We start from the raw sequence: 57,135 nt of genomic DNA, 5'->3' as shown, positions 1-57,135 counted from the left end.
TATCCACGGCCTGTGCCGCGACCAAAGCCGGCAGGCCAAGGAGCGCGGTGGCGAGCCATGCGGCAAGTTGCCTGCGCCGGCCGGCATGCACGGCCAGGGACGATGCGGCAAAACCCGACGGGAAGGCAGACGAAAAAGATGGCCAGAAAGAACGCACAAGCGCTGACACGCCAGCCGGCAAACCCTGCTGCATAGATTGTCTCCAAATCATTTTTTTGTGGCACGGCAGGACGCCGCGCCGATGTGTGGACACTAGGCTGGCGCCTGCCCTGAAGGTTGCCCGAACAGGCCGCACTCGAGATCGCTCTCGAACTCCTCGATCCAGCCGGCCCCTTCGCTCGCATCATAGGCGCTCTGCGCGTCCATCGCGAGGCGTCGCACGCTGACCTGGCGTTGCGCCGGGTCGCCGTCATCGGGCTGGAAGCCTTCGTCGGTGATCTCGAAGTCCCCCGGCACAAAGCCGAGCCGCGTGCACAGGGCCACGACTTCTCGTTGTTCGTCCACGGGGAATTGGGAAAACGGATGCTTGGCCATTGCACTCTCCCGTCAAGTCGAAGCGGCGCCGCATGGCGCGCGGCGCCATTTCCCTGCCCGGCCATTCCATGCGCGCTAGCGCGTGTGCCGGCTGTTGATGACTGCCTCGGCCACGCTCGCCGGGGCTTCCGTGTAGTGCTTGAACTCCATGGTGTAGGTGGCGCGGCCCTGGGTCAGGGACCGCAGCGAGGTCGAGTAGCCGAACATGGTGGCCAGCGGCACTTCTGCGCGCACCGACTTGCCGCCTCCGCCCGCGATGTCCTCCATGCCGTGCACGATGCCCCGGCGCGACGACAGGTCGCCCATCACGTTGCCCGTGAATTCCTCAGGCGTTTCGACCTCCACTGCCATCATCGGCTCGAGCAGGATCGGCTTGGCGCGGCGCATGCCCTCCTTGAACGCCATCGAGCCGGCCATGCGGAAGGCATTCTCGTTGGAGTCGACATCGTGATAGGAGCCGAACACCAGCGTGGCCTTGACGTCCACCACCGGGTAGCCGGCCAGCACGCCCGACGCCAGCGTTTCGCGGATGCCCTTGTCCACGGCGGGAATGAACTCGCGCGGCACCACGCCGCCCTTGATGGCATCGACGAACTCATAGCCCTTGCCCGGCGCCTGCGGCGCCAGATCGAGCACCACGTGGCCGTACTGGCCGCGCCCACCGGACTGCTTGACGAACTTGCCTTCGATGTCCTTCACCCCCTGCTTGATGGTCTCGCGGTAAGCCACCTGCGGCTTGCCGACCGAGGCCTCCACGCCAAACTCGCGGCGCATGCGATCCACCAGGATTTCCAGATGAAGCTCGCCCATGCCAGAGATAATGGTCTGGCCCGACTCCTCATCGGTATGCACGCGGAACGAAGGGTCTTCCTGCGCCAGGCGATTCAGCGCCAGGCCCATCTTCTCCTGGTCGGCCTTGGTCTTGGGCTCGACCGCCTGCGAGATCACCGGGTCCGGGAAGCTCATGCGTTCGAGGATGATCACGTGATCGGGATCGCACAGCGTGTCACCGGTGGTGGCCTCTTTCAGCCCCACCGCCGCGGCAATGTCGCCAGCGCGCACTTCCTTGATTTCGCTGCGCACATTGGCGTGCATCTGCAGGATCCGCCCCAGCCGCTCCTTCTTTTCCTTGACCGGGTTGTAGACCGTGTCGCCGGAGTTCACCACGCCCGAGTAGACGCGGAAGAAGATCAACTGCCCGACGAAGGGATCGGTCATGATCTTGAAGGCCAGCGCGGAGAACGGCTCGTCGTCATTGGGATGGCGCTCGGCCTCCTTGTCGTCCTCGGTATGGCCGAGAATCGCGGGCACGTCCGCCGGCGATGGCAGGTAGTCGATCACCGCATCGAGCAGCGTCTGCACGCCCTTGTTCTTGAACGCGCTGCCGCACAGCATCGGTACGATCTCGTTGGCAACGGTGCGCTTGCGCAGCGCGGCCCTGATCTCGTCCTCCGTCAGCAGCTCGCCGCCGAGGTACTTGTGCAGCAGCTCATCGCTGGCTTCCGCCGCGGCCTCGACCATCTTCTCGCGCCATTCCTTGGCCAGTTCCAGCAGTTCGGGCGGCACCTCCCGATATTCGAAGTGCAGCCCCTGGCTGGTGTCGTCCCAGACGGTCGCCTTCATCTTGACCAGGTCGATCACCCCCTGGAAGCCTTCCTCGGCGCCAATCGGTATCTGGACCGGCACAGGCGTGCCCTTGAGCCGCTCGGCAATCTGCGAGCGCACCCGGAAGAAGTCCGCGCCGACGCGGTCCATCTTGTTGACAAAGGCGATGCGCGGCACCTTGTATTTGTTGGCCTGGCGCCAGACCGTTTCCGACTGCGGCTGCACGCCGCCCACCGCGTCATAGACCATGCAGGCACCATCGAGCACGCGCATCGAGCGCTCCACCTCGATCGTGAAATCCACGTGCCCGGGGGTGTCGATGATATTGATGCGATGTTCAGGATAATTGCCGGCCATCCCCTTCCAGAACGCCGTGGTGGCGGCCGACGTGATGGTGATGCCGCGCTCCTGCTCCTGCTCCATCCAATCCATGGTGGCTGCGCCGTCGTGGACTTCGCCGATCTTGTGGTTGACCCCGGTGTAGAAGAGGATGCGTTCGGTGGTGGTGGTCTTGCCAGCGTCGATGTGCGCGCTGATACCGATGTTCCGATAGCGCTCGATGGGGGTTTTGCGGCTCACGGTGATCTCCTGGTAGGCATCACTCAAAAGAGTAACACTTCTACAGGCGCCGCATCGTAAGGTACGCCACGCGCGGCTCGCCGGGCCGGCACGGCCAGTGCCGGCCTACCTCACCCTAGCTCGCGCGCCGGCGGAAAGTAACGCCAGCATCACGTCAACGCTAGTACCAGGCGAGCAAGCGCACCGCGACCAGGGGCCCCTTCATTGCGCGATCTGCCTCTCGCTGAAGCCAGGGTCGGCGTTAATCTGCGCGTCGGTAAATGGCAGGGCAATCCAGCGCTTGTCGGAAAAGCGCTCGGTCTGATCGGCTGCATGCGGCGACGCCGGATCCGACGACTGCGAATAGGCAAGGAACGCTTCGGCATGCGGCCCCGCAACGCTGAACGACACCACTTGCAGGTAACTGGTGCCATGCAAGACCTCGCGCTTGCCATCGGGCAGGTCCCGGGTTTCCATCATGTTGTAGACACCCAGCGCATCGGCGCCACCATGGATGGGAACCCTGCGCGTGCCGCGCTGTGCGCCCTGCACCTCGCCCCAGGTGATATCGGGCCGCATGCCAGTGCTATCCACCGCATGCACCGCGTCGGCCAGCGCCCGCCGCAGCTGCCCCGCGACGCCGGCATCGCCCAGCTTCAGGCCGCGCGGCGTGCGGGCCGGATCGCGCGCATCGAACGGCACGCCCCAGACCGAGGGGTGCGTGCTGATGGCGGCGAAGAATTTCTCGAAGTAGAGATAGCCGATGTTGCTGCTCAGCTCGGCCTTTCGGTCCCATTGCGCCAGGCGTTCGCAGGCGGCCCCCAGCCTGACCGGCACGCCATCGCGCGTCAGCGCTACCGGCGTGGCGCGACACAACGTGAGCACGTCATCCATCACCTGCTCCGCGAAGTACACGCGATTGCTGAGCGCCATGGCCTTGAACTGCGCCAGCGACATGTGGCGCCCCGGCAGGCCATCACTGCCCGCGAGCCGGGCTTCCAGCTGCGCGATGCCAATGCGCGTACGCCCACCTTGCGGATAGCCTGACTGGCTCACCAGTGGCGAGTACCCGGTGATCGGCGCGGCCGGCTGGGTCAGCCAGGCGCTGTCGTTCGCGTTCTGCACGTAGTCGTGGCGCTCGATGGCCGGCAGATGCGCGGCGTCAACGATGCCGCGTTGCGGCGTGTCTGGATATTCGCCCCAATGGCACAACTGCGTGCCGCGCAGCACGAACCTGCCTGCCACCGTGCCTCGCCCGCATTGGGCAAGCTGAGCCTCGCTGACATTCGGCACCGGCGTTGCCGCCATGAACAATGCCGTGCCGCCGCTGTCCACCGCGATGGTGTTGTTCCACGGATTGCCCAGGACCCGCTCGACCGACTCCCTGAGCTGGCGCAGCGAACGCGCACTGTTCATCGCATGCCACTGGGCCAGCATCCGGTGATTCTCGGTATTGGCATCGCGCAAAGCGTAGGCCTTGGCCGTGGTCCAGCCGTAACCTGGCACGATGTCCGGCAGCGCCAGCACCATGCCGAAATCGCTTAAGTAGAACGTGTGCGACTCTTGCACGATGGTGCCGTCGGCGCGCCGCACGTCGATCGTCACCAGCTGGCGCCGCATCGGCCGGTAAGCCCCGCCCACGCGGTAGCGCGTGGGATCGGCCGGATCGAGCTCCAGCTCAAACAAGGTTTCATGCGCGGAGGACGTCGTGGTATGGGTCCAGGCAAACTCGCGCGTGAAGCCGATGCCAACCAGCGGGATGCCCGGCAGCGTGGCGCCCATCACATCCATGCGGCCCGGCAGCGTGAGATGCAGCTGCACCATGCGCGTAATGCCCTGCCAGGGAAAGTGGGGATTGCCCAGCAGCATGCCCTGGGCATTCTCGGTAGCATCGCGGCCCAGGGCCACGCCGTTGCTGCCGGTCCGATAGGCACTCGCGCGCCCTGCCACCGCCGCCTGTGCGAGCGCGACCCGCGCACGGCGCGCTGGCTCGGGCGCAGCATCGGCGCGCGGCGGCTCGGCAGCCACCAACCACGGGGCGAAAGCCACCACGCCGTCCAGCGAGGTGTAGAAGCGCATCAGGCGCAACAGGTCGCGCTCGGTGATATCCCGCACCCACGGCGCGTTGCGGCAGGCCTGAGGCAACGCCATCCGGCCGGTATCCTTCAGGAAGCGGTTGTAGCCCGCCGCATAGCCCTTGAGCAGCTGGCGCACTTCGGGCGGCTGCGCGCGCCACGCGTCGTCAAGCGCGCTGGCCTGGTTGAGCTGCGCGTAGAAGAAATCGGAGCCGCGGTTGTCGAAGAGCCGGTCCGGGTCAGCCATTGCGCTGCCGCCCAGGTAGCGCGCGCGCTCGCCCGCCACCGTCAGGAACTGGTCGGCCAGCACGCACACGCTATCCTCCGCCTGCGCATAGCCCACGCCGAAACCCAGGCCCGCTTCATCGTTGGCCATCACATGCGGCACACCGTAGCTCGTGCGGCGAATCTGCGCACGGTAGCGCTCGCCCTGTGCCTGCCCGCCCTCGTCCCCGCCGCAGGCGGCCAGCACGGCACAGAGCCCGCCGGCCAGCACCATGCCTCGGCCGATGTCGACGCAAGCGGCCACGGCGGAGCGCATGCCCGTCATGACTTGAAATCCCAACTCATCTGCTCGAGGATGCCAACGCCGCGCGACGTGCGCATGCATTCGCTGACATAGTCCGTGATCGACAAGGGCTCGAAATCGATCTCCTCCCGGATGCGCCCGTTATCGAAGACATAGCCAAGCTCGGCAAAGCCCGAGTACAGCCGCAGTGCGCGCTCGATCAGGCGCCGGTTGCTGTTGCGCTCCTTGCGTGCCACGTCACTCGCCAGCGCAGGCAGCTCGCTGGCAGGGCACCTGCGATAAGCTGGCTCGCCATCGCTCGAGACCGCCTCGTCCATGGCGGCGATCACCTGCGCGATGGTGGGCGCGCGCGCGCCGGCCGAGAGATGGTAGGCATCGAAGGCTAGTTCGGGCTTGACCGCGAGCCGCAGCAGCGCCCGCGCGCAGTCGTCCACCGCGATCACGTCGATGCGGGTAAGCGGGCCCGCGGTATAGCGGCGCGACTGATGGATGATACGGAAGAGCCAGAAGATGCTGGCCGAGGGCTGCGTGCCCAGCACGGTATGCCCCACCACGATGGAGGGACGCGCCACCACGAGCGGCAGGTCGGGGAAGCTGTGGCGCAGCAGCACCTCCACCTCCTGCTTGCTGCGCGTGTAAGGCACCAGGTGGCTGAGATCACTGGTGCCGCCATGGCCGGCATCCCGCTCGGCAATCCTCGGCCCGCGCTGCGTGCCGCAAGCCATCGCGGTGCCGACATGAATGAAGCGCTGCAAGGCTGCGCTGCCCGCAAAGCGCGAGGCAAAGCGCAACGTATCTTGCACGTTGATGCGCGTGACCTGCGCATCGGCGGAGAACGAGGCCATCGCGGCGCAGTTGATCACATGGGTGACGCCAGCTAGGCGCGCCTGCGCAGCAGGCGAAAAATCGCTGTCCAGCGCGCCAAGCAATACGTTGTCCTCGGTGAGCCAGTCCACCCGGCTGCGCAACAGGCCGCACTGGATGGCGTTCTCGCGCAGGCGAGCCAGTGCATCTGCGGCATCCACGCCGCGCACCAGGCAGAGCAAGCGCCGGGCCAGGCCGGCGTTGATGGCGGCCACCATCACATTGCCGCCGATAAAGCCGGTGGCGCCGGTCAGCAGCAGGGAGTCGACGCCGGGCAGGCGTGTGTCGCAGGCACGCGCACGGGCGGCGAGATCCTGCGCGGGCAGGCTGGCGTGCCAATCCCACATCATGGCGTTCTCCTCAGAACGTATAGTTGATCGAGCTCATGCCGAAGTACGACTGCTTGCTCTGCACGATCGGGCTTTTCGCTGCATCCCCCAGCAGGCGTGTCGCAGCAACCAGGGTGCGCACCGACCATTCCTTGGAGAGGGTGTAGTTCCATGCGAGCGACAGCGTCGCGGCATCGAATCCGGCCTTTGGGGCGTACGCGCTGAAGGCACTGTTGGCGGCCTGCGCATCGGTCACGCCGAACAGGGTCTGCATGTAGCGGCCCGAGCCGTAATGCACGCTCGGACCGAGCGTCACCATGTGCGCGCCCGACTGGATCACCGGCACGACCAGGTCAATGTGCCCGCTCAGCCCGCGTTCGCGATGCGTCAGCGGCGCGTCCAGCGTCACGCTCAATGTGGTGTCGCCGTACACGCGCGCGCCAAGCTGAAACGCGCCCATCAGCGAGCCCCGGATATCGCCCATGCCCTTCAGGTGATCGGAGCCAGGCAGGTCCGCGCGGTTCTTGTCGGTACGGCCCAGCGCGTAGCCGAGCGAGGCGGTGGCAAACATGCCGTTGCCGAACTTGTAGGTATAGCCAGCGCCTTGCAGCATATCGATGAAGGCACCGTTGCCGAAGTCGGCGCGCAGCACTGGCGCGCCGACAGCCCGGTAGTCGCGGCTTCCCGCATAACGCGGTGCGGCGCCGCCGGCCAGGCCAACGGAATAGGTTCTTTCCGCATGCGCTGCCGGGCACAGGCTCGCCAGCGCGGCCACGAGAAGCACGCCTTTGCGCGCTGCCGGCAACCTTGCCACGCCCCTCCGATTTCTTGTTTGCTCTTGCACGGATGCTCCGCCTTGATGTCGAAGCACGCAGATTAGGGATGGCGCGCCGGGCTGTCTGTCCTGAAATCGCGCGAAATCTTGTTCAATTGTGCAAATTTGTCTTGAAGCGTCTCCGGCACCCAAACCAAGTCGTTCGCCGGATAGAATCGGCACTTTTCTGCCCCGGGGAGCCCTGTCATGAGCGATACCATGGCCAAGTACAAGGTATTACTGGTCGAGGACGATGATCGCCTCGCGCAGCTTGTCAGCGAATATCTGGGCAACTACGAATTCGTGGTGGAGGTGGTGCGGCGCGGCGATATCGCGGTGGCCGCCGTCCAGGCCCTGCGGCCGGCACTGGTCATCCTCGACCTGATGCTGCCGCATATGGATGGCATGGAGGTGTGCCGCGGCATTCGCGCTTTCTCGCGTGTGCCCGTGCTGATCCTGACCGCGCGCGTCGATACGTATGACCAGGTGGCGGGGCTGGAGATCGGCGCCGACGACTATGTGGTCAAGCCCATCGAGCCGAGGCTGCTGGTGGCGCGCGCCCGCGCCCTGCTACGCCGTGCCGCGGCAGAGCGGGTTGCCGAGACCGCCACGCCCGCGCAGCGGGGCCATGAGCTGGTATTCGGCGCGCTGGTGATCTCGCCGCCGAACCGGCAGGTGACATGGCGCGGGCAGGAGGTGGATCTGAAGACCACCGAGTTCAACCTGCTGCTGATCCTGGCGCGCGCCGCCGGCACCGTGCTGAGCCGCGACGACATCCTCAAGGCATTGCGCGGCATCGAGTTCGATGGCATCGACCGCACCGTCGACTCCGGCATCTCGCGGCTGCGCCGCCGCTTCGAGGATGCCTCGCCCGAGCCGCACAAGATCAAGACCATCTGGGGCCGCGGCTACCTGTTCAGCCCGTCGGCATGGGAGGAATGAATGGTCCGCTCGCTGCTCAAGCTCTATCTGCTGGTGATCCTGGCCGCAGCCGGCGCGGTGACCGTCATCAATAACACGTTTATCCCGCTGTTCCATGAGCATTTCACCGAGACCGAACGGGAAAGCCGCAAGGGTTATGCCTTTACGCTCTCCCAATTCCTCGGGCCGCAACGGGGCCCCGAGCGCGAAGCCGCGCTTTCCATCCTGCAAAAGCACTCGCGCGAGATGTTTGACCTGGTCGACGCCGCCAGCCTGACGCATCTCGATGCGCAGCAGCGCAGCGACCTTGCCGCCGGCAAGCTGGTGCTAAGCCAGGACGCCAAGCACTACTACCTGCCGCTGCGCGATGGCCAGATCCTGCACGCGTACAGCGAGGAAGACGACCACACCAACATCTCGGTGCTGGCCTACGGCTTGATCGCCCTCGCCACCTTGCTGTCGATCATCGCCTGGGTGTGGTACCACTGGCGCGACCTGGACAAGCTGCAGCAGGCGGCAAGGGATTTCGGCAACGGCAAGCTGTCGACCCGGGCCAACCTGCCCCGGCGCTCCAACATCTCCGCACTCGCCAGGCAATTCAATGAGATGGCCGAACAGATCGAAGCCTCGATCGTGCACCAGCGCGAGATGATGCACGGCATCTCGCATGAGCTGAAAACGCCTATCGCGCGGCTGGAGTTCGGCATCGCGCTGCTGCAGTCGGCCGGCACCGGCGAAGCGGAGCAGGCGCGCCAGGTGCTGCGGCTGGAAGACCTGCGCCGCGACGTGCGCGAGCTCGACGAACTGGTCACCGAGCTGCTGACGCTAGGCCAGCTCGAGCAAGGCGCGGCGCCGATGATGCTGATGCGCGTATCAGTGAGTGAGCTGATCGATAGTGTCGCGGCCAGCGTGGCCAACGAGGTGGCGGATAACAAGCTCACGCTGTCGGCCTATGCCAGCGGCCCTGCGCCCCACCACGTCTGCGATCCGCGGCTGGTGGCGCGGGCGCTGCTCAACCTCTGCCGCAACGCCACCCGCTACGCGCGCAGCGCCATCCGCCTGCACGCCGAGACCGACGCGGCAGGCGCCTTGACCCTGACGGTGGAGGACGATGGCCCCGGCATTGCGCCGGAGGAGCGCGCCCGCATTTTCGAGCCCTTCCACAGGCCCGATTCCAGCCGCAACCGTCATACCGGGGGGTTCGGCCTTGGGCTGGCCATTGTGCGGCGCATCGCGCTGCTGCATGGCGGCCAGGTCAGGCTGGACAGCAGCAGCGAAGGCGGCGCGCGCTTCGTGATCAGCTTGCCAAGCATGGACGAGCCCGCCATGCCCGGCAAGCTGGCGAGTTAAGGAGCCGCCCCCCATGAAATGGTCGACGATCGTTACCGTACTGCTCGCGTGGATGGGCGCCTGCGCCACCGCCGGCTGGCTGGCAATGGCGTTTTCCGGCCTGACGGCGCAGTGATAGCTCGGTAGTGACGGAATCTGCCCGCGCAACAAAACAAAAAGCCTGCCGGGACTCCGGGCAGGCTTTTTAGTAGAATACGGTCTGGTTGCGGGGGCAGGACTTGAACCTGCGACCTTCGGGTTATGAGCCCGACGAGCTGCCAACTGCTCCACCCCGCGTCAGAGGGGCGTACTATACGCCACCCTGACGGATTTGCATAGCTTTTCCGGCACGCTTTCTTGACAGCGTTTACGTAAACGTGTAAAAGCAAGTGGGCGCATTCTTTGCGCTCAAAAAAGGATTTTTCCATGGAAACTGGTACCGTCAAGTTCTTCAACGCCCAGAAGGGTTTTGGCTTCATCACCCCGGACGCTGGTGGCAAGGACTTGTTCGTCCACATCTCTCAGGTTCGCGGGGGTGCTCCGCTGCAAGATAACCAGCGAGTGCAATACCAGTCGCAACAGGGCAAGAAGGGTCCTGAAGCGGCCAATGTTTCCCCCGTTTGAACCCGCCGCTTTGCGGCAAAGCTAAAGGACAGAATTGACTAAGATCGTCTTGAAACCAGGTGAGCCCGTTGAAGTTGCAATGCGGCGTTTCCGTCGGGCCATCCTCCAGACCGGCCTGATCGTTGAACTCAAGAGCCGTACCGCTTACGAGAAGCCCACGACCGAGCGCAAGCGCAAGAAGAAAGCCGCGGAATCGCGCCTTCGCAAACGCCTGCGCATGCAGATGTTGCCGAAGAAGATGTACTGATTCGGCACAGCAAGCGGCGAGCGCGCTTCGACGCGTTTCTGCCGCAGGCCGCATAAATCCGCCGGTCATTGCCTGGCGGATTTTTCTTGTTTTAGCGGCGCCGTCGGATGTCCGGCCCTTCGTGGCCTGACAACCGCCGACCGGCCCTGATACTGCCCTGCCCATCGCTCCAACCGGATCGAGCGCGGCCGGTGCAATGCTTGCGTTCGCCCTTTGCGTGCGACACGGCCAGCACTTTACTCCCCTCTTCGCTTTTTAATGGCTCCAGACGCACATATGTGCTGCTGCCGCATTGCCTCGCGTTAAAGCTACGGCACTTGACGCTGCGACTGGCAACAAACAGGCCGCACAATGCATGGCGGCCCGCTTGGTCGGCAACTCCCCCTGCGTCAGCTGCGCGCCGCAATCAGCGCGCCCGCGCCGATCAACGTGATGCCGCCCGCGCGCTGTACATTGGCCTGGGCACGCTGGGTAGTGAGGCGCTTGGCCAGCGCACGCGCCAGCAGCGCGTAGACAGCGGCGTTGGCGGTCGCCATCACCACGAAGGTGGGAATCAGCACCACGGCCTGCGGCCAGAAGGCCAGGCGCGCGTCAAGGAACTGCGGCACGAAGGCCACGAAGAACACAATGCTCTTGGGATTCAGCGCGGTGACCAGCCATGCCTTGGCGAAGCGCTGGCGGCTGCTCCCGGACTGTGCCGTGACCGCCATGGCGCCGGCACGCGAGGCGCCGCGCAAGGCTTGGATGCCCAGGTAGACAAGATAAGCCGCACCAGCCCACTTCAATGCCGTGAACAAGGCCGCCGAGGTGGCTAGCACTGCGCCAAGGCCGGCCATCGACAGCGTGAACGCGGTCAGGTCGCCCGCGGCAACGCCAGCCACGGTGGCATAGGCCGAGCGGCCACGATGGGCAAGCGCATCGCCAATCACCAGCAGAATGGTCGGGCCGGGAATGATCAGTACTACGATGCTTGTCAACACAAAGGCCAGCCAGTGCTCGAAGGACATTGCGACTCCAGGTTTCGTTGATTGGGCACCCTGCGGGTGACGCATCAGTATAAGCAACGTGGCTTGCCGGTGACAGCGGCGCCGGCCCTGCCACGTCTCAGCCAGCCGGCATCGGAAAAACCAGGCAGGTGGTAGTGGCGTAAGCGTAGAGCTTGCCCTGCGTGTCGACGATGCGACCCTCGGCAATCCCGATCTGCGTGGTCAGGCTGATGACCTTGCCCTGCGCGCGAATCGGACCGGTCTTGGCGGTCAGCGGGCGCACGTAGTTCACCTTCAGCTCCAGGGTGGTGTAGCCCTTGCCGGCCGGCAGCATGGTGTGGACAGCGCAACCCACGCAGGAATCGAGCAAGGTCGCGGCATAGCCACCGTGCACGCTGCCGATCGGGTTGTAGTGCTGCGGGCCAGGTGTGCCCTGGAAGACGAAGCGCCCCGCTTCGAACTCCACCGGGAAGAAGTCCATCAGTTGCGCAATCGGCGCACCCGGCAGCTTGCCGGCCAGCATGTCCTCGAAGAACTGCAGCCCGGCACGTTCGCTCAACTGCGCGAGCGATGCCACACCCGGTCCTCCCAGCCTGGCGCGCGCCAGTCGTTCCGCTTCCTGCCACTGTGCCAGGGTGTCTTGCGCACTCATCTGCTTTGTCTCCATGATCCGCTCTGATCTGTTTTTGTGTCTCGTGCACGCAGCAACCTTTGCCGGCAGGCGCGCCCCGGCGCGAACCAGCAAGATAACCGCATCCGCGAATTCTTGCTGCAGCGCGCCACAGAGCATCCGCGCAGCTGCCTGCATAATGATGGATATTGCGCCCGCGGCGCGCCCAACTCCCGCTCCTGCCTTGACTGCCATTCTTGAACTACGCAATGTAAGCAAGCAATACGGCGACACCGTCGTGGTCGACGATCTCAGCCTGAGCGTGCAGCGCGGCCAGTGCTTCGGCCTGCTGGGCCCGAACGGCGCCGGCAAGACCACCACGCTGCGCTTGCTGCTGGGACTGACCACGCCGGCGTCCGGCACGCTCACGCTGTGCGGCGAGCCGATTCCACAACGTGCGCCGCAGGCCCGCATGCGGGTAGGCGTGGTGCCGCAGTTCGATAACCTCGACCCCGATTTCACCGTGGTGGAGAACCTGCGCATCTTTGGCCGTTACTTCGGCCTGGAGCGCGCCGTGATCGAGGCGCGCGTGCCGGCGCTGCTGGAATTCGCGCGACTGGAGAGCCGTGCCAAGGCGCAGGTAAGAGACCTGTCGGGCGGCATGCGCCGGCGGCTGACAGTGGCGCGCGCCTTGATCAACGACCCCGACCTGCTGGTGATGGACGAGCCCACCACGGGGCTGGACCCGCAGGCGCGCCACCTGATCTGGGAGCGCCTGAAGTCGCTGCTGGCCAACGGCAAGACCATCCTGCTGACCACGCACTTCATGGAAGAAGCCGAGCGCCTGTGCAACCACCTGTGCGTGATCGACAGTGGCCGCAAGATCGCCGAAGGCAAGCCGCATGAACTGATCGACAGCCAGATCGGCTGCGACGTGGTGGAAGTGTATGGCGACAACCTGGAGCCCCTGCGCGGCGAACTGCACCCGCTTGCGACGCGCACCGAGATGAGCGGCGAGACACTGTTTTGCTACGTCAAGGAGCCCGCGCCATTGCTGGCGGCGCTGCACGGCCGCAGCGGCGTGCGTTACCTGCACCGCCCGGCCAACCTGGAAGACGTCTTCCTCAAGCTGACCGGCCGCGAGATGCGGGACTGAGGCCAGACTGACAACGGAATGAACATGAGCGAACAAGACCCCCGCCCCGCCGTCGCGCCGGCCGCCGCCACCGCGGCGCCCCCTGGCGCCGCGCCGCGGCAGCATTACCCGCAGCCGCTGCTGCCGATGAACATGCGCAACTGGACCATGGTCTGGTACCGCAACTTCATGGTGTGGAAGAAGCTGGCGATTCCCTCGATGATCGGCAACCTGGCCGATCCGATGATTTACCTGTTCGGGCTTGGCCTCGGGCTTGGCCTGCTGGTGGGACAGGTCAACGGCGTGTCCTACATCGCCTTTCTCGCGGCTGGCACCACGGCGTCCAGCGTGATGATGTCGGCGAGCTTCGAGTCGATGTATTCCGCCTTCTCGCGCATGCATGTGCAGCGCACCTGGGAAGCCATCATGCATGCGCCGCTGACGCTCGGCGACGTGGTGCTGGGCGAGATCATGTGGGCCGCCAGCAAGGCGGTGCTGTCGGGCATGGCCATCATGCTGGTGGCCGGCGTGCTGGGTTATGCGCAGTTGCCGGGCGCGCTGCTGGCGCTGCCCGTGATCGTGCTGGCGGGCATCGCGTTTGCCAGCCTGGCCATGATCGTCACGGCGCTGGCGCCCAGCTACGACTTCTTCATGTTCTACCAGACGCTGGTGATGACGCCGATGCTGCTGCTCTCCGGCGTGTTCTTCCCGCTGGAGCAATTGCCCGCGGGCGCGCAGGCCGCCACCCAGGTGCTGCCGCTGGCGCATGCAGTGGCGTTGATCCGCCCCATCATGCTGGGGCGCCCGGTCGACAACCTGGCCCTTCACCTGATCGTGCTCGGTGCCTACGCAGCCGTGGCGCTGGTGGTGGCGCTGATGCTCCTGCGCCGGCGGTTGCTGCGCTGAGGTTGCGGCAAAGGGAAGGGATTGCCGCGAGCGCCCGCGCCGGACATTGACCCTGGTGCGGGACGGGATGACATGCAACCCGCCCCTTCCCTTCCGCACCCTTCTGTTGTCCTACGGACTGTGTTGCTGATCCTGCACCCTGCTATAATGCGAACGATTATCGTTTAGATTATCATTCCATCGCGCAGGCGAGCAGCTCATGCCGGCAGGCAACACATCGCTAGACCTCCATTCCCTGTATTGCGACCACCACGGCTGGCTCCATGGCTGGCTCCGCCGCAAGCTCGGCGACGCCTTCGATGCCGCCGACGTGGCGCACGACACCTTCGTCCGTATCCTGGTCTCGGGGCGCACGCCCTCGCGCGAGCAATCGCGCTCGCACCTGACGCAGATCGCCAAGGGCCTGGTAATCGACCTGCATCGCCGCCGCAGGCTGGAATCCGCCTACCTCGAAGCCCTCTGCCTGTTGCCCGAGCCGTCGGCGCCGTCGCCCGAGGAACGCGCCGTGGTGCTGGAGTTGCTGATCCGCATCGATGCCATGCTCGACGACCTGCCCGAGCGCGTACGCGAAGCCTTCCTGCTGTCGCAGCTGAGCGGGATGACGTACTCCGCGATCGCGGAACAACTCGATGTTTCCGTCGCGTCCGTGCGCAAATACATGTTGCGCGCCATCCAAGCCTGCCATGCAGCGCTGGGCGATGCGTAGCGGCGAGCCATCCACCCTGCCCGACGCGAGCGCCGCCCCGCCAAAGGTCACCTCTGCCATCCTGAAGCAGGCGATGCAATGGCAGGTCACCCTGTGGTCCGGCGAAGTGTCCGATGCTGAGCGTGACGGCCTGCGACGCTGGCTGGCCGAAGACCCGGAACACGCACGCGCCTGGGAGCAGGTCACGCGGCTCGATGCCCGGCTACAGGTGCTGGCCAGCCCCGCGGCTGCCCAGGCGTTGCGTGCCCCGCGCATGCCGTCGTCAGCGCGCCGCCGGATGCTGTGCGCCGCCGGATTCCTTTCGGGTGGCAGCCTGGCCCTCCTCGCCGTGTCGGAAACGCCGCAATGGCAGCTGACGATGGCCGACCACGCCACGCGGCGCGGACAGCGCCGGCAGATCGCCCTGCCCGATGGCACGCGGGTCACGCTCAACACAGCAACAGCGATCGATGTGCGCTTTGACGGCGGGCTGCGCCGCGTCGTGCTGCGCACTGGCGAGATCCTGGTCGCGACCGCCACCGACGTGGCCCGCCCCTTTGCCGTGCAGACCGCGCAGGGCCTGGTCCGCGCCATCGGCACGCGCTTCACGGTGCGGCAGGCCAGCGACGCGTCGCGGGTGGCCGTGCTGGAAGGCGCGGTCGAGATCCACGCCAACGGCCGCGACGGCCCGCCGCTACGCCTGGATGCCGGCCAGGGCACGCAATTCCGCCATGCCGCCATCGACGCGCCGCAAGCCCTGGACGCCGGCGCGGGCGCATGGGAGCGCGGCCTGCTGGTGGCACAGCGGATGCGGCTCGAAGACCTGCTTGCCGAGCTCGGCCGCTATCGCACCGGCATGCTGCGCTGCGACCCCGAACTCCGGGACCTGATCGTCTCCGGCGTCTACTCGCTGGACGACACCGACCATGCATTGGCCACGCTTGCGCAGGCGCTGCGGGTCCGCCTGCAATACGCCACGCGTTACTGGGTCACCGTCAAGGCGGGCGCGGCGGGCGCGCCACGGACCTCCTGACATGTACCGCGCCAGTCCCGCCGAATATTTCTGTCCCAGCCAGGTAGCACTTTTTCCTTCTCGTTCGGGAAACAGTGAGGAGCCCCAACGCTACGGGCTCGCTCATCGTCGAAAACGAAAAGGAAAGCAGATGCAAGCAGAATCATTCCGGCGGGCAGCAAGCCGTCTCCGTACACGGCCCGTGTCGTCGCCAACGCCGCGGCTGATTGTGCTTGCGTGCGTGCTGGCGGGACTGGCCTCGACCTCCACCCGGGCTGTCGCGCAACTGGCGCCGCAGCGCCAGGCTGCCATGGTCCGCTTCAACGTGCCCGCCGGCTCACTGGACCAGGTGCTGAACCGCTTCGCCACCACCGCGGGCATCCTGCTGTCGATCGACGGCGCGCTCACCGCGGGCAAGACCAGCACCGGCTTGTCCGGCAGCTACAGCGTCGAGAGTGGCCTAGCCAGCGTGCTCGACGGCACCGGGCTGGAGGCCGTGCACGGTCCCGGCAAGGGCTATGTGCTATCGCGCAAGAGCGCACCGCCCGCGGCGGCGCCGGCCGGAGACCCGGCGCAGCTGTTGCCGATCGTCCGCGTCAGCGCGCAAGCCGAGCGTGGCGCCACTACCGAAGGCAGCCACGCCTATACGTCTGGCGCCGTGACCATGGGCAAGGGCGAGCAGTCCCTGAGGGATATCCCGCAATCGGTCAGCGTGCTGACCCGCCAGCGCATGGACGACCAGGACATCAACGACCTGCGCACCGCGGTCAACAATGTCACCGGCGTGGTCGGCGTGCAAGGCGTGGGGCCCGGCCTGGTGATCACCGCGCGCGGCTTCCAGATCGACCAGTGGCAGTACGACGGCGTGCCGATGCCGCGCAATATGTATGCGCTCGGCAACTGGGCCACCGAAGGGATGGTGTTCTACGACCGCGTGGAAGTCCTGCGCGGCGCATCGGGATTGCTGCAGGGCACCGGCAGCCCGGGCGGTGCGGTCAACCTGGTGCGCAAGCGCGGCCAGACCGACCCCATCGTCACCCTCACCGGCAAGCTCGGCTCGTGGGACCACTACGGCCTGCAGCTAGACGCCGGCGGCCCGCTCAATGCCGACCGCACGCTGCGCGGGCGCCTCGTGCTGGACGAAGACCAGACCCATTCCTACATCGAGTCCGCCTACAGCCGCACGCGATCGATGTACGCTGCACTGGACTACGACATCGCCCGCGATACCACGGTCGGCCTCGGCATCAGCAACACCGAGAATAATTCGCGCCCGATGCAGATCGGCCTGCCGCGCTACACCGATGGCAGCGACATCGGCCTGCCGCGCTCCACGTACACCGGCTCCTGGTGGAACCGCGCCAGCAGCAACCAGACCACCCTGTTTCTCGACCTGAAGCATCGCTTCAACGACCGCTGGGCCTTCAGCTTCGCGGCGCTCAATATGCAAGAGCGCAATGCGTCGGTGCACCAGCGCATGGCCGGCGCGGTGACGGCCGACGGCAGTGGCGTCAGCTACGGCGACTTCGGGGTCGATTTCAACAGCGAGAAGTTCGGCTTCGACTCCTACCTGCGCGGCAGCTTCGAGGCGCTATCGCTCGAGCATGACGTGATGATCGGCGCCAACTATTCGAAGTACACCTCGACCGACCGCTTCGCCAGGGCCTGGACCAGCGGCGGCAACATCTTCGCCATCGATCACGACCGCCCCTGGCAGGATTACGACAGCATCGCCGCGCGCGGCTCCGAGACAGCAAGCCGCTACGCTGTCTACCAGAAGGGCCTCTATGGCACGTGGCGCACCAAGCTGGCCGAGCCACTGACCGCCATCGTCGGCGCGCGCCTGAGCTGGTTCGACCAGCTCTATGCGGATGCGTCCTCGCAGGAGACCATGAGCACGTCCGCCAAGGTGACGCCGTACGCCGGCCTGGTCTTCGCGCTGAACAAGCAATGGTCGGCCTACGCCAGCTATACCGACGTGTTCGAGCCACAGTCCGCGCGCGCCCTGGGCGGCTCGATGCTGCAGCCCATCATCGGCGCAAACTACGAGCTCGGCATGAAGGGCGAACTGCTGGACGGCAAGGTCAACACCGCGTTCGCGCTGTTCCGCTATGACCAGCGCAATCGCGCGGTGAGCGACATCGGCGGCGGGTTCGCGTGCGATGGCTGGTACTGCTCGCGCGCCTCGGGCAAGGTGCGCAGCCAGGGGCTGGAGGCCGAGGTCAGCGGCGAGGTGCTGCGCGGCCTGCAGCTGTTTGCCGGCTACGCCTATACCACCACAAAATACCTTGAGGACCCGGACAACCAGGGCAAGGTGTGCAGCACCTGGACGCCGAAACACATGCTGCGCCTGTGGGCCGACTACCAGCTGCGCGACGTACTGCCCAACCTCAGCATCGGCGGCGGCGTCACCACGCAAAGCAATACCCTGAGCTACGACGGGGCGCTCGCCATGGCCGGCTTCTCGATCTGGAGCGCGCGCGTCGGCTATCAACTGACGCGCGACGTCTCCTTGGCGCTCAACGTCAACAACCTCTTCGACAAGCGCTACTACGTCCCTTCCTACAACACCATCGACAGCAACAACAACTACGGCACGCCACGCAACGTGATGCTCACCGTGAAGTACACGCCCAGGTTCTGAACGTGAAACCGGCATCCGCATTGCGTCCCTGCCGCCTGCAGACCACGCAAAGAACCCAACCGACCAGACCACCATGAAACCGATTCCTGCCGCCCTCGCTCCCCTGGACGTGACGCACGCCACCAGCCTATGCCTGGAGGCCGCACGGTGACGCGTGCCCACCGCTTCCGCCCCTCCCCGCGCGCGCTTCGGCGCGGCGCGCTCATGCTGCTGGTCGCCGGCACCGCCGGCGCGCTGTGGATGGCGCAGCGTCCGGCCGTCGACTACGTCACCGTGCCGGTGGCGCGCGGCGACATCGAGGCTACCGTCAATGCCATCGGCACGCTGCAGCCGCGCCGCTATGTGGACGTGGGCGCGCAGGTCTCCGGGCAGATCCTGCGCCTGCACGCGCAGCCCGGCGCGGTGGTCGGCAAGGGCAGCCCGTTGCTGGAGATCGACCCGAGCGTGCAGCGCGCCACGGTGGATGGCGGCCGTGCCGCGCTCGCGGGACTGCGCGCGCAGCTGGCCGACCAGTTGGCGCAGCACCGGCTGGCGGGCCGGCAACTGGCGCGCCAGAAGGCAATGGCGGCCGACGGCGCCACCCGCGACGAAGACCTGCAGGTTGCCGAGGCTGCCTTCGATTCCGCCGCGGCCAAGCTCGACCGGCTGCGCGCGCAGATTGCCGAGACCCAGGCCTCGCAGCGTGCCGAGGAAGCGCGCCTGGGCTATACACGCGTCTACGCACCGATGGGCGGCACTGTGGTATCCGTCGAGGCGCGCGAGGGCCAGACCCTCAACGCCACCTACCAAACCCCTAACGTGCTGCGCATTGCAGACCTCTCCGGCATGACGGTATGGACCGAGGTGTCCGAGGCCGACATCGCGCGCGTGCGGCCCGGCATGCCGGTGTACTTCACCACGCTGGGCAGCAACGACCAAGGGTCGCCACGCCGCTGGACCGGCACGGTGCGCCAGGTGCTGCCGGCCCCGCCCAAGGCGGCCAACGCGGCAGCCAGCGGCGAAGGCAATGCTCCCGCCGCGGCCACCAAGGCGGTGGTCTACACCGTGCTGTTTGATGTCGACAACGCGGACGGCGCGCTGATGCCGCAGATGACGGCGCAGGTGTCCTTCGTCGCCGCGCACGCGCGCAACGTCGTCACCGTGCCGCTGGCGGCGCTGACGGCCAGCGAGGACGTGCCCGGCATCTTTGCGGCGCGCGTGCTCGATGCGAACGGCACGCCGCAGGCGCGCCGCGTGCGCGTCGGCGTGCGCAGCCGTCATCTGGCCGAAGTGCGCGAGGGCCTGCGCGACGGCGACCGGCTGGTCACCGGCGAGCGCGTTCGCGACGGCATGCGGTGGCTGAAATGGTGAGCACCGCCAACATCGACAGCAGCGCAACCGGCGCGAACGGGCAGCCGCTGATTTCGCTGCGCGGCATACGCAAGCGCTACGGCGGCGCCGGCAAAGGCAGCGCCGCGCACGGCAACCAGCCGCCCGCAGTCGAGGTGCTGCACGGCATCGACCTGGACATCCATGCCGGCGAGTTTGTCGCCATCGTCGGTGCTTCCGGCTCGGGCAAGTCCACGCTGATGCATCTGCTGGGCTGCCTGGACCGGCCCAGCGCGGGCACGTATCACTTCAACGGGCACGATGTGGCCAGCCTGGATGCCGATGCGCTCGCCTGGCTGCGGCGCGAGGCATTCGGCTTCGTGTTCCAGGGATACCATCTGGTCGCCACCGACTCCGCCAGCGAGAACGTGCAGGTGCCGGCCATCTACGCCGGGCTGCCCGAGGCTGAGCGCGCCGCGCGCGCGGCCGCGCTGCTCACGCGCCTGGGCATGGCGGACAAGCTTCACCATCGCCCTAGCCAGTTGTCCGGCGGCCAGCAGCAGCGCGTGTCGATCGCGCGCGCGCTGATGAACGGCGGGCGCATCATCCTGGCCGACGAGCCCACCGGTGCGCTCGACAGCAAGAGCGGCGCGGAGGTCATGGCGCTGCTGCGCGAACTGGCCGCTGCCGGACACACGGTGATCCTCATTACCCACGACCGCGGCGTGGCGGCGCAGGCCAGGCGCGTGATCGAAATCCGCGACGGCTGCATCGTCGCCGACAACGCAGGCGATGCCGCCCAAGTGACTGCGCGTAGCGACGCAGCCGTCCTGCCGGCATTGCCCATATTGCCCGCATTGCAAATACCAGGCAGGGCACACGCCGATGGCGGGGCCACGCTGCTGACCGACATCCGCGAGGCTGCGCGCACCGCCTGGCGCGGCATGCGGCTGAACCGCGTGCGCACCGGGCTGACCCTGCTTGGCATCATCATTGGCGTGGCGTCGGTGATCGTGATGCTGGCCGTGGGCGAAGGCGCGCGCCAGCGCGTGATGGCGCAGATGGGTACGCTGGGCACCACCATCATGTACCTGGGCAGCCGCCCTCCCCCGACCGGCGGGCCCGCCGGCCAGCTGACGCCGGAGGACCTGGAGGCCATTGCCGCGCTGCCCTCGATCCATAGCGTGATGCCGGTGATCGGCGACCCCATCACCGTGCGCCGCGGCAACGCTGACCGCCAGCTCTACGTGTTCGCCGCCAGCGAGGAAATGCCAGCCGTGCATCACTGGCAGGTGGCGCAAGGCCGCTACTACACCGCCGCCGAGGACCGCGACCTCGCGCCGCTGGTGGTGCTGGGCCACAAGGCACGCGAGCACTTCTTCGCCGGTATGGCGGATCCGCTCGGCCAGCAGTTGCTGATCGGCAATTCGCCGTTCGAGGTCATCGGCCTGATGGCCGAGCGCGGCGCCGACTCCGGCGCGCAGGACTACGACAACATGGTCTTCATCCCCTACCAGGCAGGCCGCGCCCGCGTCTACCAGGCGCAGACGCAGCCCGACTATGTCGTGGTGGAGGCCGCATCGTCGGCGCAGGTGCATGCCGCCGAAGCAGCCATGCATGCATTGCTGCTGGCCCGGCACGGCGGGCGCGAGGATTTTTCCATCGGCAATGCCGCCGCGCGCCTGCAGGCCGAGGTAGCCACGCGCCGCAGCATGTCGATGATGCTGGGGCTGATCGCGGCGGTATCGCTGCTGGTGGGCGGCATCGGCGTGATGAACGTGATGCTGATGACGGTACGCGAGCGCACCCGCGAGATCGGCATCCGCATGGCCACCGGCGCGCGCCAGCGCGACATCCTGCGGCAATTCCTGACGGAGGCCACCATGGTCACCGTGATGGGCGGCGCGGTGGGCCTCGCCGCCGGCCTGCTGGTGGGAGCGGCGCTGATCGCCGTGGGGGTGCCGACGGTGTTTTCCGTGTCGGCCATGGCGGGCGCTTTCGGCTGCGCGGTGGCGACCGGGCTGGTGTTCGGCTACATGCCGGCACGCACCGCGGCGCGGCTGGATCCGGTGGTGGCGCTGGCGGGCGAATAGCGGTAGCGAGCGGCCCGGGGGAGAGTATGATGCCGGGCACGGCGCAAGGTGTCCGGTGTACCTGGAGACCTGAGGCCGGCCGCCCACATCACCTCCACCGTCCCGCAAGCGCGAGCAGTGTCCATGCCATTTCCTATGTACGTCCGCGTCGCGCCAGCGAAGAAAAAGCCGCAGGAGAGCCGCGTCATGCGCGCTGCCGCAACGTTGGCCGCTTTGAGCCTGTGCGGCGCAATGGCCGCTTGCAGCGTGGTTGGCGCCACTGTGGCGGTGGGCAGTGCTGCGGTCTCTACCGTGGCCACGGTTGGCTCCGCGGCAGTGAGCGTGGGATCGACCGTGGTCGAGACGACCTACGACGTGACCAAGGCCGGGGTCAAGGCCGTGGCCGGCAGCGGCGACGACGCCGTGCCGGCGCACTGAGCGCTCGGGCGCCTTGGCGCCCTGACGCTTCAGCCCTGCAGGCCGCGCAGCAAGTCCGCCTTCAGGTCTGCTGCCGATTCGAGGCCGACGGCCAGGCGGATCAGCCCTTCGCCGATGCCGGCGGCCGCCTTGGCTTGCGGGCTGACGCGTCCATGCGTGGTCGTGTAGGGATGGGTCACGGTGGTGCGCGTATCGCCCAAGTTGCCGGTGATCGAGCACACGCGCGTGTTGTCGATCACGCGCCAGGCATTGGCGCGCTGCTGCTCCGGGGTATCCCCCCTGAGTTCGAACGACACGATGGCGCCGCCACCGCTTTGCTGGCGCTGGGCCACCTCGTACTGCGGGTGGGACTTCAGCGCCGGGTGATATACGCGCGCAACCGCCGGATGCGACTCCAGGAACTCGGCCAGTGCCAGCGCGCTCTGGCTGTGGCGCTCCATGCGGATCGCCAGCGTTTCCATGCCCTTGAGCAGCACCCAGGCGTTGAATGCCGACAGCGTCGGCCCGGCCGTGCGCACGAAGGGGAACACCTTGCCCATGATGAAATCGTGCGAGCCCAGCACCGCGCCACCCAGCACGCGGCCCTGCCCGTCGATATGCTTGGTGGCCGAGTGGACCACGATGTCGGCGCCGAATTTCATCGGCTGCTGCAACGCCGGCGAACAGAAGCAGTTATCCACCACCAGCAACGCGCCAGCGTTGTGGGCAATGTCCGCCACCGCGGCGATGTCGGCCACTTCGGTGAGCGGGTTGGACGGCGTTTCCAGGAAGAACAGCTTGGTGTTCGGCTTGACCGCCGCGCGCCAGGCCGCCAGGTCGGTGCCATCGACAAAGGTGGTCTCCACGCCGAATTTGGCGAAGATGTTGGAGAACAGCGTCATGGTGGAGCCGAAGATGGCGCGCGAGCTGACCAGGTGATCGCCCGCTTGCATCGCAGACATCACGATCGACATGATCGCGCTCATCCCGGATGCGGTTGCCATGCACGCCTCGGCGCCTTCCAGCGCCGCCAGGCGGCTCTGGAACATCGCTACCGTGGGGTTGGTGAAGCGCGAATAGGTGAAGCCCGACTCCGAATTGGCGAAGCGCTCCGCGGCCTCGGCAGCGCTGTTGAAGCAGAAGCTGGAGGTTAGGTACATCGCCTCCGAGTGCTCCATGAACTCGCTGCGCATGGTGCCGGCGCGCACGCCAAGCGTATCGATGCCGAGGGAGTCGAGGGGAAGCGGTTCGTTCATGATGGGGAGGCGGTGGTACCCGCGCGGTTATCCGTGTAAGTGGTGGTAGCCTGGCTGCCCCGGTTGCGCGCCGGCGGCAGCAATAAAAAAGCCCGTGCGATCTTTGGCCGGGGGCCGAATCGACGGGCTGCTTGTGTTCGTTGGGATAGGCCCCGCGCCGCGGCGGGAATCCGGCTTGCCAATGTGCCTGTGGTGCGCACAACCGGGAAGCCGGCGTTCCGCTTTAGCTGTTTCGGGCATTTCCCTGTGACGGGCAATTTCCTGTTCCGCGAGCAATGATCAACAACAACGATCAACCTATCGCTCCGGCAGTACCCGCGTCCGCAAGCTGACAATCAAATCGACGCCCGGCAATGTTACGGCCGGGCCTCGCTTCTCGTCAACTCCACGCCGGTCATCACGGCGATTGCGGGCGTGCGCCGTCTTACTCGTTGCCGCCGGAGCGTTGCAAGTGCAGTTGCGAGCGCTCGCTATCGCCAAGGCCACCGGTACCATCGCGATCGGCCTGGCTGCGCGCGGTTTCCAGGCGCTCCAGGTAGGCTTCGTCGATATCCCCTGTGACGTAACGGCCATCGAAGCACGAGGCATCGAAGTCGTTCAGCTTGGGGTTGATGTCGCGCACGGCCTGCTTCATGGCTTCGACGTCCTGGTAAACCAGCTTGTCGGCGCCGATGATGCGGGCGATTTCTTCATCCGTGCGGCCGTAGGCAACCAGTTCGCTGCGGGTGGGCATATCAATGCCGTACACGTTGGGGAACTTCACCGGCGGCGCGGCCGAGGCAAAGATCACCTTGTTGGCGCCGGCTTCGCGCGCCATCTGCACGATCTCGAAAGACGTGGTGCCGCGCACGATGGAATCGTCCACGATCAGCACGTTCTTGCCCTTGAACTCCACGCCCATGGCGTTGAGCTTCTGGCGCACCGACTTCTTGCGCACCGCCTGGCCGGGCATGATGAAGGTGCGGCCAATATAACGGTTCTTGAAGAAGCCCTCGCGGTAGTTCACGCCCAGCTTGTTGGCCACCTGCATCGCGGCCGGACGGCTGGAGTCGGGAATCGGCATCACCACGTCGATGTCACCCGCGGAGACTTCCCGGCGGATCTTCTCGGCCAGGTAGTCGCCCATGCGCAGGCGCGCGTCGTAGACGGGCACGCCATCGATGCACGAATCCGGGCGGGCCAGGTAGACGTACTCGAAGATGCACGGCGTAAGTACGGGATTATCCGCGCACTGCTGGGTGTAGAGCTTGCCGTCGAGGTCGATGAAGATGGCCTCGCCAGGCGCCACGTCGCGCTCGAGCTTGTAGCCGATGCCTTCGAGCGCCACCGATTCCGACGCCACCATCCACTCCTTGCCGGTCGGCGTTTCCACGCTGCCCAGGCACAACGGACGGATGCCGAACGGATCGCGCACGGCCAGCATGCCGTAGCCAGCGATCTGCGCGGCGATGGCGTACGAGCCACGCACGCGGCGGTGCATGCCGGCCACGGCCTTGAAGATCGTGGGCGGATCCAGCGCCAGGCCGCTGCTGGCGCGCTGCAGCTCGTCCGCCAGCACGTTGAGCAGCACTTCAGTGTCGGAGTGCGTGTTGATATGGCGGCGGTCGCGGCTGAACAGCTCCTCGTGCAACTGCTTCCAGTTGGTCAGGTTGCCGTTGTGGGCCAGGATCACGCCGTAGGGCGCATTGACGTAGAACGGTTGGGCTTCTTCCTCGCTCGAGGCCGAACCGGCGGTGGGGTAACGCACCTGGCCGATGCCGGCGGCACCCGGCAGGCCGCGCATATTGCGCGTGCGAAACACGTCGCGCACCAGGCCGTTGGCCTTGTGCATGTGGAAGGTGCTGCCGTTTGCGGTAGCGATGCCGGCTGCATCCTGTCCGCGGTGTTGCAACAGCAGCAGGCTGTCGTAAATCAATTGGTTAACGGGCGTGGATGAAACCACACCGACGATACCGCACATGCCAAGCTCCCAGGAAAGGCGTTTGAATCAGGGGGCGGCCCCGCCCTTCAGGGAGGAGCCCGCGTACTACCGGCCGGGCGGGTCTGCCCGGCCTCATGTCATGTCTTGACGTATTTGGCGACTTCGGGAGGCAGCCAGGGCCGCAGCGACTCCATCGCCTGCATCACGTAGGGCCGGGACAGCGCATCGCGCCAGAATGCTTCCTCAGGCAGCTTGGTGAACCCGGCCACGGTCACCACGAACATCACGACCAACGCGCCACGCAGCAGCCCGAACACCAGCCCGAGGCCACGGTCGGCGGGCTTGAGCCCGGTGCTCTCCAGCAACTGGCCCAGCACCGTGCCGGCCAGTGCCGCGGCGATCACGGTGCCGATGAAGACCACCGCGAAGCCCAGTGCACTGCGCGCCAGCTGCCCGCCGGGCACCGATTCGGGAATCCAGCCAGCCGCGGTGCCCGCGAAGTGGTAGGCCACCAGGAACGCCACCACCCAGCCGATCAGCGATAGCACTTCCCGCACCAGCCCGCGCAGCACGCCGATCAGGCCCGAGGCGATAAGGATGAAAACAACGCTGTAATCGAAAAAAGTCGGCTGCATGCGTAATACGGTGTCCCGGTGCGGCGGCTGGGTAATGAGGATAGTGGGGCTCATGGGGCAACCAGCCCGCGCCGGGCCTTACTGTTCGATCACCTTGGCGGTCAGGCCCGCGGCGCGCACCCGCTTCTCGGCGGCGTCAGCCGCGTCGCGATCCGAAAAAGGACCGGCACGCAGCAGCACACGCTCGCCGTCGGCCAACACCTTCTTCTCGATATAGGCGGGCACCTTGCCTGCCTTGAGCTTGCTCAGCCAGAGCTTGGCCTTCTCCTCCGAGGAGAACGCGCCAATCAGCACCAGGAACTTGCCGCTGCCCGGCTTGGCTGCGGGGGTGGCCGGCTTGTCGGCGATTTTCTCGGCAGGCGCTGCCGCAGTCGCTGCGACGGTGGCGGCAGCGGCCGGCTTGGCCGCTGCCGAATCGGCAACCAGTTCCTCGCCGGCATCGAGCCCCTGGCTATCGAGCTTGGATTGCGGAGCGGGCGGTAACGGATCCGCCTTGCGGGCATCAGGCTTCACCTTGCCCGCGGCGCCCCCCGGGCCACCATCGATCTTGACCGCGATATTGTCGACGACCGGCCTTGGCTGGGTCTCGAAGACGATCGGCAGCACGATGACGGCAGCCGCCATCAGCACCACCGCGCCGATCAGGCGCCGGCGCGCCCGCTGCTTTTGCGGAAACTCCGGGTCGAGCGTGTCGTCCGCGTACTCCTCGGCCAGGCGCCGCGACGACGCGATGCCTGCACCCGGGTCCGAACGCGAGCGGCGCCCACGCTCCGGTGCCGGGGCGTTGCCCTTGCGGGAAGAAAACAGCGAAAGCAGGCCCATAGATTGGTTCGGTGCGACGGCCGTAAAACCGGCCGTTGAAATTGTCGCTCAGATTGCGCGGCGATTTGCCCCGGTGTTAGCCCCGGAAAACTGCCCGGCGGCCGCGCGACTCAATTTGCCCGGGTGGCGCGATATGCCATCACGCCCGCCACGGTGTAGAACGATCCGAAGACCAGAATTCTATCATCCTCGGTCGCTCTGCCGAGGGCATCCCGGTAAGCCGCCTCCGGGCTGGCAAAGCAGGCTGCCGTGGCATCTGGCCCCGGATGGAAACCGCCCTCTTCCAGCTTCTCCAGCAGGTCCGCCGCGCTAGCCGCGCGCGGCGTCGGCAGGTCGGCCAGGCACCAGTGGTCGACCTTGTCGGCCAGATGGCGCAGCACGCCGGCGATGTCCTTGTCCTCCATCGCGCCGAACACCGCGTAGGTGTAGCGGAAGAAGCCCATGTTGTCGAGGTTCTGGCCAAGCGTGGCAGCCGCATGCGGGTTATGCGCCACATCCAGGATCACCGCCGGGCGCCCCGGCATCACTTGAAAGCGTCCCGGCAGCTCCACGAAGGCGAGCCCGTTGCGCACTTCCTGCGCACTCACCGGCAGCCGCGGGCGCATCGCCTGCAGCGCAGCCAGCGCAGCCGAAGCGTTGAGCAGCTGGTTGGCGCCGCGCAGCGCGGGATAGCCCAGGCCGTTGAGCTTGCGCTCGCGGCTGCTCCAGTCCCACTGCTGGCGCTCCTGGCCCTTGGAAGCCTGCTGATGGAAGTCCCGGCCCACCAGCCAGAGATCCGCGCCGATCGCCTCGGCATGATCGATCACCGACTGCGGCGGCACCGGATCCGCCACGATGGCCGGCACGCCCGGACGGAAGATCCCCGCCTTCTCGTAGCCGATCTTCTCGCGCGTATCGCCCAGGTAGCTTGTGTGGTCGATGTCCACGCTGGTCACGATGGCGCAATCGGTATCGATCACGTTCACTGCATCCAGCCGGCCGCCCAGTCCCACCTCCAGGATCATGGCATCCAAACCCGCCGCGGCGAACGCATGGATGATAGCCAGCGTGGTGAACTCGAAATACGTCAGGCTCACCGGATCCGCAAAGCTCGTACGCGCCCGCTCCACCGCCTCGAAATGCGGCAACAGCTGCGCGTCGGTGGCGAACTCGCCATTGATGCGCGCACGCTCGTTGAACGCCATCAGGTGCGGCGATGTATGGCAACCCACCTTGTAGCCCGCCTCAAGCAGGATGCGCTCCAGCATGGCGCAGGTGGAGCCTTTGCCGTTGGTGCCGCCGACGGTGAACACCACCGCATCGATGCGCAGCCCCAGGGCCTCCTTGACGCGGGTGATGCGCGCCAGGCCCATGTCGATGCCGACCGGGTGGGCGGATTCGAGATGGGTTAGCCATTCGGGGAGGGAGGGGAAGATAGGCATGATGGGGAGACGGCGTTAATCGGGGGTTGGCTTATTGGAGCCGGTTTTGGGGTAAGTGGTTCTTCGCTTGGGATTGGCTTTACGCAGGGGTGATGTTGGGGCGTGTTGGGGTAAGTCAAAGGTCTAACGTCAAAGTCAACTTCAACTGCAACTACAAAATCAACTTCAACGGCTTAACGTCAAGGGCAACTACAAAAGCAACTGCAGTTTCACCACCCCGCAGGGGAGGTGAAACTGCAGTTGCCCTTGAAGTTAAGCGGTTGTAGCTGAAGCTGATTTTGCAGTTGCAGTTGCAGTTGCAGCCAAGCCCCCACCCCATAAAGTGAAAAAGCGCGAACATCCCAGTCCGCGCCTGATCACCATCAACCAACCCAACCCTTATGCCACCGCATCCGCCGGCTGCTTCTGCAGCAAAGCCAGCAACTGCGCCAACTCATCTCGCAGCTTGCGACGATCGACAATCATATCGATCGCGCCCTTTTGCAACAGGAACTCAGCCCGCTGGAAGCCCTCAGGCAGCTTCTCGCGCACAGTCTGCTCGATCACGCGGGGACCGGCAAAGCCGATCAGCGCCTTGGGCTCAGCAATCACCACATCGCCCAGGAACGCAAAGCTGGCCGAAACACCACCCATGGTGGGATCGGTCAACACGCTGATGAACGGCAGCTTGGCATTCGACAGCTGGTTCAGCATGGACGTGGTCTTGGCCATCTGCAGCAGTGACAGCAAGCTTTCCTGCATGCGTGCGCCGCCCGTGGCGGTAATGCAGATGAACGGCACCTTCTGCTCCAGCGCCGCCTGGGCGCCACGCACGAAGCGCTCGCCCACCACCGAGCCCATGGAGCCGCCCATGAATTCGAACTCGAAGCAGCTCACCACTACCGGAATGGTGTGGATGGCGCCGCCAATCACGACCATGGCATCGGTCTCGCCGGTGTCGTCCATGGCGGCCTTGATGCGGTCCGGGTACTTCTTGGTGTCCTTGAACTTGAGCGCGTCGACCGGCAGGATTTCCTGGCCGATTTCATAGCGGCCTTCGGCGTCCAGCAGCCCGTCGAGACGGGCGCGGGCGCGGATGCGCATATGGTGGTCGCACTTGGGGCAGACGTGGAGGTTGGCCTCGACGTCGGTCCGGTACAACACCGACTCGCACGACGGGCACTTGACCCACAGCCCTTCCGGAATGCCCTTGCGGGTGGAGGGGTCGGTCTGTTGAATCTTGGGAGGGAGGAGTTTATCCAACCAGCTCATGAAAGGCTCCTTTCGGCACATGTGCGGAACATGTCAGGCCGCGAATTTACCATGCCTGCGGTCCGCAGTCCCCGTTCCGCCGGGGCGATGCGCCTGTTGCGGCACAACGGCCGTCAAAATCCGTGTTTTTTGCTGCATTCACCGCCCGTGCATCGACACGGGCGGCGGCACTTCAATCACATTCAGGCATCCAGCGCCTGGCGGATTTCCGCGATGAACGACTGCAGCGATTGTACCGCCTGGTCGCGCGGTGCATCTTCCAGCAATTGCACCAAGCGGCTGCCAATCACCACGGCGTCGGCCACGCTGCCGATCGTGCGCGCGGTCTGCGCGTCGCGGATGCCGAAGCCCACGCCCACCGGCAGGTTGGCATGGCGCTTGATCAGCGGAATGCGGGCGGCCACGCTGTCGAGGTCGATGGTGGCCGAACCGGTTACGCCTTTGAGCGACACGTAGTACAGGTAGCCGCTGGCCAGCTTGGCCACGGCTTCGATGCGATCGTCGGTGGAAGTCGGCGCCAGCAGGAAGATCGGGTCCATCTCGTTGGCACGCATCTGCGCGGCGAAGGACTCGCACTCCTCGGGCGGGTAGTCGACCACCAGCACGCCATCGACACCGGCGGCGCGCGCGGCCTTGGCGAAGGTTTCCTCGCCCATGCGCTCGATCGGGTTGGCGTAGCCCATCAGCACCACGGGCGTCGCCGCGTTGGTCTGGCGGAACTCGGCCACCCAAGCCAGCACCTTGGTCAGCGTCACGCCCTGCGCAAGCGCGCGCTCGGACGCACGCTGGATCACCGGACCGTCGGCCATCGGGTCGGAGAATGGCACGCCAAGCTCGATCACGTCGGCCCCGCCCGCCACCAGCGCGTGCATCAGCGCCACGGTCAGGCCGGGCTCGGGGTCACCAGCGGTGATGAACGGAATCAGGCCCTTCTTGTTCTGCGCGGCCAGCGCCGCGAAAGTCGTTTTGATTCTGGACATGGTCATTGAGCGAGAGTGGGCAGCAGCGTGGACGAAGCAACCAGCAGGGGCTCATCGTTCGCGGCTGCGATGTTCAGGGTAGCGGGCGCGGCCTGCGGCGTCGTGATGCATGCCGCGACGCGCGCGCGCGCCACGTCGACATAGTCGGGATTCATCTCGAAGCCGACGAAGCGGCGCCCGTGCAACGCGCAGGCTACGGCGGTGGTGCCGCTGCCGGTGAACGGATCAAGCACCAGCCCGCCCGGCGGGCAGCTGGCCAGCACCATGCGTTGCACGATATGCAAGGGCTTCTGGGTCGGGTGATTGGCGCGCTCCGGATCCTGCCGGTGGATGCGCGGCACGCTCCACAGGTCCTTCGGGTTATAGCCAACCTCCAGCCACTTCTTGCCCTCGAAGCGCGGACGGCTGCGCGCCTTCTTGGTCTCGGCGTCGTACGGCACGCGCACTGGGTCGAGGTCGAAGTAGTAGTCGCGGGCCCGGGCAAAAAAGCCGATGTTGTCGTGCACCGAGGAATACTTGCGCGTGGTGCCGCCCATGCTCGGCACGCGCCGGTCCCAGATGATCTCGTTGATCATGGTCAGGCGCTGCTTGAGCATCACGAACAACTCCGGCGAGTATTGCCAGGTGCAGAACAGATAGAGCGAGGCGCGCGGCGCCAGCTTGGGCACCACCGCATCGATCCAGCTCGCGGACCATTCCAGGTAGGCGTCCCCGGACAGGCGATCGGAGTCATTGCCGTAGTCCTTGCCCAGGCCATAGGGCGGATCAGCCACGATCAGGTCGATGGAGCCGTCGGCAATGCGCTTGATGCCCTCCAGCACGTCTTCCTGATAGAGCGTCAGTTGCGGTGCGGCGATGGGCGCGGACGGGGCGCCGCCGTCAGCGGCGCCCGGCGGGAGGAAGTCGCGCATCAGAGGGTCAGCCCCGAACGCTCGGCCACGGTATGCATGTCCTTGTCGCCACGGCCGGACAGGTTCACCAGCAGCAGCTTGTCCTTGGGCAGCGTGGGCGCGAGCTTGCAGGCGTAGGCGATGGCGTGGCTGGACTCCAGCGCCGGGATGATCCCTTCGATGCGGCAACAGTCGTGGAAAGCCTTGAGCGCCTCCTCATCGGTGATCGGGACATACTCGGCGCGGCCGATATCCTTGAGCCATGCGTGCTCGGGGCCGACGCCGGGATAGTCCAGGCCAGCGGAGATCGAATGGGTCTCGATGATCTGGCCGTTGGCGTCCTGCAGCAGGTAGGTGCGGTTGCCATGCAGCACGCCCGGCGTGCCGCCGATCAGCGCGGCGGCGTGGCGCCCGGTTTCCAAACCATCGCCGGCGGCTTCCACGCCGATCAGGCGCACATCCTTGTGCTCGATGTACGGATAGAAGATGCCCATGGCATTGGAGCCGCCGCCCACGCAGGCGATCACGGCATCGGGCTGGCGGCCCGTCATTTCCGGCATCTGCACCTTGGCCTCTTCGCCGATCACGCACTGGAAGTCGCGCACCATCATCGGGTAAGGATGCGGGCCGGCCACGGTGCCGATGATGTAGAAGGTGTTCTCGACGTTGGTGACCCAGTCGCGCATGGCTTCATTGAGCGCGTCCTTGAGGGTCTTGGAGCCGCTTTCAACCGGCACCACGGTGGCACCCAGCAGCTTCATGCGGTAGACGTTGGCGGCCTGGCGCTTGACGTCTTCCGAGCCCATGTAGACCACGCACTCCATGCCGAAACGCGCGGCGATGGTCGCGGTGGCCACGCCGTGCTGGCCGGCGCCGGTCTCTGCGATCACGCGCGGCTTGCCCATGCGCTTGGCCAGCAGTGCCTGGCCAATCACGTTATTGATCTTGTGGGCGCCGGTGTGGTTGAGGTCTTCGCGCTTGAGATAGATCTGCGCGCCGCCGAGCATCTCGCTCCAGCGCTGTGCGTGATAGATCGGCGAGGGGCGGCCGACGAAATGCTTCAGCTCGCGGCGGTACTCCGCGTCGAATTCAGGATCCTTCTGGAAGTGCGCATAGGCTTCGCGCAGTTCGTCCAGCGCGTGCACCAGGGTCTCGGATACAAAGGAACCACCATAGGGGCCGAAATGGCCACGGGAATCGGGCAGGTCGTACATGAGTCAGCTCTTCTGAACAGGGCCCTTGCCGTTCTGGCAGGGGCCCGATGACGTTAGGGTCGTGCGCGGGGCAGGTGCGGTTTGCGGGGGATATGCGGGAGGTCGAGCGCCGGGACGGCAACTTGACTCACCCGGCATCCGCGCTGCGCACCGCGCGCACGAAGGCGGCAATCCTGGCGGGGTCTTTCACGCCTTTGGCAGCCTCCACGCCGCTGCTTACATCGACAGCGTAGGGCCGCACGCGCTCAATCGCGCCAGCGACGTTTTGCGCGTTCAACCCACCACTCAAAACGATCCGAGGAGCGGCGCTTGCGGTCGGGTTGTGGGTGGGCGGAAGCCATGCCGGGGGTATCAGGGTCCAGTCGAAGACGTGCCCGCCACCGCCGTAGCCTTCGACGAAGGCATCAAGCAGCAAGGCAGCGGCATCACGATGCAGATCCGCGAATTCTACCAAATCGAGGCCCGGCTGCACGCGTGCCGCGCGCAGAAACGGCAGCCGGCAGCGCTGGGCCACCAGGGTGCAGTCCTCGGGGCGCTCGTCGCCGTGGAATTGCAGTAGCGTAAGCGGCACACGCTCCACCACATGGGCGATATGGTCGGCCTCGGCGTTGACGAACAGGCCCACCACCGACACGAAGGGGCCGGCGGTTTCGGCCAGCGCTGCGGCGCGCGCCACCTCGACAAAGCGGGGGCTGCCCGGATAGAACACCAGGCCGATCGCGTCGGCGCCGGCATCGACCGCGGCGCGGACATCGTCCTCGCGCGTCAGCCCGCAGATCTTGATGCGGGTGCGGCGCGGCACGCTGCCCGCTTCAGGCAACTGGGTCATTGGCAAACACTCCATGAAACAGGCTGGCAGCCGTGTCGGCAACCGGGATCTGGTACTGCTCAGGATACTTCACCCCGGCCAGGTAAAGGCCGTCGGGCATGAAAGTGGGCGCGGCCTTGGCGCGGTTGCGCCCCGCCAGCACTTCGGCCAGCCACTCCGGCGGGTTGCGTCCCCGCCCTACCGCCACCAGGCAACCCATCAGGTTGCGCACCATGTGGTGCAGGAAGGCGCTGGCGCGAAAGCGCACGAACAGCCAGTCGCCGTCGGCCTTCAAGGTGATGTCGTACATGGTCTTGACCGGCGACTTCGCCTGGCACTCGGCGGCGCGAAAGGCCGAGAAATCGTGCTCGCCCAACAGGCAGCCCGCGGCCGTGCGCATGGCGTCGACGTCCAGGCCCTTGCCTGGCGGCAGCATCAGGTAGCCCGCCCTGCCGTGCACCAGCGGCACACGGTGCGGGCCCACGTAGAGCGCGTAGTAATACATGCGCTCGAAGGCCAGGAAACGCGCATGGAAGCTGTCGTCCACCGGCTTGGCCCATTGCAGCGAGATGCTGGGCGGCAGGAAGGCGTTGACGCCGCGCACCCAGGAAAACGGTTCGCGCGTCAGCTCGGTGTCGATGTGGATCACCTGGCCGAGCGCGTGCACGCCGGTATCGGTGCGGCCCGCCACCGTGGTCAGCACGCGGCTGCCGGCGAACTGCCCGATGGCGTCCTCGAGCCGGTCCTGCACCGTATTGCGGTGCGGTTGCGACTGCCAGCCTGAGAAGGCGGCGCCGTCATAGTGGAGGCCAAGGGCAATGCGGGTCATGGGGCGGAAATTGACAACGGAAATTGACGATCAACGGGAGCTAGCGAACACGGCGCGGTGCCGATGAAAAGGGCCCAACTGCCGGCTCGCAAAAAACAAATGCGCCGGGAGCCACGCTCCCGGCGCATTGGTGGCGAGCTGCCGGGCGCATCGCTTGCGCACAGCCCGCCATTCTACAGCTTGCCTGTCAGGCCACGTCCCGCAGCAAAGTCTTGGCTTCGGTCAGCAGCGGGTCCTGCGACTGCTCCACCACTTCCTGCAGCAACTCCCGCGCGCCTTCCTTGTCGCCGATCTCGATATAGGCGCGGGCCAGGTCGAACTTGATCTGCATGTCGCGGCCACCATCGGCGGAATCGGCCGACAACGTGCTCGGCGAGATGCCGCGCGCCGTGTCGAGCCCGCTTTCCGCACTCACGCGGGACAGGTCGATCGGCTCGGACAGCTTGCCGTCGCGCAGCATGGTCGGCGCCGGCAGGGACGAGCCGAATGACGAACGGGCCTCTTCATGCGCTTGCGCCGGGCTGTCGGCACGCGCGTCGACATGGCCCGCCGGACTGAGGTCCAGCGAGATGCCGGACATATCGAAGTCGAGCGGGCGGCTACGCGTAGGCGTATCCAGCGCCGGGATGTCGTCATGACCGTCATGACCACCAATGCCATGGGTCTCCGGCAGATCCAGGCCAAGGCCATCGTCCAAGCGCGCGGCTAGCGCCGAAGGCGCCGCCTCGCCATTGCCGAACACGCGCGAGGCGGACTCGGGCGCGGTGATCGGCGCACCGGCTGCCGGCGCGGGGAACCCATCCAGCGGCAGCGCGAAGTCTGCCAGGTCCGCCAGCGGGGTTTCGCGCGGTGCCGCAGCCAGATCTTGCGACGGATCGTGGGTGCGCCACTGATCGGCCGGCAAGGTGGTGGTGTCAACCGACGCTGCATCGGGCGTCACACTCAAATACAAAGCATTGTTCGGATCGAGGCTACGCCCCATCTCCGCTGCCTGTGCCCACTCCGCCCCGTGTCCTCCAGTCTGGGCGAACATTTCTTCTGCAATCACGCGAAAACCTTCCACATCCTGACGAGTGTTGTAAATCTCCATGAGCTTCAGGCGGATCGCCTGGCGCTCAGGGTTTTGCTGCAGGGCTTCGCGCAGGATTTCCTCGGCCTGCACATCGCGCCCGTAGGCGATATAGACATCGGCCTCGGCGATCGGATCGACCTCGTTGGCTTCCGCGGCATTGCTGCCGATGCGGAAATCCGCTCCGAACACGCTGTGCTGCGAGGTGTCCACGCTCTGCCCGCCCGCGGTGCCAAACAGCGAATTGCCGCCGGCCATGACGGTGCTTTCCTGCGACAGGATGCTGTCCCCGAAGGCCGCGCCGTCGCTGGTCTTCTGTTGCTGGCGCCGGCGATAGATCGCGTAGCCGCCCAGCAGGGCAATCAACAGTCCGCCGCCCGGCAGCAACATCGGATTGGCAAGCAGGTCTTCGATGAAGGACGGCTGGGCCACCGGCGTGGGCTGCGTCACGACCGGCGGGCGCTTGGCGGCAGGCGCGGAAGCGGCTGCAGGCTTGGCGGCAGCCGCAACGGTGGCGTCCGCGGCATTCGCGCCGGCACTACTGGCGCCGGCGGTGGCCGCAGGCGCGGATGCCGGAGATGCTGCGAGCGGCGCCACTGCTGCCGCGGCCGTGGCAGCGCTGGCCGGGGCCGGCGCGGCTGCGTCGGCCTTGGCGGCCTCAGCCGGAACCACGGCAGGTGCGGCAGCGGGGGCCGCTGGTGCCGCGGCCGAGTCCTTGCCCACCCCCTTCTGTACCTGGGCCAGCTTGGCGATCTCGGCGTTCTTCAGCTCGACCAGCCGCTGCATGTCGTTCACGTTCTTCTCAAGCTGCGCGAGGCGTGCCTCAGCCTCCTTGAGCTGCCGTTCCTTGGCGATATTGGCTTCGGTCGCCGCAGCGGCAGCAGCCTGGCTGCCACGATCGGGCTTGCTGAGCTTGAGCTCGTCGCGTGGGCCGGCGGCCGGTGCGGCCTGTTCCTGCACGCGCGCGGTGACGTTGCCCGACTGTTCGCGGCCACTGCCGGCCTCGACCGAGCGCCCCGCCGCCGCCGTAGCCAGGCGGCTGCGGTAAGCGTCGAAGCCCTGCGTGCGCGCCACCACTTCGCGGCGCGCCGCGCGGGGCGTGACCGATTGCGCTTCTTGCTGGCTAGGCACCTTGAGCACGGCGCCCGCCTTGAGGCGGTTCATATTGCCGCCGACGAAGGCGTTCGGATTGTTGCGATAAAGCGCGACCAGCATCTGGTCCAGCGATACCGAATCCTGTCCCTGGGACGCTTCGCCGGCAATGGCAGAGAGGTTGTCGCCACGCTGCACGGTGTAGGTGCCGCCAGCCGCGGCAGCGCCGTCCGCGGAAGCCTGCGTAGCGGCGCGGTGCGGACGTGGCGCTGGTGCCTTGGCCTGGGGCCGTGGCGCCGGGCTAGCCGCGACGGGAGCCGGGGCCTGCACCGACGGCGCGGGCACGGGCGCGGCGCTTGGCGCGGGCGCCGCCGGGCTGGTGGCGCCGGATTCATCGGGCGTGCCCGCCTGCACTACCGTGGTAGGCGAGAAAGTCTGGTTGGAAGGCTTAGCCCCTGCCGGATCCAGCAGGAAGGTGTACGCGCGCGACACCTTGCCGCTCGCCCATGTCATGTCGACCAGGATGTCGACGAAGGGCTCGCTGAGCGGCTGGGTTGACCGGACCCGTGCCACATAGCTCCCATTGGGGCGGCGCTCGACCTGCAGCCGCAGGCTGCTGACCGCTGGCAGATAGGTCAGGCCGGCCTTGGCATACGCATCGGGCGACGCCAGCTTGACGGCCAGGCCGTCCGCTTCTTCCGCACTGACGCCACTAATATCGATTTCCGCTTGCAGCGGCTGACCCAGATTCGACTGTACCCGTAATTGCCCAAACCCCGCGGCATAAGCGGCCGGCTGCGCGAGCAGCAAACCGAGTGCCGTGAAGGCCAGCGTTGACCAGCGCTGGCGGGCGGTAGGCGCATCTTTCCGGCGATGTTGGCTCACACTCACCTTGTGCTCCGTTGTGTTCTAGTAGTGAAATTAACTTAACATCAATGGTTTAGCGCAGCAAGTTAGCGTCCCGACTGAGCCCCGCGCCAACTCGTACGGACGTGCGGATGACCGCCCCGCAGCCCGGCATATGCCGCCTGTATTGTGACGCAACGCCGGGAAAAATAGGCGGCTGGGCGTGACAACGCCGCGCACAGGCGCGGCGTTGTTATCAAAGCCCGTGGTTTCTGTTGCCTGGCTGCAACGGAACCGCGGAGGCCTTGCGCGGAGCCTCAAGACATGGACCAAGACATGACTCAAGGGCTCCTTGGGAGCAAGTCCCTGGCTCAGGCTTCGATCAGGATGCGCAGCATACGACGCAGGGGCTCGGCGGCGCCCCACAGCAGCTGGTCGCCAACGGTGAAGGCCGAGAGGTATTCCCCACCCATCTGCATCTTGCGCAGGCGCCCCACCGGAATGGTCAGGGTGCCGGTCACGGCGGCCGGCGTGAGGCCGGTCATGCTGGCCTCACGGGTATTCGGCACCACCTTGGCCCACTGGTTGTTCTCGGCCAGCATGGCTTCGATCTCATCAAGCGGCACGTCGCGGCGCAGCTTGATGGTCAGCGCCTGCGAATGGCAGCGCATGGCGCCAATGCGCACGCACAGGCCGTCCACGGCGATCGGCGCAGCGCCGGTCGCGCCCAGGAAGCCTTCGCCGCGACCCAGGATCTTGTTGGTCTCGGCGCCGGCCTTCCATTCTTCCTTCGACACGCCGTTGCCCAGGTCCTTGTCGATCCAGGGAATCAGGTTGCCAGCGAGCGGCACGCCAAACTGCTTGGTTTCGTCGGCCGACAGGCCGTGCTGGGTCGCCAGGATGGTGCGGTCGATTTCCAGGATGGCCGATGCCGGGTTATCCAGCAGCGACTTGACCGACGCGTTGAGCGTGCCGAACTGCGTCAGCAGCTCGCGCATGTGCTGCGCGCCACCGCCCGAGGCAGCCTGGTAGGTCATGGACGTCATCCAGTCGATCAGGTCGTGCTGGAACAGGCCGCCCAGGCCCATCATCATGCAGCTGACCGTGCAGTTGCCGCCGATGAAATTCTTGACGCCCTTCGTCAGCGCGTCCTTGATGACACCAAGGTTGACCGGATCCAGCACGATGATGGCATCGTCCTTCATCCGCAGCGAGGACGCCGCGTCGATCCAGTAGCCCTTCCAGCCAGCTGCGCGCAGCTGCGGGAAAATCTCGTTGGTGTAGTCACCGCCCTGGGCGGTGAGGACAACGTCGCACTTCTTCAGCGCTTCGATGTCGTTCGCGTCCTTGAGCCTGGTTTCATTCTTGGCCATGGCCGGAGCCTGGCCGCCAGCGTTGGACGTGCTGAAGAATACGGGCTCGATATGGTCGAAATCGCGCTCTTCCTGCATGCGTTGCATCAGGACGCTGCCGACCATTCCTCGCCAGCCGACGAGACCTACAATCATGACTAACCTCGGATGTGATTTGAACTTCCCCGCGCTTTCCTCGCCCGACGTGACTGCGCGGGGAAGACGAGCAGGCACGACGAACGATCTAGCCGATCGTTTTGGTAGTAATGGTTTTAATCGTCGTTGCGGTAAGCGGGTGGCCGTGCGAACCCAGGCCAACCGGGCTGCGGGTAGCAACCGGGGCGGCGATGGCAGTCGAGGGGGACTGGAAGATTCGGACCATTCGCAAAGTCTACACGATTTTGTGGCGCTGCCACACGGGGGAAATCGGGGACAAATGAAAGAAAAGGCGCCGCATGCGGCGCCTTTTCAACTTTAATGCGGCTTACAGTGCCGCGAGCACGGCCTCGCCCATTTCACGCGTGCCGACCTGCTTGCAGCCCGGCGTCAGGATGTCGCCGGTGCGATAGCCCTGGGCCAGCACCTTCTTGACGGCGTTCTCGATGCGGTCGGCCTGCTCGGCGCGGTTCAGCGAGAAACGCAGCATCATCGCCGCCGACAGGATGGTGGCCAGCGGATTGGCCACGCCCTTGCCGGCGATGTCCGGTGCCGAGCCGTGCGACGGTTCGTACAGGCCCTTGTTGTTGGCGTCCAGCGAAGCCGATGGCAGCATGCCGATCGAGCCGGTCAACATGGCAGCCTCGTCCGACAGGATGTCGCCGAACATATTGCCGGTGACGATCACGTCGAAGCTCTTGGGCGCCTTGATCAGCTGCATGGCCGCGTTGTCCACGTACATGTGCGACAGCTCGACTTCCGGGTATTCCTTGTGCACGTCGATTACGACGTCCTTCCAGAACTGGAAAGTCTCGAGCACGTTGGCCTTGTCCACGCTGCACAACTTCTTGCCGCGCTTGGCCGCGGCCTGGAAGGCCACGTGGGCGATGCGGCGGATTTCCGGCTCGCTATAGCGCATGGTGTCGAAGCCTTCGCGCGCGCCCTTGAAAGGACCGTCCGGGGCTTCGCGCATGCCGCGCGGCTGGCCAAAGTAGATGTCGCCGTTCAGCTCGCGCACGATCAGGATGTCCAGGCCGGCCACCAGCTCGGGCTTCAGGCTGGACGCACCGGTCAGTTCCGGATAGCAGATCGCCGGACGGAAGTTGGCGAACAGCTGCAGGTGCTTGCGCAGGCCGAGGATGGCCTGCTCGGGACGCAGCGGGCGATCCAGCTTGTCGTACTTCCAGTCGCCCACGGCGCCGAACAGGATGGCGTCGGCTTCCTGGGCCAGCTTGAGCGTGGCGTCAGGCAGCGGATGGCCGCTGGCCTCGTAGCCGGCGCCGCCCACCGGGGCGGTTTCCATCTCGAATTTTTCGTCGAGCGCGTTCAGGACCTTGACGGCCTCCGCGATGATCTCGGGACCGATGCCGTCACCCGGCAGGACTGCGATTTTCATGCTTTGTCTTCCTTGTTTTGTCTCAGCGTACCAACCGGCCTCAGCCGACCACGCGGTTGTTCAACCACGGCATCCTGGCCACGCGCTCTGCCTCATACGCCTTGATCTTGTCGGCATGGCGCAGGGACAGGCCGATATCGTCAAAGCCGTTGAGCATGCAGTACTTGCGGAACGGCGCGATATCGAACGGGTAGCTGTTGCCGCCCGGCGTGACCACCAGTTGCTTATCGAGATCGATGGTCAGCTTGTAGCCATTGAACGCATTGGTCTCGTTGAAGATGTGGTCGACCTGCAACTCGGTCAGCACCACCGGCAGCAGGCCGTTCTTGTAGCAGTTGTTGAAGAAGATGTCGGCAAAGCTCGGCGCGATCACGGCGCGGAAGCCATATTGCGTCAGCGCCCAGGGTGCGTGCTCGCGCGAGCTGCCGCAGCCGAAGTTGCGGCGGGCCAGCAGGATCGAGCCGCCCTGGTAGCGCGGCTGGTTGAGCACGAAGTCCGGGTTCAGCGGGCGGCAGCTGTTGTCTTGCCCGGGCTGGCCCACATCCTTGTAGCGCCATTCGTCGAACAGGTTCGGGCCGAAGCCGGTGCGCTTGATCGACTTGAGGAATTGCTTCGGGATGATGGCGTCGGTGTCGACGTTCTCGCGGTCCAGCGGCACCGTGAGCCCGCTGTGTACAGTGAACTTATCCATGGTCGGTTCCTTACTTCTTTGCCGCGCTTTCGAGCGAGCGGCCTGCGGCCTGTGTGTCCTTGCCAAGGCCGGCCATCGTATGGCAGCCGGCCAGTTGCAGCATGCCCAGGCATGCGAGCAACACAATCAGGGCTTGTTTCATGATGAGCCTGCGCGAATTAGCTGAGCTGGCGGATATCGACGAAGTGGCCTTCGATGGCAGCCGCGGCGGCCATCGCCGGGCTCACCAGGTGAGTCCGGCCACCGGCGCCCTGGCGCCCTTCGAAGTTGCGGTTCGAAGTCGACGCGCAGCGCTCGCCCGCCTCCAGGCGGTCGGCGTTCATGGCCAGGCACATCGAGCAGCCCGGCTCGCGCCACTCAAAACCTGCAGCCTTGAAGACCTTGTCCAGCCCTTCACGCTCGGCTTGTTCCTTGACCAGGCCCGAGCCCGGCACCACCATCGCCAGCTTCACGTTGGACGCCACGCGCCGCCCCAGCTTCTGCACGACCCACGCAGCGGCGCGCATGTCTTCAATGCGGGAGTTGGTGCAGGAACCAATAAAGACCTTGTCGATCTTGATGCTGTCCACTGGCACGTTGGGCTGCAGGCCCATGTACTCGAGCGCGCGCTCCATGGCGTTGCGCTTGTTCGGGTCTTTTTCCTTCTCGGGATCCGGCACGCGGTCCTCGATGCTGACCACCATCTCGGGCGAGGTGCCCCAGGTCACCTGCGGACGGACCTCTTCCGCGCGCAGCTCGACCACCTGGTCGAAATGCGCACCGGCGTCCGAATGCAGCGTGCGCCAGTAGCCCACGGCCTGCTCCCACTCCACGCCCTGTGGCGAGAACGGGCGGCCCTTGACGTACTCGAGCGTGACATCGTCCACTGCCACCAGGCCGGCGCGCGCGCCCGCCTCGATGGCCATGTTGCACACCGTCATGCGCCCTTCCATGCTCAGGTCGCGAATGGCCGAGCCAGCGAACTCGATGGTGTAGCCGGTGCCGCCCGCGGTGCCGATCTTGCCGATCACGGCCAGTACGATGTCCTTGGCGGTGCAGCCGCGCGGCAGCTTGCCTTCCACGCGCACCAGCATGTTCTTGGCCTTCTTGCCCAGCAGCGTCTGCGTGGCCAGCACGTGCTCCACCTCGGAGGTGCCGATGCCGTGCGCCAGCGCGCCAAACGCGCCGTGCGTGCTGGTATGCGAATCGCCGCAGACCACCGTCATGCCCGGCAGCGTGGCGCCCTGCTCCGGCCCGATCACGTGCACGATGCCCTGGCGCAGGTCGTTCATCTTGAACTGGGTGATACCGTACGCGTCGCAGTTGTTGTCCAGCGTATCCACCTGCAGCTTCGACACCGGATCGGCGATGCCCTGGCTACGATCCGTGGTCGGCACGTTATGGTCCGACACCGCCAGGTTGGCACTGATGCGCCAGACCGGGCGCTGCGCCAGCTTCAGGCCTTCGAACGCCTGCGGGCTGGTGACTTCGTGCAGCAGATGGCGATCGATGTACAGCATCGTGGTGCCGTCGTCCTCGACGTGCACGGTGTGGTCATCCCAAAGTTTGTCGTAAAGCGTCTTGGCCATGATGCAGGGGGGGCGGGCCGGGACCGTTTGGTACAGCACGGTTGGCGGCGTCGCGCGGTAGTTTGGGGGATTTTTCGCAGGAACGCGGGCAATGAAATGCGGCTTGCTGCGATGCTTGACTTCACAATCGATTATGCCACAGCGATAGCGCGCGACCGGGCCGTGGCCGGCCTGCGCGGCGGCGGAAATGTAATGTGATTGGCGAAAGGGGGATTTCGCCGATGGCGAAAAGGGGGAATGGCGAGGGTTTTCTCCCGCTCGCCCGCCAGGCGGGTGAGCGGGAGAAAAATTGGGCTTAACCGCCCAGGTAGGCGCTCTTGATGCGGTCGTTGGCCAGCAGATTGGCACCGGTGTCCGCCAGCACCACGCGCCCCGTCTCCAGCACATAGCCGCGATCCGCCACGCCCAGCGCCTTGTTGGCGTTCTGCTCGACCAGGAACACTGTGACGCCCTCGTCACGAATGGTCCGGATGATGTCGAAGATCTGCGCGATCACCAGCGGTGCCAGGCCGAGCGTCGGCTCGTCCAGCAACAGCAGGCGGGGCCGGCTCATCAGTGCGCGGCCGATGGCCAGCATCTGCTGCTCGCCGCCGGACATGGTGCCGGCGCGTTGCGTGGAGCGCTGCTTGAGCCGTGGGAAGAGCTTGTAGACGTGCTCGACGCCCGCCTCGATCTCGTCGCGCTTGCCGAAGAAGGCGCCCATCTTCAGGTTGTCCAGCACCGTCAGGCTGGGAAACACGCGCCGCCCCTCCGGCGAGATCGCCATGCCGAGGCGCATGATCTCGTGCGTGGGACGGCGCGTGATGTCCTGCCCTTCAAACATCACGCGCCCGCTCGACGCGCGCGGCGAGCCGCACACGGTCATCATCAGCGTGGTCTTGCCAGCGCCGTTGCTGCCGATCAGCGTGACGATCTCGCCCTTGTTCACCTCAATCGATACGCCAGACAGCGCTTCGATCGCGCCGTAATGGGTATGGACTTGTTCCAGCTTCAGCATCAGTCCTCTCCCAGGTAAGCCTTGACCACGCGCGGGTCGTTGCGCACTTCGGCCGGTTTGCCGACCAGGATCGGGCGGCCGTGTTCCATCACCAGGATGCGGTCGGATACGCCCATCACCAGGCTCATGTCATGCTCGATCAGCAGCACCGAGATCTTGTGCTCGCGCCGCAACTGATCGATCAACTGCGACAACTCGACCTTTTCCTGCGGGTTGAGGCCGGCAGCCGGCTCGTCAAGCATCAGCAGGCGCGGATTGGTGATCATGCAGCGCGCGATTTCCAGCCGGCGCTGGTGGCCATACGACAGCGTTCCCGCCTCGCGGTTGGCCACGCCACGCAGACCCATGCGCTCGAGCCACAGCGCGGCGCGCTCCAGCGCCTCGCGCTCGGCGCGGCGATAGGCCGGCGTAGCAAACAGCCCGCGCAGCAGCCCGGAGCGTACCTGCAGGTGTTGCGCCACCAGCAGGTTCTCGACCACCGTCAGTTGCTTGAACAGCCGGATATTCTGGAACGTGCGCACCAGGCCGCGGCGCGCCACCTGGTGGCTCGGCAGGCGGGCGATCGAATGCCCGTCCAGCATGACCTCGCCGGCGGTGGGCTTATAGAAACCGCCCACGCAGTTGAACACCGTGGTCTTGCCCGCGCCGTTGGGGCCGATGATGGCGAAGACCTCATCGCGGCGCACATCGAAATCGATGCCGTCGACCGCCAGCAGGCCGCCGAAGCGCATCTGCAGGCCGGAGACTTTCAGCAGTTCCGCTGATTGAACTTGGCTCATTGCGGCAACTCCACATGGGGGCGGCTCGCGGGCAGCAGGCCCTGCGGACGCCACATCATCATCAGCACCATCACCAGGCCGAAAATCAGCATGCGGTACTCGGCAAAGCCGCGCGCCACTTCCGGCAGCGCGGTCAGCAGGATAGCGGCCAGGATCACGCCCAGCTGCGAGCCCATGCCGCCCAGCACCACCACCGCCAGGATCAGCGCGGACTCGATAAAGGTGAACGATTCGGGATTGACCAGGCCCTGGCGCGCGGCGAAGAACGCGCCGCCCAGGCCGGCAAACGCCGCGCCCAGCGTGAACGCCGACAGCTTGATGCGGGTCGGGTTCAGGCCGAGTGAGCGGCAGGCGATTTCGTCCTCGCGCAGGGCTTCCCACGCGCGCCCCATCGGCATGCGGATCAGCCGGCTGGTGACGAACAGCGTGAAGCCCACCAGCAGCAGCGCCAGCAGGTAGAGGAAGATCACCATGTGCTCGCCGCTGTAGTCCCAGCCCAAGAGCTCATGGAAGGTCTTGACGCCTTCCACGCTCGAACTGCGCGCCATCTCGATGCCGAACACAGTCGGCTTCGGGATGCCCGACACGCCATCCGGTCCACCGGTGAGGCTGGTCAGGTTGTTGAGCAGCAGGCGGATGATCTCGCCGAAGCCCAGCGTGACGATGGCCAGGTAGTCGCCGCGCAGCCTCAGCACCGGAAAACCCAGCACGAAGCCGAACAGCGCCGACATGCCGGCGGCAATCGGCAGGCACTCCCAGAAGGTCAGCCCGAAGTATTGGTTGAGCAGCGCGTAGGTGTAGCCGCCGACCGCGTAGAAGCCGACGTAGCCCAGGTCGAGCAGGCCGGCATAGCCCACCACGATGTTCAGGCCGAGGCCCAGGATCACGTAGATCAGCGCCAGCGTGGCCACATCCACCGCGCCGCGCGAACTGAAGAACGGGAACACCAGGCCAACCGCCAGCAGCAGCCAGATCACCTTGCGCTGCTGGGTCGCGCCCAGCGCGGGCAGGCTCGGCACCTTGACGCCGGCCGTGGCGCGCTGGAACAGCGGCTTGAAGAGCTGGAACAGGAAGACCGCGCCCACCGCCAGCCACACCGGCTTCCAGTGCGGCTCGAGCACGACCTTGTAGCCGTCGAGCTTCAGCTGCAGCCCCAGCACGGGAATGGTCAGGATGGCCGTCATCACGGCCGCGACGATGGCGTTCTTCAGGGTCTGCCCTGCCGGCGCGCCCTGCGCCATGCCAATTGGCGTAGAAATAGCTTGTGTCATAGCGTCCTCACACCTTTTCAACGTCAGGCTTGCCCAGCAGCCCGGTCGGGCGGAACAGCAGGATCAGCACCAGCAGGCCGAACGCCACCACGTCCTTGTACTCGGCCGGCATATAGCCGGAGGCAAAGGTCTCGGCCAGGCCCAGCAGCACGCCGCCGAGCATGGCGCCCGGGATGCTGCCGATGCCGCCCAGCACGGCCGCGGTGAAGGCCTTGATGCCCGCCACGAAGCCGATATACGGGTTGAGCTTGCCGATGGTCAGGCCGATCAGCACGCCGCCCACCGCCGCCAGCATCGCGCCCAGCACGAAGGTGAAGGAGATCACGCGGTTGGTGTCGATGCCGAGCAGGTTGGCCATGCGCATGTCCTCGGCGCAGGCACGGCAGGCGCGGCCCATGCGCGAGTGGCCGATGAACAGCGTCAGCGCGAGCATCAGCACCAGCGTGACGCCGACGATCAGCAGGCGCGAATACGGTACGGTCACGGTGAAATCACTGCCCATCTGGAACTCGATGGCGCCGGAGATCAGCACCGGCACGGACATGTCGCGCGCGCCCTGCCCGATCTGCACATAGTTCTGCAGGAAGATCGACATGCCGATGGCGGAGATCAGCGGCACCAGCCGCGGACCGCCGCGCAGGGGCCGGTAGGCCACGCGCTCCACGGCGAAACCATACAAACCGGTGACCAGGACGGACACCAGCAAGGCGGCACCCAGCACCAGCGGCAGCGGATAGCCCGCGCTCGCGCCGATGGCGGTGAGCGTCACCAGGCCCACGTAGGCGCCGATCATATAGATCTCGCCGTGGGCAAAATTGATCATGCCGATGATGCCGTAGACCATGGTGTAGCCAATGGCGATCAGCGCATAGATCGCACCCAGCGTCAGGCCATTGACCAGCTGCTGGGTAAACTGTGGAAGGAACTCGTTCATGCGGGAAGCCCCATAACTTTGAAGCTGGAGACGCCGGCGTTGCAGGAGGTGCGCAAGCGCCGGGCCGGCTCCGTAATGCCGGATATGCCCAGGCCCCGGGCGCGGCGGATAAACCGCGCCGGCCGGGCAACCGGACCCCGATACCAAAACGCCCCGCTCAAGCCATGAGCGGGGCGCGCAAAGCCAATGTGCGGCTTAGTTGGCTGCGGTCTTGGTGGCGTCCTTGTGCCAGGTGAACACAACGAACTTGAACGACTTCAGGTCGCCCTGCGCGTCGTACTCGACCTTGCCGATCGGAGTCTGGAAGGCGTTCTTGTGCATGTACGCGGCAACCTTGGTCGGGTCGGTGCTCTTGGCGCCGGAGATGGCGTCGCCAATGATCTGGACCGCGGCGTAGGCCGGCATCTGGAACGGACCGTTGGCGTCACGCTTCTTGTCGGCGAAGGCCTTGACCAGCGCGGCGTTGGACGGATCGGCGGAGAAGTCGGCCGGCAGCGTGACCAGCATGCCTTCCGAAGACGCGCCGGCGATGGCCGTCACGTCCTTGTTGCCCACGCCTTCAGGACCCATGAAGGTCGCCTTGACGCCCTGCTCGCGCGCCTGGCGCAGCAGCAGGCCCATTTCCGGGTGATAGCCGCCGAAGTAGACGAAGTCCACGCCTTGCGACTTGAGCTTGGTAATGACGGCGGAGTAGTCCGAATCGCCGGCGTTCACGCCTTCGAACACAGCCACGGGGATCTTGGCGGCTTCCAGGTCCTTCTTCACCGACGAGGCAATGCCCTGGCCGTACGACTGCTTGTCGTGCAGGATCGCGACCTTCTTGGGCTTGATCTTGGTGATGATGTACTGGGCAGCAGCCGGGCCTTGCTGGTCGTCGCGGCCGATGGTGCGGAAGATGAACTTGCGCTTCTTGTTTTCGGTCAGCTGCGGCGCGGTGGCCGACGGCGTCACCATGACGATGCCTTCGTTCTCGTAGATGTCCGAAGCCGGGATGGTCGAGCCCGAGCACACGTGGCCGATCACGTAATGGATCTTCTGGCTGACGATCTTGTTGGCTACCGCCACGGCCTGCTTCGGTTCGCAGGCGTCGTCCATCATCACCACTTCGAACTTGTTGCCGCCCGCACCGCCGGCGGCATTGATCTGCTCGATGGCAGTCAGCGCACCAGCCTTGACCATGTCGCCGTACTGGGCAACGGAGCCGCTCATGGGGCCGGCAATGGCAATCTTGACGGTTTCAGCGTTGGCAGCGGCGCCGAAAGCGCACAGGGCCGTGGCCAGGGAGATGGACGTAAGACGGGACAGCGTCATTCAGGAGCTCCTCGATTATGGTTGGGTCATGGGCCAAGACGGCATGACCTGCGCAATCGAACAACACCCGCGAGCTAAAACCTGGAAAAGACGCCCGAGACGCGGAAGACGGGCCTGCAAGAAATGAAGCGTGTGCGGGGCCCGGCATGTGTCAGCCCTCCTATGCAATCCATGCAACGGAAGACCTTGGTTCGGAAAGACAACGTTGATGCGTTCTCTATTGCGCAGGTGATTCGCCTGCCCCGCTCGCCTCAACGCAGTCCGGAAGGGTGGCCCGGCTGCTGTCGGCAAAGCAGCCCGCATTATAGGGTCAAATTCCGCGCCGGATGGCACATTTGCACAACAAATGAGGATCTTAATGGTAGTAACACAGCACAAATCGTCGGAAATTGGCGTCTTCGCCACCTTTCACGCAATAAATCTTTTGCGCCGCACAAGTGCCGCCGGGCTTGTAGGACAAGGCCTTGGCAAGGCCGGTGCGTTTGGTATTGCTGCGCCGCCCCGGCGAGTCATTTCGCGTCTTGGCTGAAGGATCAGATCTGTGCCTGTGCACGCGCACAACAGCAAAACGCCCCGGCCAAAGGCCGGGGCGTTTCATGATGCATGCGGCGCCGTGACTGCCGGCGCCACCTTACCGGGGCATCAACGCGTGCCCATATCCGGCACGTTGCGGCTTGCCGCGCCGTTGAACAGCTGGCGCGGACGGCCGATCTTGTATTCCGGATCGGTGATCATTTCTTCCCACTGCGAGATCCAGCCCGGGGTGCGTGCCAGAGCGAAGATGCAGGTGAACAGCGACGTCGGGATGCCGAGTGCGCGCTGCACGATGCCCGAGTAGAAGTCGACGTTCGGATACAGCTTGCGGCTGACGAAGTACTCGTCTTCCAGCGCGATCTTTTCCAGTTCCATGGCGAGCTTGAACAGCGGGTCGTTGTGCAGGCCCAGTTCGTTCAGCACTTCATAGCAGGTCTCGCGCATCAGCTTGGCACGCGGATCGTAGTTCTTGTACACGCGGTGGCCAAAGCCCATCAGGCGCACGCCCGAGTTCTTGTCCTTGACCTGCTTGATGAACTCGGTGATGTTGTCGACGCTGCCGATTTCCTCAAGCATCTTGAGGGCGGCTTCGTTGGCGCCACCGTGGGCCGGGCCCCACAGGCACGCCACGCCGGCGGCGATGGCGGCGAACGGGTTGGTACCCGAGGAGCCAGCCAGGCGCACCGTGGAGGTGGATGCGTTCTGCTCGTGGTCCGCGTGCAAGATGAAGATGCGGTCGAGCGCGCGCTCGAGCACCGGGTTCACCTTGTACGGGGCGCACGGCGTGGAGAACATCATCTGCATGAAGTTGCCCGAGTAGGACAGGTCATTCTGCGGATAGATATACGGCTGGCCGATGTTGTACTTGTAGGCCATGGCGACCAGGGTCGGCATCTTGGCGATCAGGCGGATCGCGGAGATTTCGCGCTGGTGCGGATCATCGATGTCCATGGCGTCGTGGTAGAACGCGCTCATGGCGCCCACCAGGCCCGTCAGGACCGCCATCGGGTGGGCATCGCGGCGGAAGCCGCGCAGGAAGAACTGCATCTGCTCGTGAACCATGGTGTGGTTCATCACGGCGCCCACGAATTCTTCCTTCTGCTTGGCATTGGGCAGTTCGCCCTTGAGCAGCAGGTAGCAGGTTTCCAGGTGGTCGCACTTGGTAGCCAGTTGCTCGATCGGGTAGCCGCGGTACAGCAGCTCACCCTTGTCCCCGTCGATGTAGGTGATCTTCGAATTGCACGAAGCCGTCGACATGAAACCGGGGTCATAGGTGAACTTGCCGGTTTGTCCGTACAGCTTGCGAATATCGATTACGTCGGGGCCAACGGTACCCGTATAAATCGGCAGCTCAACGCTGGGGGAACCATCGGAAAACGATAGCGTGGCTTTCACATCGGACGGCGTCATGTCGGTTCCTTCTAATGCTGACTAATAATGTTGACGAAACTCAGACCGAACGCAGCAGGGCAATCACGTGCTGCATCGGGGGCGTGTCGAGCTCACCGTCCAACTCCTTGCGCGCAAGAAGCAGGTCCATCAACTCGTTGTCGCTCAGCTCGAAGAGTTCGGAGAGCGAGGCCACGTCCTGGTCGGAGAGGCTTTCTTCGTAACGGTTGAAAAAACGTTCGACGATGATGTCGTTCTCCAGGAGGCCGCGCCGCGCGCGCCAGCGCAGTCGTGCACGCCGGTGCGGGTCGGCCTGGTGGGAGAAACTGGGGGAAACACTTTCGGTCATAGGTACCTACTTCCGGCGCGCCGGTCGGGTATGCAGTTTGATAGCCCGGACTGACGCGCCGCTTACAACAACCGCGCAGGATCAGACCGCGCGGCGAACCATCAGCTCTTTGATCTTGCCGATGGCCTTGGTCGGGTTCAACCCCTTCGGGCAAACATCGACGCAGTTCATGATGCTGTGGCAACGGAACAGGCGGTACGGATCGTTCAGGTCGTCCAGGCGCTGGCTGGTCGCCTGATCGCGGCTGTCCGCGATAAAGCGATAGGCTTGCAGCAGGCCGGCCGGGCCGACGAACTTATCCGGGTTCCACCAGAACGACGGGCACGACGTCGAGCAGCTTGCGCACAAGATGCACTCATACAGGCCGTCCAGCTCGTCGCGTTCCTCGGGCGACTGCAGGCGCTCTTTCTCGGGCGGCGGCTCGTCGTTGATGAGGTACGGCTTGATCGAGTTGTACTGCTTGAAGAACTGCGTCATGTCGACGATCAGGTCGCGCACCACCGGCAGGCCGGGCAGCGGACGCAAGACGATGCGTTCCGGCAGCTCAAGCATATTGGTCAGGCAGGCCAGACCGTTCTTGCCGTTGATGTTCATCGCGTCCGAACCGCACACGCCTTCACGGCACGAGCGGCGGAACGAGATGGTTTCGTCCAGCTTCTTCAGCTTGACCAGCGCGTCCAGCAACATGCGCTCATGACCGTCGAGCTCGACCTCGTACGTTTGCATGCGGGGGGCCGCATCCTTGTCCGGGTCGTAGCGGTAGACTTCGAAAATACGCTTCATTTCTGTGGGTCCTGTGGGTCCTACGCGGTGCTTAGAAGGTCCGGGCCTTGGGAGGAACGCTTTCCACCGTCAGCGGGTTCATCTTCACCGGCTTGTAGTCGAGGCGGTTGCCTTCGCTGTAGAACAGCGTGTGCTTGAGCCAGCTCTCGTCGTCGCGATTCGGGAAGTCGCTGTGCGCGTGCGCACCGCGGGATTCCTTGCGGGCAGCTGCCGAAATCATGGTGGCCTTGGCCACTTCCACCAGGTTGGCCACTTCCAGGGCTTCCACCAGCGCGGTGTTGAAGACCTTGGATTTGTCCTTCAGATGGATGTTGTCAGCACGTTCCGCCACTTCGAGGATGCGCTCAACGCCTTCGTCCATCAGCTTCTGCGTACGGAACACGCCCGCATGCGACTGCATGTTCTTGCGGATGTCATTGGCCACGTCCTGGGTGTATTCACCCGACGACGACGATTGCAGCTTGGCCAGGCGCGACATGGCGCGGTCGGCAGCATCGGCCGGCAGCGGCTTGTGCTCTTTCTGCTTGATCGAGGTCGCCGCGATGTGGTTGCCGGCCGCGCGGCCGAACACCACTAGGTCCAGCAGCGAGTTGGTGCCCAGGCGGTTGGCGCCGTGCACCGACACGCAGGAGCATTCGCCGATCGCGTAGAAACCGTTGATGACTTCGTTGGGGTTGCCGTTCTTCGGCGCCACCACCTGGCCATTGATGTTGGTCGGGATACCGCCCATCTGGTAATGGATGGTCGGCACCACCGGGATCGGTTCCTTGATCGCGTCGACGTTGGCGAACTTGACGCCGATCTCGCGGATCGACGGCAGGCGCTTCATGATGGTGTCGGCCCCGACGTGCGTCAGGTCCAGCAGCACATAGTCGCCGTTCGGGCCACAACCGCGGCCTTCCTTGATTTCCTGGTCCATCGAGCGCGAGACGAAGTCGCGCGGCGCCAGATCCTTCAGCGTCGGCGCATAGCGCTCCATGAAGCGTTCGCCGTCCTTGTTACGCAGGATACCGCCTTCCCCGCGCACGCCTTCGGTGATCAGCACGCCCGCGCCGGCCACGCCGGTCGGGTGGAACTGCCAGAACTCCATGTCTTCCAGCGGCACGCCTGCGCGCGCTGCCATGCCCAGGCCGTCACCGGTGTTGATGAAGGCATTGGTCGACGCGGCATAGATACGGCCGGCGCCACCGGTGGCGAACAGCGTGGTCTTGGCCTCGAGGATGTAGACCTCGCCGGTTTCCATTTCCAGCGCGGTCACGCCCAGCACGTCGCCGTCGGCGTCGCGGATCAGGTCCAGCGCCATCCACTCGACGAAGAAGTGCGTCTTGGCGCGCACATTACGCTGGTACAGCGTGTGCAGCAGTGCGTGGCCGGTACGGTCGGCAGCCGCGCAAGCGCGCTGGACCGGCTTCTCGCCGTAGTTCGACGTATGGCCGCCGAACGGACGCTGGTAGATGGTGCCGTCGGCGTTACGGTCGAACGGCATGCCGAAGTGCTCGAGCTCGTAGACGACCTTGGGAGCTTCACGGCACATGAATTCGATTGCGTCCTGGTCGCCCAGCCAATCGGAACCCTTGATGGTGTCGTAGAAGTGATAGTGCCAGTTGTCCTCGCTCATGTTGCCGAGCGAAGCGCCAATGCCACCCTGCGCCGCCACGGTGTGCGAGCGCGTCGGGAAAACCTTGGAGAGCACGGCGACATTCAGGCCGGCTTCCGCGAGCTGGAGGGATGCGCGCATCCCAGCGCCGCCCGCCCCGACGATGACCACGTCAAAGCGACGACGCGGCAATCCTGTCTTGACTGCGACCATTTATTACACCCTCCAGAGAATCTGAGCTGCGTAGCCCGCACAACCGACGAGCCACAGAATCGTAAGAACTTGCAGCACGAGGCGCACTGCCATCGGCTTCACATAGTCCATCCAGATGTCGCGCACGCCAATCCAGGCGTGATACAGCAGCGACAGGATGGTGAGGAACGTGATGATCTTCATCCACTGGTTGGAGAAGAGACCTGCCCACGCTTCGTAGGAAGCGCCGTTCGAGAGCAGGAAGGCGACTGCCAGCACGATGGTGAAGACCACCATGATGACAGCGGTGACGCGCTGCGCGAGCCAGTCTTTGAGACCGTAGTGCGCACCGACGACTAGACGCTTGGGACCGATATTATTATTTGCCACGTTGACTCTCTCCTCAGAACAGGCCGAACAGCTTCAGGCCGAACACAGCGGTGAGCAACAGGCTGATGATCAGCACGGCAACAGCGGACTTCGCCGAAGCGGGCTTGGTCACGCCAACGTGCACGTCGAGCAGCAGGAAACGGATGCCGGCGCAGAAGTGGTGCAGGTAACCCCAGATCAGAGCCAGCAGAACCAGCTTGACGAAGCCGCCGGACAGAAGCGCCGAGAACTTTGCGAAGCTCAGTTCGGAAGTGACGCTCTGCTCGAAGAGATACAGGACGAAAGGAAGGAGGAGGAACATCAGAGCGCCGCTTGCGCGATGCAGGATGGACACCTTGCCGGCCCAGGGCAACCTGTAACGCGCCAGCTGCGTCACATGGATGTTCCTGAACTCCGGCCTGGCTTGTTTGGCTTCAGCCATTGCTAGACCCCATTTGCGGTAAACAAAAAACGAAACTTCTGAGCGCCCTGGATGCAAATGGATGCAGCCGGAGCAAATCCCGATAATTTTAGCGCCTTTGTTGCGCGGCGCACCAATAATTTTCAGCTATCGCGCACCAACATGGCGTGCCCGACAATCGCACGCAACCATGCCGCGAGGTAATCATCCCTGCTTTGCGCAACAGCGGCGGCTGCCGTGGCTGCAACAGCAATAATCGACATGGATTGCATTCCGGCGTATCAGCTCAAATCGTTCTGATAATAGTGCCGGGTGGTTACATACAGGCCGCGGCGGACTTCGACGGGCCGGTCGCCATAGGTGAACGAGACGCGCTCGACGGACAAAAGCGGCGTGCCCGCATCCACGGACAACAGCGACGCGGTGGCCTGGTCAGCGGCCACCGCGCGGATTTTTTCGCTCGCCCGGATCATGCGCGTGCCGAACTCGGCCTCGAACAGCGCATACATCGGGCCCTTCCATTCGGTCAGCTTCTCGGCCGTCAGGCCCTTGAAGTTGGTGCCCAGCAGCCAGATTTCGTCCAGCACGGTCGGCTCGCCGGAGAAAAACAGCACGCGGCGGATCTGCACCACGCCATCGCCGGTGCGGATGTCGAGAAGGCGTGCGATTTCGGCCGGCGCGCGCAGGCGCTTGCATTCCAGCACCTGGCTGGCCCCATAATGGGGCTCGCCCTCGTCCGGCACCAGGCGCAGGAAGCGGAACTTCACGCCATCCTCGTGGTGCGTCGTGACAAACGTGCCCTTGCCCTGGCGGCGCGCCACCAGGTTCTCGGCGGCGAGTTCGTCGATGGCCTTGCGTACCGTGCCCTGGCTGACCTTGTAGCGGGCCGCCAGATCCATTTCACTGGGGATCATGTCGCCGGGCTTCCATTCGCCGGACTGCAGGCTCTGCGTGATGAGCGCCTTGATCTGCTGGTAGAGTGGGCTGAATGTTGGCGAGGCCGCCGCCGCGGACGGCTGCGTCCCGGCGCCGGACGTAGCGGCGCCGTTATCCTGCACTGCAGCAACGGCAGTGCCGGCGAGGGACGGGGGCAGGGATGACATAGGCGAATTTCACCACAAAACGAGGAAGCGCGTCCAGCCCGCCATCAAATGTCTTATGTCTTATATAAGACATATGAATTGACAACACAAATGGGCAGGCCTACACTCCCGCAGGTTTCACGCCTGCACCCGCTCTGGATACGGCACCCCTCTTCGCAGTAGACTTACGCTTTGTCGCACCCCATGACCCGTTGTGGCTCTCTCCAGTCGGTACCGCTAGCAGCGCGCCGGCGGATTGCCGCTTGCCGCCGTGGCGACAAACCCGCAACCGGTGACGTCCGGACTACCGTCCGGCCAGGCACCGACCAGTTTCCCCCTCTTCTTGTTTGGAGAATTACTCATGGCTAAAGCCCCAATGCGCGTCGCAGTCACCGGCGCCGCTGGCCAGATCGGCTACTCCCTGCTGTTCCGCATCGCCAATGGCGACATGCTTGGCAAAGACCAGCCGGTCATCCTCCAATTGCTCGACCTCCCGCAAGCCCAGGCCGCCGTCAAGGGCGTGGTGATGGAACTGGAAGATTGCGCATTCCCGCTGCTGGCCGGCGTGGTGATCACCGACGACCCCAAGGTCGCGTTCAAGGACGCCAACGTCGCGCTGCTGGTCGGTGCCCGCCCGCGTAGCAAGGGCATGGAACGCAAGGACCTGCTCGAAGCCAACGCACAGATCTTCACGGTGCAAGGCAAGGCGCTGGACGAAGTCGCCGCGCGCGACATCAAGGTGCTGGTGGTCGGCAATCCGGCCAACACCAATGCCTACATCGCGATGAAGTCGGCTCCGAGCCTGCCCAAGGAGAACTTCACCGCCATGCTGCGCCTGGATCACAATCGTGCCCTGTCGCAAATCGCCGCGAAGACCGGCAAGCCGGTTGCGTCGATCGAGAAGATGTTCGTCTGGGGCAACCACAGCCCGACCATGTACGCCGACTACCGCTACGCGACCGTCGACGGCCAGAGCGTCAAGGACCTGATCAACGACCACGCCTGGAACAACGACGTGTTCCTGCCGACCGTTGGCAAGCGCGGCGCCGCCATCATCGAGGCCCGTGGCCTGTCGTCGGCAGCTTCGGCCGCCAACGCTGCCATCGACCACGTGCATGACTGGGTCCTGGGCTCGAACGGCAAGTGGGTCACCATGGGTATCCCGTCGGACGGTTCGTACGGCATCCCCGAAGACACCATGTTCGGCTTCCCGGTGACCACCGCCAACGGCAAGTACGAAATGGTCAAGGGCCTCGAAGTCGACGCCTACAGCCAGGAAAAGATCAATATCACGCTCAAGGAACTGGAAGAAGAGCGTGCCGGCGTGCAGCACCTGCTCGGCTGATCCAGGATCCAGGCAGCGCCAATGACCAGACCGGAGCCTCGCATCGATTCACGAATCGGCGCAGGCTCCGGTTTTTTCATTCTGGCGCCCCGCCCCTTCCTCCCTCAACCGCTATTCGATTGAATAAAGTGCATCCTTCCGAGGTCTTGTTCCAGGGCGAAGCCATTCCGACGCAACTGCCGGTCTGCGACCACTATGCCGGCAACGAAAAGCTGATGCTGAAATCGCTTGCCCTGCAGCAAGAGCTTGGGCCCGTCTTCGATATCACCTTCGACTGCGAAGACGGCGCCGCCGTCGGGCTGGAGCGCGAGCACGCCGAGTTGTGCGCACGACTCATCAACAGCCCGCAAAACCACTTCAACCGCGTGGGCGTGCGCATCCATGACCCGGCGCACCCCTGTTGGCGCCAGGACATCGACATCCTGGTGGGCAGCGCCGGCGCCCGGCTGGCCTATGTTGTGGTGCCCAAGGTGACCGATGTGGTCGAGGTGGCGCGCGTCACCGACCACGTGAACCAGGCGGCCCGCGCCGCCGGCATCGCACGGCACATCCCTATTCATGTGCTGATAGAGACGCATGCCGCGTTGGACCAGGTATTCGACATCGCCCGCCTCGTGCAGGTGGAATGCCTCAGCTTCGGGCTGATGGATTTTGTTTCCGCCCACCACGGCGCCATTCCGGGCGACGCCATGCGCTCGCCGCAGCAGTTCGAGCACCCGCTGATCCGGCGCGCCATGCTGGAGATCTCGGCCGCCTGCCATCGGTACGGCAAGGTGCCCTCGCATAACGTCAGCACCGACATCGAGCAGCCGTCCCGCGCCGGAGACGATGCCCAGCGCGCCCGGGCCGAATTCGGCTACCTGCGCAAGTGGAGCATCCACCCGAGCCAGATCCAGCCGATCGTGGCGGCCTTCCGCCCCAGCGGCACGGAGATTGGCGCGTCCAGCGAAATCCTGCTGGCCGCCTACGAGAACAACTGGGCGCCGATCCGCCACCAGGGCCGGTTGCACGACCGCGCCAGCTACCGGTATTACTGGTCGCTGCTGCAGCGGGCGCACGCCACCGGTGCTGATTTGCCCGGCACGGTGCTCGAACGCTTCTTTGCATGAACGTTGCCTGGCGCGCGCCAGGCGATGACCACGGTGTGCCACAGGATCGACCCCGCGCTTGGCTCGGGCAAGAGACCAGACAGGAGACGCGATGTCAGAGCTGCAGCCAGTCCCGCAGAACGGCCCGAAGCCGAAGAAATCCGTCGCCCTGTCGGGCGTGACCGCCGGCAATACCGCGCTGTGCACGGTCGGCCGTACCGGCAACGACCTGCACTACCGCGGCTACGACATCCTCGACATCGCCGAGACCTGCGAATTCGAGGAAATCGCCC

The 57,135-nt window shown here is 65.4% G+C and carries 53 protein-coding genes and 1 tRNA gene (1 of these 54 only partly in view); 15 read left to right on the top strand and 39 right to left on the bottom strand.

What is annotated here, in order from left to right:
- From AC1DQR_RS26190 to AC1DQR_RS26165, 6 genes are all read right to left on the bottom strand, one after another.
- Positions 1–193, bottom strand: partial view of a tripartite tricarboxylate transporter substrate binding protein gene (locus AC1DQR_RS26190; protein ID WP_416049200.1) — the 5' end (the start) only. It extends 893 nt beyond the left edge of the window; the window shows 193 of its 1,086 coding nt (coding positions 1–193); its start codon is at positions 191–193; the stop codon falls past the left edge of the window.
- Between the two features lie 59 nt (positions 194–252).
- Positions 253–534 carry a hypothetical protein gene (locus tag AC1DQR_RS26185; RefSeq protein WP_416049201.1) on the bottom strand — a complete coding sequence of 94 codons (282 nt, stop codon included), beginning with the start codon at positions 532–534 and terminating at the stop codon, positions 253–255.
- Positions 535–609: 75 nt separating this feature from the next.
- Positions 610–2,718 carry an elongation factor G gene (gene fusA, locus AC1DQR_RS26180; protein WP_416049202.1) on the bottom strand — a complete coding sequence of 703 codons (2,109 nt, stop codon included), beginning with the start codon at positions 2,716–2,718 and terminating at the stop codon, positions 610–612.
- Between the two features lie 201 nt (positions 2,719–2,919).
- Positions 2,920–5,337, bottom strand: coding sequence for a penicillin acylase family protein (locus tag AC1DQR_RS26175; protein ID WP_477134046.1), 2,418 nt, complete (start codon positions 5,335–5,337; stop codon positions 2,920–2,922).
- Complete coding sequence (locus tag AC1DQR_RS26170) at positions 5,319–6,515, bottom strand: SDR family oxidoreductase (RefSeq protein WP_477134045.1); 1,197 nt, start codon at positions 6,513–6,515, stop codon at positions 5,319–5,321. The genes AC1DQR_RS26175 and AC1DQR_RS26170 overlap by 19 nt, the downstream gene beginning before the upstream one ends.
- A 10-nt stretch (positions 6,516–6,525) precedes the next feature.
- The gene (locus tag AC1DQR_RS26165; RefSeq protein ID WP_477134060.1) at positions 6,526–7,299 is read right to left on the bottom strand and encodes a MipA/OmpV family protein; all 774 of its coding nucleotides are present in this window, start codon (positions 7,297–7,299) and stop codon (positions 6,526–6,528) included.
- Positions 7,300–7,515: 216 nt separating this feature from the next.
- Here AC1DQR_RS26165 and AC1DQR_RS26160 point away from each other — a divergent pair, with 216 nt between their 5' ends.
- A complete protein-coding gene (locus AC1DQR_RS26160) occupies positions 7,516–8,250 on the top strand; it encodes a response regulator (RefSeq protein WP_043347964.1) in 735 nt (244 codons plus the stop codon).
- A complete protein-coding gene (locus tag AC1DQR_RS26155) occupies positions 8,251–9,579 on the top strand; it encodes an ATP-binding protein (protein ID WP_416049206.1) in 1,329 nt (442 codons plus the stop codon). It abuts the gene before it with no gap.
- 200 nt (positions 9,580–9,779) lie between these two features.
- Here the strand turns inward: AC1DQR_RS26155 and AC1DQR_RS26150 are convergent.
- Positions 9,780–9,855, bottom strand: a tRNA-Met gene (locus AC1DQR_RS26150).
- A 129-nt stretch (positions 9,856–9,984) separates the two neighbouring features.
- On the opposite strand from AC1DQR_RS26150, the gene AC1DQR_RS26145 reads away from it, so the two are divergent.
- Positions 9,985–10,182: a cold-shock protein gene (locus tag AC1DQR_RS26145; RefSeq protein ID WP_006158572.1), complete on the top strand. Its 198-nt coding sequence runs from the start codon at positions 9,985–9,987 to the stop codon at positions 10,180–10,182.
- Between the two features lie 34 nt (positions 10,183–10,216).
- Positions 10,217–10,429, top strand: coding sequence for a 30S ribosomal protein S21 (gene rpsU, locus AC1DQR_RS26140; RefSeq protein ID WP_006158571.1), 213 nt, complete (start codon positions 10,217–10,219; stop codon positions 10,427–10,429).
- Positions 10,430–10,818: 389 nt separating this feature from the next.
- Here rpsU and AC1DQR_RS26135 read toward each other — a convergent pair whose 3' ends face one another.
- Together AC1DQR_RS26135 and AC1DQR_RS26130 are read right to left on the bottom strand one after the other, a co-directional pair.
- Positions 10,819–11,436, bottom strand: a complete 618-nt coding sequence (locus tag AC1DQR_RS26135; protein WP_174425066.1) for a LysE family translocator — start codon at positions 11,434–11,436, stop codon at positions 10,819–10,821.
- A 97-nt stretch (positions 11,437–11,533) separates the two neighbouring features.
- Complete coding sequence (locus tag AC1DQR_RS26130) at positions 11,534–12,067, bottom strand: PaaI family thioesterase (protein WP_477134044.1); 534 nt, start codon at positions 12,065–12,067, stop codon at positions 11,534–11,536.
- Between the two features lie 202 nt (positions 12,068–12,269).
- On the opposite strand from AC1DQR_RS26130, the gene nodI reads away from it, so the two are divergent.
- From nodI to AC1DQR_RS26090, 8 genes are all read left to right on the top strand, one after another.
- Positions 12,270–13,181, top strand: coding sequence for a nodulation factor ABC transporter ATP-binding protein NodI (gene nodI / locus AC1DQR_RS26125; protein ID WP_416049208.1), 912 nt, complete (start codon positions 12,270–12,272; stop codon positions 13,179–13,181).
- A gap of 24 nt (positions 13,182–13,205) precedes the next feature.
- Positions 13,206–14,066 carry an ABC transporter permease gene (locus AC1DQR_RS26120; RefSeq protein ID WP_416049209.1) on the top strand — a complete coding sequence of 287 codons (861 nt, stop codon included), beginning with the start codon at positions 13,206–13,208 and terminating at the stop codon, positions 14,064–14,066.
- Between the two features lie 199 nt (positions 14,067–14,265).
- Positions 14,266–14,772, top strand: a complete 507-nt coding sequence (locus tag AC1DQR_RS26115) for a sigma-70 family RNA polymerase sigma factor (RefSeq protein WP_416049210.1) — start codon at positions 14,266–14,268, stop codon at positions 14,770–14,772.
- Positions 14,750–15,784, top strand: a complete 1,035-nt coding sequence (locus AC1DQR_RS26110; RefSeq protein WP_416049211.1) for a FecR domain-containing protein — start codon at positions 14,750–14,752, stop codon at positions 15,782–15,784. Before AC1DQR_RS26115 ends, AC1DQR_RS26110 begins: the two co-directional genes overlap by 23 nt.
- A gap of 130 nt (positions 15,785–15,914) precedes the next feature.
- Positions 15,915–18,407, top strand: a complete 2,493-nt coding sequence (locus tag AC1DQR_RS26105; RefSeq protein WP_477134043.1) for a TonB-dependent siderophore receptor — start codon at positions 15,915–15,917, stop codon at positions 18,405–18,407.
- A gap of 204 nt (positions 18,408–18,611) precedes the next feature.
- Complete coding sequence (locus tag AC1DQR_RS26100; protein ID WP_416050361.1) at positions 18,612–19,757, top strand: efflux RND transporter periplasmic adaptor subunit; 1,146 nt, start codon at positions 18,612–18,614, stop codon at positions 19,755–19,757.
- Positions 19,751–21,808: an ABC transporter permease gene (locus AC1DQR_RS26095; RefSeq protein ID WP_416049213.1), complete on the top strand. Its 2,058-nt coding sequence runs from the start codon at positions 19,751–19,753 to the stop codon at positions 21,806–21,808. The genes AC1DQR_RS26100 and AC1DQR_RS26095 overlap by 7 nt, the downstream gene beginning before the upstream one ends.
- A 186-nt stretch (positions 21,809–21,994) precedes the next feature.
- Positions 21,995–22,225, top strand: coding sequence for a hypothetical protein (locus tag AC1DQR_RS26090; protein WP_174425061.1), 231 nt, complete (start codon positions 21,995–21,997; stop codon positions 22,223–22,225).
- Positions 22,226–22,254: 29 nt separating this feature from the next.
- Here AC1DQR_RS26090 and AC1DQR_RS26085 read toward each other — a convergent pair whose 3' ends face one another.
- The 30 genes from AC1DQR_RS26085 to AC1DQR_RS25940 form a co-directional block, all read right to left on the bottom strand.
- Positions 22,255–23,460, bottom strand: a complete 1,206-nt coding sequence (locus tag AC1DQR_RS26085; protein ID WP_416049214.1) for an O-succinylhomoserine sulfhydrylase — start codon at positions 23,458–23,460, stop codon at positions 22,255–22,257.
- A 424-nt stretch (positions 23,461–23,884) separates the two neighbouring features.
- Complete coding sequence (purF, locus tag AC1DQR_RS26080) at positions 23,885–25,420, bottom strand: amidophosphoribosyltransferase (protein ID WP_253929957.1); 1,536 nt, start codon at positions 25,418–25,420, stop codon at positions 23,885–23,887.
- A 98-nt stretch (positions 25,421–25,518) separates the two neighbouring features.
- The gene (locus AC1DQR_RS26075; protein WP_183034345.1) at positions 25,519–26,016 is read right to left on the bottom strand and encodes a CvpA family protein; all 498 of its coding nucleotides are present in this window, start codon (positions 26,014–26,016) and stop codon (positions 25,519–25,521) included.
- A 78-nt stretch (positions 26,017–26,094) separates the two neighbouring features.
- Positions 26,095–26,838 carry an SPOR domain-containing protein gene (locus tag AC1DQR_RS26070; RefSeq protein WP_416049215.1) on the bottom strand — a complete coding sequence of 248 codons (744 nt, stop codon included), beginning with the start codon at positions 26,836–26,838 and terminating at the stop codon, positions 26,095–26,097.
- Positions 26,839–26,948: 110 nt separating this feature from the next.
- Positions 26,949–28,259, bottom strand: a complete 1,311-nt coding sequence (folC, locus tag AC1DQR_RS26065) for a bifunctional tetrahydrofolate synthase/dihydrofolate synthase (RefSeq protein WP_416049216.1) — start codon at positions 28,257–28,259, stop codon at positions 26,949–26,951.
- 378 nt (positions 28,260–28,637) lie between these two features.
- Complete coding sequence (gene accD / locus AC1DQR_RS26060) at positions 28,638–29,510, bottom strand: acetyl-CoA carboxylase, carboxyltransferase subunit beta (protein ID WP_043347984.1); 873 nt, start codon at positions 29,508–29,510, stop codon at positions 28,638–28,640.
- A 182-nt stretch (positions 29,511–29,692) separates the two neighbouring features.
- The gene (trpA, locus tag AC1DQR_RS26055; protein ID WP_183034310.1) at positions 29,693–30,490 is read right to left on the bottom strand and encodes a tryptophan synthase subunit alpha; all 798 of its coding nucleotides are present in this window, start codon (positions 30,488–30,490) and stop codon (positions 29,693–29,695) included.
- Between the two features lie 2 nt (positions 30,491–30,492).
- On the bottom strand, positions 30,493–31,401 hold the full coding sequence (locus AC1DQR_RS26050) for a DNA-methyltransferase (RefSeq protein ID WP_477134042.1): 909 nt from the start codon (positions 31,399–31,401) through the stop codon (positions 30,493–30,495).
- Positions 31,401–32,594 (bottom strand): tryptophan synthase subunit beta, encoded by a 1,194-nt coding sequence (gene trpB / locus AC1DQR_RS26045; protein WP_043347992.1) that lies wholly within the window; start codon positions 32,592–32,594, stop codon positions 31,401–31,403. Before trpB ends, AC1DQR_RS26050 begins: the two co-directional genes overlap by 1 nt.
- 127 nt (positions 32,595–32,721) lie before the next feature.
- Positions 32,722–33,423, bottom strand: coding sequence for a phosphoribosylanthranilate isomerase (locus AC1DQR_RS26040; RefSeq protein WP_416049218.1), 702 nt, complete (start codon positions 33,421–33,423; stop codon positions 32,722–32,724).
- Positions 33,407–34,231: a tRNA pseudouridine(38-40) synthase TruA gene (gene truA / locus AC1DQR_RS26035; RefSeq protein ID WP_043347996.1), complete on the bottom strand. Its 825-nt coding sequence runs from the start codon at positions 34,229–34,231 to the stop codon at positions 33,407–33,409. Before truA ends, AC1DQR_RS26040 begins: the two co-directional genes overlap by 17 nt.
- 187 nt (positions 34,232–34,418) lie before the next feature.
- Positions 34,419–37,283, bottom strand: a complete 2,865-nt coding sequence (locus AC1DQR_RS26030; protein ID WP_416049219.1) for a motility hub landmark protein FimV — start codon at positions 37,281–37,283, stop codon at positions 34,419–34,421.
- A gap of 326 nt (positions 37,284–37,609) precedes the next feature.
- The gene (gene asd / locus AC1DQR_RS26025) at positions 37,610–38,746 is read right to left on the bottom strand and encodes an aspartate-semialdehyde dehydrogenase (protein ID WP_416049220.1); all 1,137 of its coding nucleotides are present in this window, start codon (positions 38,744–38,746) and stop codon (positions 37,610–37,612) included.
- Positions 38,747–39,074: 328 nt separating this feature from the next.
- Positions 39,075–40,142, bottom strand: a complete 1,068-nt coding sequence (leuB, locus tag AC1DQR_RS26020) for a 3-isopropylmalate dehydrogenase (protein WP_006161610.1) — start codon at positions 40,140–40,142, stop codon at positions 39,075–39,077.
- 40 nt (positions 40,143–40,182) lie between these two features.
- Positions 40,183–40,833 (bottom strand): 3-isopropylmalate dehydratase small subunit, encoded by a 651-nt coding sequence (gene leuD, locus AC1DQR_RS26015; RefSeq protein WP_416049221.1) that lies wholly within the window; start codon positions 40,831–40,833, stop codon positions 40,183–40,185.
- A 10-nt stretch (positions 40,834–40,843) separates the two neighbouring features.
- Positions 40,844–40,975, bottom strand: coding sequence for an entericidin A/B family lipoprotein (locus AC1DQR_RS26010; RefSeq protein ID WP_006161612.1), 132 nt, complete (start codon positions 40,973–40,975; stop codon positions 40,844–40,846).
- A gap of 16 nt (positions 40,976–40,991) precedes the next feature.
- On the bottom strand, positions 40,992–42,401 hold the full coding sequence (leuC, locus tag AC1DQR_RS26005; RefSeq protein ID WP_174428408.1) for a 3-isopropylmalate dehydratase large subunit: 1,410 nt from the start codon (positions 42,399–42,401) through the stop codon (positions 40,992–40,994).
- A gap of 295 nt (positions 42,402–42,696) precedes the next feature.
- Positions 42,697–43,398 carry an ABC transporter ATP-binding protein gene (locus AC1DQR_RS26000; RefSeq protein ID WP_043348012.1) on the bottom strand — a complete coding sequence of 234 codons (702 nt, stop codon included), beginning with the start codon at positions 43,396–43,398 and terminating at the stop codon, positions 42,697–42,699.
- Complete coding sequence (gene livG, locus AC1DQR_RS25995) at positions 43,398–44,177, bottom strand: high-affinity branched-chain amino acid ABC transporter ATP-binding protein LivG (protein WP_416049222.1); 780 nt, start codon at positions 44,175–44,177, stop codon at positions 43,398–43,400. Before livG ends, AC1DQR_RS26000 begins: the two co-directional genes overlap by 1 nt.
- Complete coding sequence (locus AC1DQR_RS25990) at positions 44,174–45,448, bottom strand: high-affinity branched-chain amino acid ABC transporter permease LivM (protein WP_416049223.1); 1,275 nt, start codon at positions 45,446–45,448, stop codon at positions 44,174–44,176. Before AC1DQR_RS25990 ends, livG begins: the two co-directional genes overlap by 4 nt.
- A 7-nt stretch (positions 45,449–45,455) precedes the next feature.
- On the bottom strand, positions 45,456–46,382 hold the full coding sequence (gene livH / locus AC1DQR_RS25985) for a high-affinity branched-chain amino acid ABC transporter permease LivH (RefSeq protein WP_043348021.1): 927 nt from the start codon (positions 46,380–46,382) through the stop codon (positions 45,456–45,458).
- Between the two features lie 195 nt (positions 46,383–46,577).
- Positions 46,578–47,693, bottom strand: a complete 1,116-nt coding sequence (locus AC1DQR_RS25980) for a branched-chain amino acid ABC transporter substrate-binding protein (RefSeq protein ID WP_477134041.1) — start codon at positions 47,691–47,693, stop codon at positions 46,578–46,580.
- A 355-nt stretch (positions 47,694–48,048) separates the two neighbouring features.
- Positions 48,049–48,291 (bottom strand): hypothetical protein, encoded by a 243-nt coding sequence (locus AC1DQR_RS25975; protein WP_416049225.1) that lies wholly within the window; start codon positions 48,289–48,291, stop codon positions 48,049–48,051.
- A 44-nt stretch (positions 48,292–48,335) separates the two neighbouring features.
- On the bottom strand, positions 48,336–49,637 hold the full coding sequence (gene gltA / locus AC1DQR_RS25970) for a citrate synthase (protein WP_006161619.1): 1,302 nt from the start codon (positions 49,635–49,637) through the stop codon (positions 48,336–48,338).
- 40 nt (positions 49,638–49,677) lie between these two features.
- The gene (locus AC1DQR_RS25965) at positions 49,678–49,965 is read right to left on the bottom strand and encodes an FAD assembly factor SdhE (protein ID WP_006161620.1); all 288 of its coding nucleotides are present in this window, start codon (positions 49,963–49,965) and stop codon (positions 49,678–49,680) included.
- Between the two features lie 81 nt (positions 49,966–50,046).
- Entirely contained in the window at positions 50,047–50,748 is a 702-nt protein-coding gene (locus AC1DQR_RS25960) for a succinate dehydrogenase iron-sulfur subunit (protein WP_416049226.1), read from the bottom strand.
- A gap of 31 nt (positions 50,749–50,779) precedes the next feature.
- Positions 50,780–52,558 (bottom strand): succinate dehydrogenase flavoprotein subunit, encoded by a 1,779-nt coding sequence (sdhA, locus tag AC1DQR_RS25955; protein WP_043348030.1) that lies wholly within the window; start codon positions 52,556–52,558, stop codon positions 50,780–50,782.
- A gap of 3 nt (positions 52,559–52,561) precedes the next feature.
- Positions 52,562–52,927, bottom strand: coding sequence for a succinate dehydrogenase, hydrophobic membrane anchor protein (gene sdhD, locus AC1DQR_RS25950; protein WP_043348033.1), 366 nt, complete (start codon positions 52,925–52,927; stop codon positions 52,562–52,564).
- A 13-nt stretch (positions 52,928–52,940) separates the two neighbouring features.
- Entirely contained in the window at positions 52,941–53,348 is a 408-nt protein-coding gene (gene sdhC, locus AC1DQR_RS25945; protein WP_150993516.1) for a succinate dehydrogenase, cytochrome b556 subunit, read from the bottom strand.
- Between the two features lie 260 nt (positions 53,349–53,608).
- Positions 53,609–54,430: a GntR family transcriptional regulator gene (locus tag AC1DQR_RS25940; RefSeq protein ID WP_183033200.1), complete on the bottom strand. Its 822-nt coding sequence runs from the start codon at positions 54,428–54,430 to the stop codon at positions 53,609–53,611.
- A gap of 340 nt (positions 54,431–54,770) precedes the next feature.
- On the opposite strand from AC1DQR_RS25940, the gene AC1DQR_RS25935 reads away from it, so the two are divergent.
- From AC1DQR_RS25935 to AC1DQR_RS25925, 3 genes are all read left to right on the top strand, one after another.
- Positions 54,771–55,754 carry a malate dehydrogenase gene (locus AC1DQR_RS25935; protein WP_150993520.1) on the top strand — a complete coding sequence of 328 codons (984 nt, stop codon included), beginning with the start codon at positions 54,771–54,773 and terminating at the stop codon, positions 55,752–55,754.
- Positions 55,755–55,882: 128 nt separating this feature from the next.
- Complete coding sequence (locus tag AC1DQR_RS25930) at positions 55,883–56,863, top strand: HpcH/HpaI aldolase/citrate lyase family protein (RefSeq protein WP_416049227.1); 981 nt, start codon at positions 55,883–55,885, stop codon at positions 56,861–56,863.
- Positions 56,864–56,954: 91 nt separating this feature from the next.
- The coding region (locus AC1DQR_RS25925; protein WP_477134040.1) for a citrate/2-methylcitrate synthase at positions 56,955–57,135 on the top strand (181 nt) is incomplete at its 3' end.

This window comes from Cupriavidus sp. 05L411 (assembly GCF_056398045.1).
The sequence above is the reverse complement of the archived record's forward strand: the minus strand, read 5'-3'. Positions and strand labels throughout refer to the sequence as shown.

What these genes read in the sequence shown, in the direction of transcription:
- AC1DQR_RS25965 (WP_006161620.1), bottom strand. Translation starts at nt 49,965, where the DNA reads ATGACCGAAAGTGTTTCCCCCAGTTTCTCCCACCAGGCCGACCCGCAC.
- AC1DQR_RS26095 (WP_416049213.1), top strand. Translation starts at nt 19,751, where the DNA reads ATGGTGAGCACCGCCAACATCGACAGCAGCGCAACCGGCGCGAACGGG.
- AC1DQR_RS26100 (WP_416050361.1), top strand. Translation starts at nt 18,612, where the DNA reads ATGCTGCTGGTCGCCGGCACCGCCGGCGCGCTGTGGATGGCGCAGCGT.
- AC1DQR_RS26145 (WP_006158572.1), top strand. Translation starts at nt 9,985, where the DNA reads ATGGAAACTGGTACCGTCAAGTTCTTCAACGCCCAGAAGGGTTTTGGC.
- leuD (WP_416049221.1), bottom strand. Translation starts at nt 40,833, where the DNA reads ATGGATAAGTTCACTGTACACAGCGGGCTCACGGTGCCGCTGGACCGC.
- AC1DQR_RS26000 (WP_043348012.1), bottom strand. Translation starts at nt 43,398, where the DNA reads ATGCTGAAGCTGGAACAAGTCCATACCCATTACGGCGCGATCGAAGCG.
- leuB (WP_006161610.1), bottom strand. Translation starts at nt 40,142, where the DNA reads ATGAAAATCGCAGTCCTGCCGGGTGACGGCATCGGTCCCGAGATCATC.
- AC1DQR_RS26130 (WP_477134044.1), bottom strand. Translation starts at nt 12,067, where the DNA reads ATGAGTGCGCAAGACACCCTGGCACAGTGGCAGGAAGCGGAACGACTG.
- sdhC (WP_150993516.1), bottom strand. Translation starts at nt 53,348, where the DNA reads ATGGCTGAAGCCAAACAAGCCAGGCCGGAGTTCAGGAACATCCATGTG.
- AC1DQR_RS25940 (WP_183033200.1), bottom strand. Translation starts at nt 54,430, where the DNA reads ATGTCATCCCTGCCCCCGTCCCTCGCCGGCACTGCCGTTGCTGCAGTG.
- AC1DQR_RS25975 (WP_416049225.1), bottom strand. Translation starts at nt 48,291, where the DNA reads ATGAAACGCCCCGGCCTTTGGCCGGGGCGTTTTGCTGTTGTGCGCGTG.
- AC1DQR_RS26115 (WP_416049210.1), top strand. Translation starts at nt 14,266, where the DNA reads ATGCCGGCAGGCAACACATCGCTAGACCTCCATTCCCTGTATTGCGAC.
- sdhA (WP_043348030.1), bottom strand. Translation starts at nt 52,558, where the DNA reads ATGGTCGCAGTCAAGACAGGATTGCCGCGTCGTCGCTTTGACGTGGTC.
- asd (WP_416049220.1), bottom strand. Translation starts at nt 38,746, where the DNA reads ATGATTGTAGGTCTCGTCGGCTGGCGAGGAATGGTCGGCAGCGTCCTG.
- truA (WP_043347996.1), bottom strand. Translation starts at nt 34,231, where the DNA reads ATGACCCGCATTGCCCTTGGCCTCCACTATGACGGCGCCGCCTTCTCA.
- AC1DQR_RS26120 (WP_416049209.1), top strand. Translation starts at nt 13,206, where the DNA reads ATGAGCGAACAAGACCCCCGCCCCGCCGTCGCGCCGGCCGCCGCCACC.
- AC1DQR_RS26010 (WP_006161612.1), bottom strand. Translation starts at nt 40,975, where the DNA reads ATGAAACAAGCCCTGATTGTGTTGCTCGCATGCCTGGGCATGCTGCAA.
- AC1DQR_RS26160 (WP_043347964.1), top strand. Translation starts at nt 7,516, where the DNA reads ATGAGCGATACCATGGCCAAGTACAAGGTATTACTGGTCGAGGACGAT.
- accD (WP_043347984.1), bottom strand. Translation starts at nt 29,510, where the DNA reads ATGAGCTGGTTGGATAAACTCCTCCCTCCCAAGATTCAACAGACCGAC.
- purF (WP_253929957.1), bottom strand. Translation starts at nt 25,420, where the DNA reads ATGTGCGGTATCGTCGGTGTGGTTTCATCCACGCCCGTTAACCAATTG.
- livG (WP_416049222.1), bottom strand. Translation starts at nt 44,177, where the DNA reads ATGAGCCAAGTTCAATCAGCGGAACTGCTGAAAGTCTCCGGCCTGCAG.
- AC1DQR_RS26105 (WP_477134043.1), top strand. Translation starts at nt 15,915, where the DNA reads ATGCAAGCAGAATCATTCCGGCGGGCAGCAAGCCGTCTCCGTACACGG.
- AC1DQR_RS26110 (WP_416049211.1), top strand. Translation starts at nt 14,750, where the DNA reads ATGCAGCGCTGGGCGATGCGTAGCGGCGAGCCATCCACCCTGCCCGAC.
- AC1DQR_RS25980 (WP_477134041.1), bottom strand. Translation starts at nt 47,693, where the DNA reads ATGACGCTGTCCCGTCTTACGTCCATCTCCCTGGCCACGGCCCTGTGC.
- AC1DQR_RS26090 (WP_174425061.1), top strand. Translation starts at nt 21,995, where the DNA reads ATGCGCGCTGCCGCAACGTTGGCCGCTTTGAGCCTGTGCGGCGCAATG.
- AC1DQR_RS25935 (WP_150993520.1), top strand. Translation starts at nt 54,771, where the DNA reads ATGGCTAAAGCCCCAATGCGCGTCGCAGTCACCGGCGCCGCTGGCCAG.
- AC1DQR_RS26185 (WP_416049201.1), bottom strand. Translation starts at nt 534, where the DNA reads ATGGCCAAGCATCCGTTTTCCCAATTCCCCGTGGACGAACAACGAGAA.
- AC1DQR_RS26070 (WP_416049215.1), bottom strand. Translation starts at nt 26,838, where the DNA reads ATGGGCCTGCTTTCGCTGTTTTCTTCCCGCAAGGGCAACGCCCCGGCA.
- AC1DQR_RS25990 (WP_416049223.1), bottom strand. Translation starts at nt 45,448, where the DNA reads ATGACACAAGCTATTTCTACGCCAATTGGCATGGCGCAGGGCGCGCCG.
- AC1DQR_RS26040 (WP_416049218.1), bottom strand. Translation starts at nt 33,423, where the DNA reads ATGACCCAGTTGCCTGAAGCGGGCAGCGTGCCGCGCCGCACCCGCATC.
- trpA (WP_183034310.1), bottom strand. Translation starts at nt 30,490, where the DNA reads ATGTCCAGAATCAAAACGACTTTCGCGGCGCTGGCCGCGCAGAACAAG.
- livH (WP_043348021.1), bottom strand. Translation starts at nt 46,382, where the DNA reads ATGAACGAGTTCCTTCCACAGTTTACCCAGCAGCTGGTCAATGGCCTG.
- AC1DQR_RS26050 (WP_477134042.1), bottom strand. Translation starts at nt 31,401, where the DNA reads ATGCGCGACTTCCTCCCGCCGGGCGCCGCTGACGGCGGCGCCCCGTCC.
- AC1DQR_RS26135 (WP_174425066.1), bottom strand. Translation starts at nt 11,436, where the DNA reads ATGTCCTTCGAGCACTGGCTGGCCTTTGTGTTGACAAGCATCGTAGTA.
- AC1DQR_RS26155 (WP_416049206.1), top strand. Translation starts at nt 8,251, where the DNA reads ATGGTCCGCTCGCTGCTCAAGCTCTATCTGCTGGTGATCCTGGCCGCA.
- AC1DQR_RS26085 (WP_416049214.1), bottom strand. Translation starts at nt 23,460, where the DNA reads ATGAACGAACCGCTTCCCCTCGACTCCCTCGGCATCGATACGCTTGGC.
- trpB (WP_043347992.1), bottom strand. Translation starts at nt 32,594, where the DNA reads ATGTACGACCTGCCCGATTCCCGTGGCCATTTCGGCCCCTATGGTGGT.
- leuC (WP_174428408.1), bottom strand. Translation starts at nt 42,401, where the DNA reads ATGGCCAAGACGCTTTACGACAAACTTTGGGATGACCACACCGTGCAC.
- gltA (WP_006161619.1), bottom strand. Translation starts at nt 49,637, where the DNA reads ATGACGCCGTCCGATGTGAAAGCCACGCTATCGTTTTCCGATGGTTCC.
- AC1DQR_RS25960 (WP_416049226.1), bottom strand. Translation starts at nt 50,748, where the DNA reads ATGAAGCGTATTTTCGAAGTCTACCGCTACGACCCGGACAAGGATGCG.
- AC1DQR_RS26075 (WP_183034345.1), bottom strand. Translation starts at nt 26,016, where the DNA reads ATGCAGCCGACTTTTTTCGATTACAGCGTTGTTTTCATCCTTATCGCC.
- AC1DQR_RS26170 (WP_477134045.1), bottom strand. Translation starts at nt 6,515, where the DNA reads ATGATGTGGGATTGGCACGCCAGCCTGCCCGCGCAGGATCTCGCCGCC.
- folC (WP_416049216.1), bottom strand. Translation starts at nt 28,259, where the DNA reads ATGCCTATCTTCCCCTCCCTCCCCGAATGGCTAACCCATCTCGAATCC.